This is a genomic window from Microcoleus sp. N9_B4 (genome assembly GCF_036701635.1).
Lineage (GTDB): Bacteria > Cyanobacteriota > Cyanobacteriia > Cyanobacteriales > Microcoleaceae > Microcoleus.
The window spans coordinates 1-57671 of record NZ_JAUBRC010000025.1; the positions used below are offsets into that span (position 1 = coordinate 1).

Annotated in this window: 53 protein-coding genes, 2 tRNA genes and 3 pseudogenes (1 of these 58 running past the window's edge); 35 read left to right on the forward strand and 23 right to left on the reverse strand. The window is 44.7% G+C overall.

What is annotated here, in order from left to right:
- Window positions 1–102 precede the first annotated feature (102 nt).
- Together QUA43_RS17480 and QUA43_RS17485 are read right to left on the reverse strand one after the other, a co-directional pair.
- Window positions 103–813: a transposase gene (locus QUA43_RS17480; RefSeq protein WP_333375551.1), complete on the reverse strand. Its 711-nt coding sequence runs from the start codon at window positions 811–813 to the stop codon at window positions 103–105.
- A 47-nt stretch (window positions 814–860) separates the two neighbouring features.
- Window positions 861–1382: a transposase gene (locus QUA43_RS17485; protein WP_333375554.1), complete on the reverse strand. Its 522-nt coding sequence runs from the start codon at window positions 1380–1382 to the stop codon at window positions 861–863.
- Window positions 1383–1589: 207 nt separating this feature from the next.
- Here QUA43_RS17485 and QUA43_RS17490 point away from each other — a divergent pair.
- From QUA43_RS17490 to QUA43_RS30880, 3 genes and pseudogenes are all read left to right on the forward strand, one after another.
- Window positions 1590–2210 (forward strand): annotated as a pseudogene (locus QUA43_RS17490) (IS1634 family transposase); the annotation flags it as partial.
- A 77-nt stretch (window positions 2211–2287) separates the two neighbouring features.
- On the forward strand, window positions 2288–2797 hold the full coding sequence (locus QUA43_RS17495) for an IS1 family transposase (protein ID WP_445301978.1): 510 nt from the start codon (window positions 2288–2290) through the stop codon (window positions 2795–2797).
- A 53-nt stretch (window positions 2798–2850) separates the two neighbouring features.
- Window positions 2851–2949 (forward strand): annotated as a pseudogene (locus tag QUA43_RS30880) (IS1 family transposase); the annotation flags it as partial.
- Between the two features lie 93 nt (window positions 2950–3042).
- Here the strand turns inward: QUA43_RS30880 and QUA43_RS17500 are convergent.
- From QUA43_RS17500 to QUA43_RS17515, 4 genes and pseudogenes are all read right to left on the reverse strand, one after another.
- A pseudogene (locus QUA43_RS17500) lies at window positions 3043–4538 on the reverse strand (IS5 family transposase).
- A gap of 822 nt (window positions 4539–5360) precedes the next feature.
- Complete coding sequence (locus tag QUA43_RS17505) at window positions 5361–6077, reverse strand: GUN4 N-terminal ARM-like repeat domain-containing protein (protein WP_333375557.1); 717 nt, start codon at window positions 6075–6077, stop codon at window positions 5361–5363.
- Between the two features lie 232 nt (window positions 6078–6309).
- Window positions 6310–6882 carry a hypothetical protein gene (locus QUA43_RS17510; protein ID WP_333326049.1) on the reverse strand — a complete coding sequence of 191 codons (573 nt, stop codon included), beginning with the start codon at window positions 6880–6882 and terminating at the stop codon, window positions 6310–6312.
- A 273-nt stretch (window positions 6883–7155) separates the two neighbouring features.
- Window positions 7156–7365, reverse strand: coding sequence for a hypothetical protein (locus QUA43_RS17515; protein ID WP_333375559.1), 210 nt, complete (start codon window positions 7363–7365; stop codon window positions 7156–7158).
- A gap of 1057 nt (window positions 7366–8422) precedes the next feature.
- Here QUA43_RS17515 and QUA43_RS17520 point away from each other — a divergent pair.
- From QUA43_RS17520 to QUA43_RS17555, 8 genes are all read left to right on the forward strand, one after another.
- Entirely contained in the window at window positions 8423–11071 is a 2649-nt protein-coding gene (locus QUA43_RS17520) for an AAA-like domain-containing protein (protein ID WP_333375561.1), read from the forward strand.
- Window positions 11072–11280: 209 nt separating this feature from the next.
- A complete protein-coding gene (locus QUA43_RS17525; RefSeq protein WP_333375563.1) occupies window positions 11281–11535 on the forward strand; it encodes a type II toxin-antitoxin system RelN family antitoxin in 255 nt (84 codons plus the stop codon).
- Window positions 11525–11887 carry a type II toxin-antitoxin system RelE/ParE family toxin gene (locus QUA43_RS17530; protein ID WP_333375565.1) on the forward strand — a complete coding sequence of 121 codons (363 nt, stop codon included), beginning with the start codon at window positions 11525–11527 and terminating at the stop codon, window positions 11885–11887. The genes QUA43_RS17525 and QUA43_RS17530 overlap by 11 nt, the downstream gene beginning before the upstream one ends.
- A gap of 21 nt (window positions 11888–11908) precedes the next feature.
- Entirely contained in the window at window positions 11909–12532 is a 624-nt protein-coding gene (gene ruvA, locus QUA43_RS17535) for a Holliday junction branch migration protein RuvA (protein ID WP_333048677.1), read from the forward strand.
- Window positions 12533–12782: 250 nt separating this feature from the next.
- Window positions 12783–13052: a 30S ribosomal protein S15 gene (gene rpsO / locus QUA43_RS17540; protein WP_333205659.1), complete on the forward strand. Its 270-nt coding sequence runs from the start codon at window positions 12783–12785 to the stop codon at window positions 13050–13052.
- Between the two features lie 95 nt (window positions 13053–13147).
- Window positions 13148–13621, forward strand: coding sequence for a PAM68 family protein (locus QUA43_RS17545; protein WP_015174481.1), 474 nt, complete (start codon window positions 13148–13150; stop codon window positions 13619–13621).
- Window positions 13622–13839: 218 nt separating this feature from the next.
- Window positions 13840–14901, forward strand: coding sequence for a 3-deoxy-7-phosphoheptulonate synthase (gene aroF, locus QUA43_RS17550; RefSeq protein ID WP_333375568.1), 1062 nt, complete (start codon window positions 13840–13842; stop codon window positions 14899–14901).
- A 180-nt stretch (window positions 14902–15081) separates the two neighbouring features.
- Entirely contained in the window at window positions 15082–15642 is a 561-nt protein-coding gene (locus tag QUA43_RS17555) for a Uma2 family endonuclease (RefSeq protein WP_333375570.1), read from the forward strand.
- 105 nt (window positions 15643–15747) lie between these two features.
- Here the strand turns inward: QUA43_RS17555 and QUA43_RS17560 are convergent, their stop codons facing one another.
- Window positions 15748–18357 (reverse strand): dynamin family protein, encoded by a 2610-nt coding sequence (locus QUA43_RS17560; RefSeq protein ID WP_333375571.1) that lies wholly within the window; start codon window positions 18355–18357, stop codon window positions 15748–15750.
- An 83-nt stretch (window positions 18358–18440) separates the two neighbouring features.
- Between QUA43_RS17560 and QUA43_RS17565 the strand changes: the two genes are divergently transcribed.
- On the forward strand, window positions 18441–20951 hold the full coding sequence (locus QUA43_RS17565) for an acyl carrier protein (RefSeq protein ID WP_333375573.1): 2511 nt from the start codon (window positions 18441–18443) through the stop codon (window positions 20949–20951).
- A 78-nt stretch (window positions 20952–21029) separates the two neighbouring features.
- On the opposite strand, the gene QUA43_RS17570 is transcribed toward QUA43_RS17565, so the two are convergent.
- The 4 genes from QUA43_RS17570 to QUA43_RS17585 all read right to left on the reverse strand — a co-directional run bounded on the left by QUA43_RS17570 (window position 21030) and on the right by QUA43_RS17585 (window position 26172).
- Complete coding sequence (locus QUA43_RS17570) at window positions 21030–21749, reverse strand: DUF2786 domain-containing protein (RefSeq protein ID WP_333375575.1); 720 nt, start codon at window positions 21747–21749, stop codon at window positions 21030–21032.
- A 245-nt stretch (window positions 21750–21994) separates the two neighbouring features.
- Window positions 21995–23212 (reverse strand): DUF790 family protein, encoded by a 1218-nt coding sequence (locus tag QUA43_RS17575; RefSeq protein WP_333375577.1) that lies wholly within the window; start codon window positions 23210–23212, stop codon window positions 21995–21997.
- A gap of 99 nt (window positions 23213–23311) precedes the next feature.
- Entirely contained in the window at window positions 23312–24850 is a 1539-nt protein-coding gene (locus QUA43_RS17580; protein WP_333375578.1) for a DEAD/DEAH box helicase family protein, read from the reverse strand.
- A 71-nt stretch (window positions 24851–24921) separates the two neighbouring features.
- Complete coding sequence (locus tag QUA43_RS17585) at window positions 24922–26172, reverse strand: transposase (RefSeq protein ID WP_333375580.1); 1251 nt, start codon at window positions 26170–26172, stop codon at window positions 24922–24924.
- Between the two features lie 431 nt (window positions 26173–26603).
- Between QUA43_RS17585 and ald the strand changes: the two genes are divergently transcribed.
- The 6 genes from ald to mutT all read left to right on the forward strand — a co-directional run bounded on the left by ald (window position 26604) and on the right by mutT (window position 31539).
- Window positions 26604–27692, forward strand: coding sequence for an alanine dehydrogenase (gene ald / locus QUA43_RS17590; protein ID WP_333375581.1), 1089 nt, complete (start codon window positions 26604–26606; stop codon window positions 27690–27692).
- 267 nt (window positions 27693–27959) lie between these two features.
- A tRNA-Leu gene (locus tag QUA43_RS17595) sits at window positions 27960–28041 on the forward strand.
- A gap of 73 nt (window positions 28042–28114) precedes the next feature.
- The gene (locus tag QUA43_RS17600) at window positions 28115–28891 is read left to right on the forward strand and encodes an RNA methyltransferase (protein WP_333375582.1); all 777 of its coding nucleotides are present in this window, start codon (window positions 28115–28117) and stop codon (window positions 28889–28891) included.
- A gap of 523 nt (window positions 28892–29414) precedes the next feature.
- The gene (locus QUA43_RS17605) at window positions 29415–30374 is read left to right on the forward strand and encodes an RNA polymerase sigma factor, RpoD/SigA family (RefSeq protein ID WP_333214865.1); all 960 of its coding nucleotides are present in this window, start codon (window positions 29415–29417) and stop codon (window positions 30372–30374) included.
- Window positions 30375–30594: 220 nt separating this feature from the next.
- Window positions 30595–30936, forward strand: coding sequence for a DUF760 domain-containing protein (locus tag QUA43_RS17610; RefSeq protein ID WP_172187001.1), 342 nt, complete (start codon window positions 30595–30597; stop codon window positions 30934–30936).
- Window positions 30937–31134: 198 nt separating this feature from the next.
- Entirely contained in the window at window positions 31135–31539 is a 405-nt protein-coding gene (gene mutT / locus QUA43_RS17615; RefSeq protein WP_333375583.1) for an 8-oxo-dGTP diphosphatase MutT, read from the forward strand.
- Window positions 31540–31593: 54 nt separating this feature from the next.
- Here the strand turns inward: mutT and QUA43_RS17620 are convergent, their stop codons facing one another.
- Entirely contained in the window at window positions 31594–32832 is a 1239-nt protein-coding gene (locus QUA43_RS17620; RefSeq protein ID WP_333375584.1) for a histidine kinase, read from the reverse strand.
- 53 nt (window positions 32833–32885) lie between these two features.
- On the opposite strand from QUA43_RS17620, the gene QUA43_RS17625 reads away from it, so the two are divergent.
- The 3 genes from QUA43_RS17625 to QUA43_RS17635 all read left to right on the forward strand — a co-directional run bounded on the left by QUA43_RS17625 (window position 32886) and on the right by QUA43_RS17635 (window position 37471).
- Window positions 32886–34610, forward strand: a complete 1725-nt coding sequence (locus QUA43_RS17625; RefSeq protein ID WP_333375585.1) for a DUF2079 domain-containing protein — start codon at window positions 32886–32888, stop codon at window positions 34608–34610.
- Between the two features lie 249 nt (window positions 34611–34859).
- Window positions 34860–36047 (forward strand): glycosyltransferase family 4 protein, encoded by a 1188-nt coding sequence (locus QUA43_RS17630; protein ID WP_333375586.1) that lies wholly within the window; start codon window positions 34860–34862, stop codon window positions 36045–36047.
- A gap of 179 nt (window positions 36048–36226) precedes the next feature.
- Window positions 36227–37471 carry an MFS transporter gene (locus QUA43_RS17635; RefSeq protein ID WP_333375588.1) on the forward strand — a complete coding sequence of 415 codons (1245 nt, stop codon included), beginning with the start codon at window positions 36227–36229 and terminating at the stop codon, window positions 37469–37471.
- Between the two features lie 269 nt (window positions 37472–37740).
- Here QUA43_RS17635 and QUA43_RS17640 read toward each other — a convergent pair.
- A tRNA-Arg gene (locus tag QUA43_RS17640) sits at window positions 37741–37814 on the reverse strand.
- A 78-nt stretch (window positions 37815–37892) separates the two neighbouring features.
- On the opposite strand from QUA43_RS17640, the gene moaC reads away from it, so the two are divergent.
- From moaC to QUA43_RS17655, 3 genes are all read left to right on the forward strand, one after another.
- Window positions 37893–38414, forward strand: coding sequence for a cyclic pyranopterin monophosphate synthase MoaC (moaC, locus tag QUA43_RS17645; protein WP_333375589.1), 522 nt, complete (start codon window positions 37893–37895; stop codon window positions 38412–38414).
- An 88-nt stretch (window positions 38415–38502) separates the two neighbouring features.
- Window positions 38503–38760, forward strand: coding sequence for a 2TM domain-containing protein (locus QUA43_RS17650; protein ID WP_006633890.1), 258 nt, complete (start codon window positions 38503–38505; stop codon window positions 38758–38760).
- Window positions 38761–38824: 64 nt separating this feature from the next.
- Window positions 38825–39127 carry a DUF3181 family protein gene (locus QUA43_RS17655; protein ID WP_333375591.1) on the forward strand — a complete coding sequence of 101 codons (303 nt, stop codon included), beginning with the start codon at window positions 38825–38827 and terminating at the stop codon, window positions 39125–39127.
- Between the two features lie 74 nt (window positions 39128–39201).
- Here the strand turns inward: QUA43_RS17655 and murJ are convergent, their stop codons facing one another.
- A complete protein-coding gene (gene murJ / locus QUA43_RS17660) occupies window positions 39202–40815 on the reverse strand; it encodes a murein biosynthesis integral membrane protein MurJ (protein WP_333375592.1) in 1614 nt (537 codons plus the stop codon).
- A 67-nt stretch (window positions 40816–40882) separates the two neighbouring features.
- Here murJ and QUA43_RS17665 point away from each other — a divergent pair, with 67 nt between their 5' ends.
- Together QUA43_RS17665 and sfsA are read left to right on the forward strand one after the other, a co-directional pair.
- Complete coding sequence (locus QUA43_RS17665) at window positions 40883–42055, forward strand: DUF3095 domain-containing protein (RefSeq protein ID WP_333375593.1); 1173 nt, start codon at window positions 40883–40885, stop codon at window positions 42053–42055.
- A 67-nt stretch (window positions 42056–42122) separates the two neighbouring features.
- Window positions 42123–42845, forward strand: coding sequence for a DNA/RNA nuclease SfsA (gene sfsA, locus QUA43_RS17670; protein ID WP_333375594.1), 723 nt, complete (start codon window positions 42123–42125; stop codon window positions 42843–42845).
- A gap of 124 nt (window positions 42846–42969) precedes the next feature.
- Here sfsA and QUA43_RS17675 read toward each other — a convergent pair whose 3' ends face one another.
- From QUA43_RS17675 to QUA43_RS17700, 6 genes are all read right to left on the reverse strand, one after another.
- A complete protein-coding gene (locus tag QUA43_RS17675) occupies window positions 42970–43296 on the reverse strand; it encodes a protease inhibitor I42 family protein (RefSeq protein ID WP_333375596.1) in 327 nt (108 codons plus the stop codon).
- A 340-nt stretch (window positions 43297–43636) separates the two neighbouring features.
- Window positions 43637–44074: a hypothetical protein gene (locus QUA43_RS17680; protein WP_333375597.1), complete on the reverse strand. Its 438-nt coding sequence runs from the start codon at window positions 44072–44074 to the stop codon at window positions 43637–43639.
- A gap of 81 nt (window positions 44075–44155) precedes the next feature.
- Window positions 44156–45244, reverse strand: a complete 1089-nt coding sequence (locus QUA43_RS17685) for a C1 family peptidase (RefSeq protein WP_333375598.1) — start codon at window positions 45242–45244, stop codon at window positions 44156–44158.
- 365 nt (window positions 45245–45609) lie between these two features.
- A complete protein-coding gene (locus QUA43_RS17690; protein ID WP_333375599.1) occupies window positions 45610–45957 on the reverse strand; it encodes a DUF1036 domain-containing protein in 348 nt (115 codons plus the stop codon).
- Window positions 45958–45998: 41 nt separating this feature from the next.
- The gene (locus QUA43_RS17695) at window positions 45999–46379 is read right to left on the reverse strand and encodes a hypothetical protein (protein ID WP_333375600.1); all 381 of its coding nucleotides are present in this window, start codon (window positions 46377–46379) and stop codon (window positions 45999–46001) included.
- A gap of 113 nt (window positions 46380–46492) precedes the next feature.
- Entirely contained in the window at window positions 46493–47224 is a 732-nt protein-coding gene (locus QUA43_RS17700) for a helix-turn-helix transcriptional regulator (RefSeq protein ID WP_333375602.1), read from the reverse strand.
- Window positions 47225–47646: 422 nt separating this feature from the next.
- On the opposite strand from QUA43_RS17700, the gene QUA43_RS17705 reads away from it, so the two are divergent.
- Window positions 47647–48969 carry a 3-isopropylmalate dehydratase large subunit gene (locus tag QUA43_RS17705; RefSeq protein ID WP_333375604.1) on the forward strand — a complete coding sequence of 441 codons (1323 nt, stop codon included), beginning with the start codon at window positions 47647–47649 and terminating at the stop codon, window positions 48967–48969.
- Window positions 48970–49180: 211 nt separating this feature from the next.
- Here QUA43_RS17705 and QUA43_RS17710 read toward each other — a convergent pair whose 3' ends face one another.
- Window positions 49181–49579, reverse strand: a complete 399-nt coding sequence (locus QUA43_RS17710; RefSeq protein ID WP_333375606.1) for a transcriptional regulator — start codon at window positions 49577–49579, stop codon at window positions 49181–49183.
- A complete protein-coding gene (locus QUA43_RS17715; protein ID WP_333375607.1) occupies window positions 49563–49862 on the reverse strand; it encodes a type II toxin-antitoxin system HigB family toxin in 300 nt (99 codons plus the stop codon). Before QUA43_RS17715 ends, QUA43_RS17710 begins: the two co-directional genes overlap by 17 nt.
- A gap of 546 nt (window positions 49863–50408) precedes the next feature.
- Here QUA43_RS17715 and QUA43_RS17720 point away from each other — a divergent pair.
- From QUA43_RS17720 to QUA43_RS17730, 3 genes are all read left to right on the forward strand, one after another.
- On the forward strand, window positions 50409–51167 hold the full coding sequence (locus QUA43_RS17720; protein ID WP_333375608.1) for a DNA-binding protein: 759 nt from the start codon (window positions 50409–50411) through the stop codon (window positions 51165–51167).
- Between the two features lie 334 nt (window positions 51168–51501).
- Complete coding sequence (aqpZ, locus tag QUA43_RS17725; protein ID WP_333097370.1) at window positions 51502–52200, forward strand: aquaporin Z; 699 nt, start codon at window positions 51502–51504, stop codon at window positions 52198–52200.
- Window positions 52201–52328: 128 nt separating this feature from the next.
- The gene (locus tag QUA43_RS17730; RefSeq protein WP_333375664.1) at window positions 52329–52817 is read left to right on the forward strand and encodes a gluconokinase; all 489 of its coding nucleotides are present in this window, start codon (window positions 52329–52331) and stop codon (window positions 52815–52817) included.
- A 229-nt stretch (window positions 52818–53046) separates the two neighbouring features.
- On the opposite strand, the gene QUA43_RS17735 is transcribed toward QUA43_RS17730, so the two are convergent.
- Window positions 53047–54024, reverse strand: a complete 978-nt coding sequence (locus tag QUA43_RS17735) for a carbohydrate kinase (protein ID WP_333375610.1) — start codon at window positions 54022–54024, stop codon at window positions 53047–53049.
- A gap of 444 nt (window positions 54025–54468) precedes the next feature.
- Between QUA43_RS17735 and QUA43_RS17740 the strand changes: the two genes are divergently transcribed.
- From QUA43_RS17740 to QUA43_RS17760, 5 genes are all read left to right on the forward strand, one after another.
- Window positions 54469–54744 carry a photosynthetic electron transport-dependent transcriptional regulator PedR gene (locus QUA43_RS17740; protein WP_015177040.1) on the forward strand — a complete coding sequence of 92 codons (276 nt, stop codon included), beginning with the start codon at window positions 54469–54471 and terminating at the stop codon, window positions 54742–54744.
- A gap of 34 nt (window positions 54745–54778) precedes the next feature.
- Window positions 54779–55060: a hypothetical protein gene (locus QUA43_RS17745; protein ID WP_333375665.1), complete on the forward strand. Its 282-nt coding sequence runs from the start codon at window positions 54779–54781 to the stop codon at window positions 55058–55060.
- 130 nt (window positions 55061–55190) lie between these two features.
- Window positions 55191–56468, forward strand: coding sequence for a histidine--tRNA ligase (hisS, locus tag QUA43_RS17750; RefSeq protein WP_333375612.1), 1278 nt, complete (start codon window positions 55191–55193; stop codon window positions 56466–56468).
- Window positions 56469–56523: 55 nt separating this feature from the next.
- Window positions 56524–56685 carry a hypothetical protein gene (locus tag QUA43_RS17755; protein ID WP_333375614.1) on the forward strand — a complete coding sequence of 54 codons (162 nt, stop codon included), beginning with the start codon at window positions 56524–56526 and terminating at the stop codon, window positions 56683–56685.
- 96 nt (window positions 56686–56781) lie between these two features.
- On the forward strand, window positions 56782–57671 hold the 5' portion of the coding sequence (locus tag QUA43_RS17760) for a DNA cytosine methyltransferase (protein WP_333375615.1). The gene runs 211 nt beyond the window's last position; only the first 890 of its 1101 coding nucleotides appear in the window; its start codon is at window positions 56782–56784; its stop codon lies beyond the right edge, outside the window.

Consider the following 57671-nt stretch of genomic DNA (forward strand, 5'->3'; position numbering starts at 1 on the left):
TCATTTTTATTTAACGATTTTACTAGCTTTTTCATTTTAACCCTTTTTTGACATATTCGCAAAAGTGAGATGCACCCCAATTATCAATACTCCGGACAGTTTTTAAGCAGCGAGAGTACCATAGGATAGGACTGACGGAAGGTTAGGGTGATTTAAAATTAAATTCGGGTCTAAATCTAACTTATCAATAAAGGTGTAAAGTATATGCCTATTGAATTCAAGGCGTTTATAAGAAGCCATCGAAAACACGAATGGATCGGGAGATGAATGACGATTATAAGCTTCATATTTGGCTAAGTTTAAAGCAGTCAGACTGGCATTAAAATGAAAATCCAGGCGTTGACCACTACAAGATTGGCAATCGGATAAACCTGTAAATTGTTTGGGATCACGAAAAATAAATTCAATTTGAAAACGAGCCCGATCATACTCAAGTATTTGCTCACCTGTCAGATCGAGAGCAGTGCTGAACAATAAAATATTTTTAATTTTACCGTTAGGTTGAACTTCTTGAAGACAAGCTAAACGTATTTGACATTTTAAACAAACACTCCATACTACTAATGAATAAAGCTTAACCCCCGGCTTGATTTCTTTGATAAAAGTTAAGTTTTTTAATTTGTTACAGTCTACTTTCCCATCATATTTGCGAGGGGCACCTATTTTGTTTTTTTCACCTGTATAGATGTAATTCAAGTTGGCGTCAGACCGTAATTTACTAATCAAATGTAAATTTGAATCCCGTACAGCATCCCAGAACTTGGCGCGACAATAATAACCGTCAGCTACCAAATAACGTACAGATTCTGGCAATATAAAACGAGTTTCTTTTAAATGTTTGGCATAGTCGTCAACTCTTGTTAATTCAGGCGTTGAGCTTTTAAATGCCTCTTTTGTTGTCTGTTTTTTTGACGTTTTTTTCCTTTAGTAGTTAGGGGACTTTTGGGTAGTTCTGTAGGAGGACGCCAGGGCGTTTGTTGTACGCTCACACTATAAGATAAATGAGTTTCAACTTCGACAAGAGAAATGACAGAAACTTCTAATCCCTCTTCAGGTCTGCCAGCTACACCATTATAAAAGGTAGCTTTACCTTCAGTCTTTTGGCCACTTTTTTTAATACATGAACAATCGATTGCAGCAATAATTGTTCGCTCAGAATTCAATGCTTTCTTGATAAAACATTGATGGAATTCACTAAAATTGAATTTTTTCAAAAAATGACGACGATAAGTTTTTTCACTCAATGAACTATAACGGCTCAGATTGGTAAAATTAACTTTGCCATAAACAAGTAATATGGTGGAAAATAAAATTACCATAAACTTTTTTTGGGATTGACTAATCCCTGACATTTGTTGTAAGATAGATTCTAGAATATTCATCGGGCATTTTTTTAAGTTCGTGTGTTTTTTGAGCTTAACGTAAAAAGTGCCTTTTTTTTGATTATCGGTTAAAATCTCAGGGAATTTTTGGCTCTGCTCGCGGAGCGTCGCTGTTCCAAAACTGTCCGAAGTATTGCAATTATTATACCTTAAAAAAACTTCAAATCATTGCATAGCAATCATTTGAGGTTGGGAAAATTCTGAATTCTTTTGAAATTAAATCCGATCGAATATCTGCGGAATGTGGGTTGTGACACCGATGCCTTGTCAGCAGCACGTCGTTTATCTACACAACTAAAATATCATAATTTAACCCAAATTAGTAGCAGACAATCGACAGCAAAATCCGGTGCTAATTCGACCAGTTCTGACATTGATAGCTCTAAGTTAATATTTAAAGTTCAAGCACAACTAGAATTAGATTCTAGTGCGGTAGCCAAAGCAACTAAAGCTAGTGGCCGATTTATCTTAGCTACTAATGTGCTGGATGCAGAGCAATTAAATCCTGATGAAATGATTGTAAAATATGAGGAACAGCAGGCAGCAGAGAGAGGGTTTGGGTTTTTGAAAGACCCACTATTTTTTACGGATAGCGTGTTTCTCAAGTCGCCGGAAAGAATCGAGGCTTTAACTTTGGTAATGGGTTTGTGTTTGTTGATTTATACTTTAGGTCAAAGGTTACTCCGGCAAAACTTGCAACTCACTAATAAAACAGTAAAAAATCAGTTAGGTAAAGAAACCAATCGACCTACTTTGCGCTGGATATTCCAAAGCTTTCAATCGATTCATACCGTTTTTATTCAAGGAATTCAACAAGTTTCTAATTTGGGTAGTGCCCTGAAGGAAAGGATCAGAGTACGTTATGATTAGAGAAGTGTTTGCCATAGCGTGATCTGACATTAGAAATTAATTGTTGCCCTAATTGTGCTTCGGAAGAAGTTAGTCGAAACGGTCAAACTCGGCATCATAAACAAAATTATAAATGCCGAGAATGTGGTCGTCAATTTGTTTTAAATCCGGCATGGAAACCTATTACAAAAGAACAAAAAGAGTTGATGTCACGGATGCTACTTGAACGTATTTCTCAGGCGGGGATTGCTCGGGTACTACAAGTGTCAGAAGATACAGTGCAGCGATACGTTAATAGCCAAGCCGCTGCTGTTAAGAAGCAAGTGGAGGTGACTCCCAAGCAAAAAAAGCGCTTGAGTGTTCAGATGGATGAGTTATGGTCATTCGTTGATAGTAAAGGAAATCAGCAGTGGGTCTGGCTGGCATTGGATGCCCAGACTAGGGAAATTGTTGGTGTACATATTGGAGATCGTAGCGCAGTATCGGAAGAGTGCTTTATGGAATTCAATGCCACCAGTGTACCGTCAGTGTGCAGTAATTTATACCGACCATTGGAGTGCTTATGATTCTGTATTGCCCAGCAAACGTCATCGGAGTGTAGACTCTCGATAGTGGTTTTACTAGCTATATCGAGCGCTTCAACTGTACTATTCGACAACGAGTGTCTCGATTGGTAAGAAAGAGCTTAGCCTTCTCTAAAAAATTAGAAAATCATATTGCTGCCATTTGGCGCTTTGTGCATCATTACAATGCTAATTTAGGGCTTGCTGAATAATCGATCGCTTTCCCAAGAACAGGAGCGATCGATTATTCAAGCTCGATTTAAGATAAGTTTTTCAGGCGTTAATTTCCTCCCAGTATAATTGGAGATTATCTTCAATCTAAAAACAGGTGTTGTTTTGCCCGAACGACATAAAAACACACAAAAAACCTGGCGCAACCAGGTAGAAAGGTTCATTACTAAAAAAGTAATAGCAATAACTGTTTCAGAAGTATTATCAAGTTTTGCCATCACTCTATTCAGACTGAATCTTCGTTTACCTTGTCCAAACTTACCCTCAATTGCATTTCTAATTCTCTCATCTGACAAGGCTTGCTTCTTTTTTTCTTTACTGACTGTTGCTGGGGGTCTTCCCAAGGGCGAACCACTGATTCTAATACCTTTTTCTTTACACCATGCTCGGTTTTCTCTTGTACGATAAATACGATCGGCATGAACTGACTCTGGATAATATCCGGTGAACCTATGATATGCTTCAAATGAGTGCTTTTAAGTCTCCTGATTCGTTGAAACTATCCCAGCTCATTCGGTCTAAAAATACATATCCCTCAAAGCAACTGGCTGATAGTTTAGCTCCAAACTCTACTTTTTTCCCTGCTTTTCCTCTGACTATGGGACGGATATGGGGTTGGCTTAAACTTACTATTCTATGCTCAATACTCTGTTTATTGTTATCAAATAACCATTGCTGTTGGCGATAGACTTATGTGAGGAATAGCAGGGTTTTATATTGCTTTTTATTCAGAGTTTTTAAAGTCGCACCTGACTCTATTAGCTGTCCAATATGAGCTAAATTTCTTTTGATATATTGGAGTTGTTTTTTAATTGCTTGTCTTTTTTTGTTTTGGGTGGGTCGTCTTTGTTTGGCTACTGCTAAGTAGTCTTTTCTCGCTAGATTTCGGTAGGTTCTTGGCTTTTTTTTTGCTTTGTCTTTTAGAGATTTATAGAGAATATCTATAATTTTTTCGGTGTGAACTCTGGCAAGGTTTAATAGTCCTAAGTCGGTCGGATAGGTAATATCGGCGGGGGCGCAGGTCGCATCTACGATCAACTTTCCTCGATTTTGTGACTCATTTTTGGCGTCCGAATCCTTTTTTTTTTCGGGTTTGCCTGCGGCGGTTTCTTGTATTTTTTTGACCATTCCTTCGTTCACTTTGTTAATTAAATTCCCACTAATCCGTTGTCGAAAGTGAACTAATAGTGATGGGTCAAATGGCAGCTCGTTACTGTAGCTTAATTGACCGATGAAGTATTGTAGATAGGGATTTTCGCGAATTTGTTCGACTGTTTCCCGATCGCTAATTCCCAGTTTTTCTTTAATAATTAATGCTCCCAATGCCATCCGAAAGGATTTGGCTGGTGCACCCATTTCTGTCGGGAAGTTTTCAGCATATTCTGACTCAAATTCTGACGCCTGGGATTAGTTGGGCCATTTTTACCCAACGGTTGTCTGCGGACAATTTAGATCCGTTGGCTAGTTCAAAGTCCAAGGGTGTGAGGGGAGCAAGCTCAGCTTTTCTGTACACGATCGCAGATGGTGATGCACGGGTTTTGATCTATTTTACCTGTTTTTCACGGCGACCTGACTCTCGCTCGCACCAGTTCTTAGCCCATGCCACGTAAAATCCGATCGATTATTCAGCAAGCCCTAATTTACAACTCTAAACGCCTACTTTCTTTGAATTCAGTTTAATTCTCTTGATCCTTTCCTTCAGGGCACTACCCTAATTTGACAGCCGAACGGTTGGTCATATTAAGTTTATTTCCAGTCACCTGTCGGTCTTATTACTTTTTGTTGTGAAATGAACTCGATTATTGATTGGTCAACCTGACTTACATTTAAATAATTTTTGATTCAGCAGTGATGTATTATTGTCATAATGCGGGCGATATATGCTGGAAATTAATAGTTATTAATGGTCTGATTTTTGACTTTTAATGGGTTAAGAAGATTGAATTAATGCCCTCATGTCAATTTTTAGGAATCCCTAACTGAGTGATGATCTCGTTGCACAGATTTTTGAGTATTTTTACTCACTATGATCTCGGATGATTCACTTTTATCCCCTCAATCTGCCTATGTGCCAGTTGGGGGTGCGGAATGTGGGTTTTATGCCTGACGGGGACTCATTCATGGCTTTTCCTCTGGCTCACTGACTTGTTTATTTTACTGGAAAAAAGCCTGAAATGATTACCCGCTAATGATTTCAGGCTTGAGGTTTTTCATTTTTCTAATTCTTCAATCTGCTTTCCTATTTGCGGAATGTGGGAGCCAACACCCCCTAAGCAACAAATGTTGGGCCGAACATCCAGCCGGCCCCCACATTCTCCAAAAGCCCCAAAACCATTCACTTCAACCAGGCAGGATGAGCCATCAAAGCTGCAAAAGGCTGCACTCCCCGCAACTGATTCGACAGCGGCAAATGACCCCTAGGCGCGCTCAAATCCCAAATAAACTCTTGCGGATACCGCGTCCAATTATTTCCCTTCTTCCAGCCAATTAGCGGCCACAACTTATCCCAATTCTTCCCCGAACCGATCCAAATTTCCCGCTGCACAGAAAACCCAAATTTGCCTTCGGAATGAACTTTCCACAGCGTATTAATTGTTTGCAAATCCGCCACCGGCAAACTCTCAACTTGCGTAAAATACAGCCACTTTCTTACGGAAGCTGTATCACCAGCTAATTCACAAAGCTTGTCTAAAGTCAAGCGATCGGCTTCTTGAAATTCCTGTAACGCCAATAATTGTTGCAGTGGAGTGTAATCAATGTTAGAGTCCGATCGCAGCGGCACAACCCCAGTGGGAAAATTCGCTTGCAAAAACTCCGCCACTCTCGGAGAATTAGCACTGTAAAGAATTTGGTAAGCCTTACCCATTACCGCAGTCGGTGCCTCTGACTTGCGCTCTAATAAAAATTCCATCAATACATCCCAACCGGAATCTGCTATTTGTTGTTGTAGCAGTTGCAGTTGAGCTTTTTCCGAACCAGACCTCAACTGAGAGCGGAGTTCGGCTGTATCGGCCGCCGAGTCTAGAGGAGAAGTAGAAATCGAGTCAGTCATGAGAAACTATCAGCTATCAGCTATCAGCTATCAGCTATTAGCTGAAGCCCTGGTTTTCCCCCATTGTACAATGGTACTGACTCCGATTCACTTCTCTGTACTCGGATGCCTGCGCGCAACGCTGCCTAGTTGAGCCGATCGCCCGCACACTTTTCGCCAATGGCAACAATAGCCAATAAGTCTACCATCTGAAATTTACGATCGATGCCATGTCAAAGAGTTTTTCTTGAACCTAGTCGTCCACGATGGAAACCCATGCAGAGAAGGAAGGCGGAAAAAAGTTTATGTCATATTCCGACTCTTCCCACTCTTTGACCCACAGCGGGACGGCGCCTGGGCGAGGAGTTGCAGCAAAGGTGCGTTCTTTGACTTCGATCGAGTGAAATAGCTGTTTTAAAGTATCTCCCCGATCCAAAGCTTCGCTGAGGATGTCGTCCAAGTCAGGATCGACCCGTTTGACACGGTTTTTGTCCTCCTCCAGCCACAGAAGTTTCAAAGACTTCAGATCTCTCGGACTGAGGATGCTCTTGTAGTACACGCGCTTAAGGGTCGCTACGGGTTCCAATGAGCGTTCGATCCGGCGAATTTGCTGAACTCGCAGGTAGTGCCATTCCGCTAAACGCTTGCTTTCCGAAGGCGGGAGAGTACCCTTGCCCGCTGCGTGTTTGTAGTCGTATTTAATCAAACTGCAAGCCATATTGGCTAGCAGATGAATCAACTGTTTTTCTTTGGGTGTCGCCTGACGCCGTTCCTGGGTTCTTGTCAATACGCGCTGTCTGCGGGTAGTTTCGAGAGTATTTTCCATTGGGTTTTTACGAGATGAAATACGATTGTGCCAGATCCGAATCCCGAACATCAGAAGGTAAGGAAGTTGATAGGCGGGGAAACTCCACCGACAGACTCGCCTTACCTGTTTATTTTCCCATCCACCGTTCTCTGAAACTGATACCCACCCCTGGGATTAGGTAGACTGATCTTGGGATCGAGTTTTAACTACCTCGATCAGAGGGGGTTGGGACAACAAGCACCACAACTACAACCACAACCGCATCAGAGCGAACCACACTCCGGGCGCCAATTATTTCCTGCCTTTACCCGTTTTTACCTCTTCTTGGTCCCCATCCTCATTCGTTCCAGTGTAGTTAAAGTCAGGACGACTCTCCCAAGCCGTCACACTACTGGCTGATGAAGGTTGTGTGGCGATCGCTGAAGCGCTGGCGCTGCCTGCCTGGAAAAAGCCGAAGCCAGCCGAGGCAATTACCCCTAATACTAAGATGCTGTTTTTCATGTTCGATGACCCTGATTTCCGTAGATTGACACTTTTTGGCTAACCCGATCTGTCAGAAATGGGTTGATGCAATAGCCCACTTGTCTTCTGATAAATCTGCCTGCCATAATCAATTCAGACAGGCACACCCGCTTGCGATCGGAAACGCCGGAAGTGACGTGTTACTAATGTCCACGATCATCCATCAACCCGAATCTTTTGGGTAGTGGAGCGAAAGCCATCAGGGCGTCGATCCATCAGGGAGTTATGCCATCAGGGTGCTAATCCATCGGGTAGTTAAGCCATCAGGGCGCATCTTCTACAATTAGCCACACACTTAACTTTAATAGTTGAGTAAGTGGTTAGCCTGGTACTGACAAAGCCTTTAAGAATTAAACTTTTTGTGGATGCATCCTGAAAAGTTTGTTCTTAGGAATTCCCGAACGCGAAAGCCCGGGGAAAGTCAGCAGCATGGAATTCCATGCAATCTAAGTCAACTAAAAAAACGCAGATTAACGATATCTCCCACTCAAGCAGTCCTCAGCAAAACGCTGGGGTTTTTTATTGGCAGCCATTGCGAGCGCGTTTTTCTCCGGCATCCGGCAGGCGGATCTAAAGCCAGAAGGTTGACGGCGCTGTGGTTAGGAGTTTCCCTGCCCACATCATACCACCGGGTGAATTTTAAAGTATTATTGTAAAAAAATGTAAAAAAAACGGCATTTTAGCGTTCTCAATCCGATCGAGTGAAAATTCATCAATTATGTGAACGAGTGTAAAAAATCAAGTGCCGGGGTACAATTGGGCCGATCGTAGGATTTTGGGGCGAACGCTTGCAAAGATACGGTAAAGATTGACGAGAAGAAAGCTGAGCTAGTAGACAATAGAGAAAGAGGAACAAAAATTTTCTACCATAGTAAAGCCGATTCAAAAAAAACAATGCAAATGCAACACGCAAACTCCAAACCCTTATTGAATAAGTCATTCGCCAATCTAAAATCTAAAATCTAAAATGGTATAAGCAGGCAATAATTCCAATTTGTAACCTTTCGATCGCACAGCATAGGGGCGTAAAATCTTGATGAATTCCCAGATGACAGCAGAAGTCAACTCAACGTACCAATATCAAGTCGGAGGATATTTGCCTGCCGGTGCGCCCACCTATGTCAGGCGATCGGCAGACAGCGATCTCTACGAAGGACTCAAAGCCGGAGACTTTTGCTACGTGTTGAGTTCGCCACAAATGGGAAAGTCCAGCCTGCTAGTCCAAACGGCCAAAAGGTTGCAAGCCGAAGGTACAGTTTTTGCCGCCATCAACTTGAGAAGCATCAGCAGCCCAGATATCTCCCCCCAAAAGTGGTACGCAGCAATCATGTACCGTATGGCAAGCAGTTTACACATCACAAACAGGTTTGATGCCATCAAGTGGTGGAACGATCGGGAACTGCTGCCGCCGGTACAGCGATTAGAGATATTTATCGAAAAAGTTTTGCTCAAGTCACTTCAGCAAAATCTGGTAATTTTCATTGATGACATTGACAGCATCAGCCGCCTAAATTTCAGTACCAGCGATTTTTTTGCTTTGATCCGGGCTTGTTACTCCAAGCGGGCAGAGCAACCGGAATACGATCGCCTGACTTTTGCTGTTATGGGAGTAGCAGCCCCCTCAGAATTGATCCGAGATCCAAAATGCAACCCTTTTAATATTGGACGGCAGATTCATTTAAGTCGATTCCAACTGCACGAAAGTTTGCCGCTAGCAAAAGGATTAGCCCTGAAAGCTTTTCGCCCCCAAAAAGTGCTCCAAGAAATATTAACTTGGACTGGCGGCCAACCGTTTCTAACTCAAAAAGTTTGCCACTTGGTACTTGAATACGGACCTTTTATTGGCAGAAATTCCGAAGCTCAGCAGGTTGAAAAACTGGTCAAACACAGAATTATTAAAAATTGGGAAGAAGAAGACGAACCCCAACATTTGATACCCATACGCGATCGCATTTTCCATAGCCACTGCGACCTCACGCGGCTGTTAACGCTGTACCAGCAAGCTTTGCAACCGATCAAGGCAACAAAACCGGGGGAATCGCAAGGAATACCAGCAGAATACTCTCCCGAAAAAATCGAATTGCAACTGTCAGGACTGGTTGTTAAATCTCAGGGTAAATTAATAGTTGCCAACCTAATTTATCAGTCAGTTTTTAATCGATTCTGGGTAGAAAAAGAGCTGGGAAAATTGGCTCCGTACCACTCCGCGCTAGCAGCATGGCTGGCTTCAGACCGCGAAGATGAATCGCTGTTATTGACAGGGGAAAGTTTGCAGTCAGCTTTGGATTGGGCTGCGGACAAACAATTAAGCCAAGAACACTATTGGTTCTTGAATCCCGATCGAACTTTTGGGGAAAAACCGACAGTGGTTGTCGCACAAGTTGCAGACAGCAGCGTAGACACAGATGCAGACAGCCGCATCCTCACCCCGCCCTCAGATAGTGTTCCAACTGGCAGCAACGAACAGAGATTGTACGATCACATCGTCTCCTGCGTGGAAACAGAATCCCCCGCACAGGTGATCGAGCGGTTCCGAAAGCTATTTATCGACGGCATGGGCTATCCCGATCGAGAGATAGAAGCAACTTTGTACAGTATAGTCTCCGTCAAGCGATCGGATCAGCACTTTAAATATATCCTCCACCGCTGCTGCTACATCCCGATCAACCGCTGGCAATTGCAATCACAAAATCAGTTCGCGATCGCCAAGTTGGTAGCTTTATTTAAGCAGACTTCTCCACGATTTGGGATGGAATTTTACATAGTCAAGCGCTTGCAAGAACAAATAGCTTTCTTTACTAAAAGTGAAGAATTCCAGACCCTAGAGCGCTTAGTAAAAGCCCTAGATAGAGAGGCGGAACCGCAGACACAAGATACTGATTATCCTTTGGGCGAATTGATATGTCGGTATCCTTATTTGTACGGGTATTCTCTGCTGAGCAAGGACAGCATTGAGGAAGACCAACAAACCATTCAAAAACTGGCATTTCAAAGGCAACGACAATTTGAAACACATTTGTCTCAATATTTGAATTATATGGTTGAGCCGAGAAATACAGAAATAGGAATTGTGCAGCGGGCTGCTAATCCCACACTTTTGAACGATGCAGAACTGCACTTAGCGGTCAGGGAATTTGCGGGAAAAGTAGCAGGCGATCGCAGCTACAAAGAAGCGGCTCAATTTTTCCTGAGAGATTCCAGAAAAACTCCATCTTACGGCTCATTTAAAGTTGATTTATATGAATATTTAATATCGTCGGTAGAACCCGAATACGGGGGGCGTCAATTTAATGACCGTTTGTACAAACAAATCAAAAATACATTGCGAGAAAATGATTCGGTGAAATTCAATAATCCATTGTTAGTTCGGACTTGCCACCAGTTGTTCAATTTCTTAGTAGTGGAAAATGCTCAACATCCCAGCCACTATGTTTTTTACGACTTGGTGTACAACCTCGGCGCCAGCAGGACAATGGGTTTACTGCTGAAACTTGTACTGCTTTCGGGCAAAGTCAAACCAGAGTTGGAAAAGCGATTTTCTATTTTGTTCAATCACTATGAAGGTAAAGCTTCTAATGAAATTATGTGGTTTGTCAAATCATTGGAAAATTTTAATGTGGCTTTGGTTATGAATTTTGGTAAGACGGATTTGTCTTTGGTTAAACAGCAGCTTATTTTGACTTGATATCAATTCCGGTTGCACTCCTTATTATTGTTGACTGTTGACTGTTGACTGTTGACTGTTGACGGGCGGGTCGAAAAACTGAATGGTTGAGTGTTAACTGTTGACTCGATTTTATGATTCCGATGCAACCGGAAACGATATGACAAAAACAAAATCGATCGGGCGGCCTTATATAATAGTATTAACTCAAAAAAATTAAGGAAAAACAAATGAAAGCCTTTGAAGTCACAGGAACGATCGACGAAAAAGGTCAATTAATTCTCGATCGACCTTTAACACTAGACACTCCGGGCCCCGTGCGAATCATCGTCCTCTTTCAGGAACCTACAGATGAAGGTGAAGACGACCCCGACGATACTCCAGTTGCAGAAGTAAAAGCTAGTCTCAGAAGAGCGTTGCAGCAAGCTAAAACCGGACAAACCCGACCAATCTCTGAACTGTGGGAGAGAATCGATGCCGAATGAAGCCGAAGCAATCACTATCAGATTTGCGGATGACTTTGAAGCAAATTTGTATGCCCTCGCGAAAAGATATCGCAGTATCCGCAATGATGTCCAGCCCGTAATTGAACAAATACAGGCTGGCAATTTTATTGGCGATCGCATTCCCGGAATGGGCGATGATTATATCATCTTAAAAGTCCGGGTGAAAAACAGCAACATCCAAAAAGGGAAAAGTGCAGGGTATCGCATGATTTATCAAGTCGAATCGCCCGTCAGCGTACTTTTGTTAACCATTTACTCAAAATCAGATCGAACAGATATCAGTCTCAACGAAATCCGCAACATCATCGCCGACTTTGATGAAAACGAATAGCGGTGTATTATTATTAATTTTATGATTAGCTATCTCAAAGGCACAGTCGCCGATATCGCCAAAGGCAGCAACCGCGTCATATTGACTCTCGAAGTCAATCAAATCGGCTATGAAATCCAAATTTTGCCCCGCGTGACCGGTCAATTGCCAGCATCCGGCGAAGTCGCCCAAATATTTACTCACCAGCAAGTTAAGGAAGACCAAATCGTATTGTACGGTTTTGGTAGCGCGGCAGAACGCGATTTGTTTCGGCAGTTGACGAGTGTCAGCGGTGTGGGTGCTCAACTGGCGATCGCACTTCTCGATACTTTAGGATTGCAAGATTTAGTCCAGGCGATCGTCGGCGGTAACACCCGCATCCTCGCCAAAACTCCGGGCGTGGGTACCAAAACCGCAGAACGTCTCGCCCTCGAACTCAAAAGCAAACTCTCCGAATGGCGACAGCAAGCAGGTTTGACAACTTCAGTCGCCGCCGGAGTCCCCCCAGCTATTCAAGAAGAAGTCGAGATGATCCTGCTGGCGATGGGATACACTGGGGCTGAAGTCTTGCAAGCGCTGCAAACCCTCAGTCAAGACAGCACTTTGTCCGCCAAAGGTAATGCGGATGATTGGATACGTGAGGCGATCGCCTATTTGAGCCGATAATCCCCTACAATGATCATCCCCTACAATATCTAGCCGCCGGGAATAAAAACCCAGGACGGGCGGGACGCCCATCCCACAATTTTTTTTCCTGTGGGATGGGCGTCCCGCCCGTCCTAAGTATGTTTACAATTCAAGTCTATTCTGCTCAACAAACGAACCCATCCTTAGCAAAAATTTTATCGTTATTATGCTTCCCCTGTGATAACATTGGAGATTGTGACAATCGTACAAAAAAAACTAAAATCAATTCATGGCTCTTACACAACAGCGCAAACAAGAAATCATGGGCGACTTCCAAACCCATGAAACCGATACCGGCTCAGCAGATCTCCAAGTCGCCATGCTGACCGATCGCATCACCAAACTCAGCGCCCACCTGAAAATCAACCAAAAAGACTTCGCCTCCCGGCGCGGTTTGATGATGATGATCAGCCGCCGCAAGCGCCTGCTGGCATACATCCAAAAGCAAAATGTCGATCGCTACAAAGCATTGATTGCCCGCCTAGGCATTCGCGGCTAAACACCAAAGCCAAAATTTGCGACAATATTCTTTAATCTTGGACAAACACCAAGACTTATTGAAAAATGTTCGAGATTTCAGGTCAGAGATAAAATATGTCCTCCGAACCACCCCGCAAGCGCTTGCCCTTTGAACCGGCAACAAATCGTAAAAAAACGCCTAAAAAGCCCCCAGAACCCCAAGCAAGCGTAGCCTTAGAGTCGGATTCTGCCGACAAGCAGCCGAAAGCTAACAAAACCGGAAAACAGGCGCAATCCATCCCAGAAGTAGTCAGCCAACGCATGATATCTCGCATAGCGGTATTCTGCGGCATACCGACAATCCTGGGAATTTCCACATTTTTTGTCAGCTATTTGATAGTCAGCAAAGGCTTGTTTGATTTGCCCAACACAGCAGTATTGCTGGTAAGCATGGGCTGTTTTGGTCTAGGCGTTCTGGGATTAAGCTACGGAGTCCTCTCAGCTTCCTGGGATGAAGAAGTTTCAGGAAGCACTCTGGGGTGGGAAGAATTTAATACCAATTTTGGACGGATGCGAGAAGCGTGGCGCGCCGCGAAGCCAAAAAGTTAGTCATTAGTCATTAGTCATTAGTTATTAGTTATTAGTCATTAGCTAAAAACTAAGCTGTTAACCATCTAGAGTTTGTATTTGGGGAGGGAATAAGAACCCACCCAGAACAATGCTAATAATACTGATATAAATAGATTCTCGATCGCCATTGCATCTATTTTTCTCAGTGCATCAGAGTCATCATCCGTTTCTAGCCCAACAGAAAAGGCAAAAAAAATATGATTATTGTAATGAAAGCCGGCACTCCAGAAGCCGAGATCGATCGCATCGACGAAGAGCTCCGCACTAGCTGGGGTTTGATACCAGAAAAAATTGTCGGCCGTTACAAAACCGTCATGGGTTTGGTGGGCGACACCGTTGAGCTCGAACCGATGCAACTGCGCGAAATGAGCACCTGGATTGAAGAAGTGCTGCGCGTGGAAAAACCCTACAAACGCGCTTCTCTCGAATATCGCCAAGGAGAAGCCAGCGAAGTAGCGGTTGCTACTCCTTTAGGAACTGTAACGATCGGCTTGCATCACCCGATCGCGATCGTAGCAGGCCCTTGCTCGGTCGAAAACGAAGAAATGATTGTCGAAACGGCAATGCGCGTCAAAGCTGCTGGAGCTCATTTTCTCCGTGGTGGCGCGTACAAACCGAGAACTTCCCCCTACGCTTTCCAAGGCCACGGCGAGAGTGCTTTGGGATTGCTAGCTGCGGCCCGGGAAGCTAGCGGTTTGGGAATTATCACAGAAGTTATGGATGCGGCGGACTTAAGTGCGATCGTGGAAGTAGCCGACGTGGTACAAGTCGGGGCGAGAAATATGCAGAATTTCTCACTGTTGAAGAAAGTCGGAGCTCAAGACAAACCTGTTTTGCTGAAGCGCGGCATTTCCGCCACCATTGAAGAATGGTTGATGGCTGCTGAGTATATCATGGCTTCTGGCAATCCGAACGTGATTTTGTGCGAGCGCGGAATTCGCGGGTATGACAGGCAATATACACGCAATACCCTAGATTTGTCGGCGGTTCCAGTATTGCGGACTCTGACTCACTTACCGATTATGGTTGACCCGAGTCACGGCACCGGTTGGGCGCAGTTTGTACCGTCAATGGCGTTTGCTTCGATCGCCTCTGGTACTGATTCGCTGATGATTGAAGTGCACCCGAATCCGAAAAAAGCTTTGTCTGACGGGCCGCAATCTTTAACACCGGATCAGTTCGACAAGTTGATGGAAGAATTGGCGGTGATTGGTAAAGTCATGAACCGTTGGCCGCAGCCCGTGCCAGTGTTGGCATAAAAACAGGCGAAACGCCTAACCTAAAATGCGATCGCTGTTAAATCCCCGACTTTTTTAAGAAGTCGGGGATTTTGTTATTCGGTTTTTGGAATAGAGGCCCAGGGGCGATCGTACTTCTAGGAATGTTGGGAAATTTTGTATAATTGATATTTGAGTTAATTAGCGAGAGGGCTGGGAGTCATGGTAGGCATCGAAACCAAACTCACTTTAGCAGAATTTCTAGCTTTGCCCGACGGAGATGTATATTGTGAGTTTGTAGATGGTGAAGCAGTTCCTAAAGTGTCTCCAAAATTTTTTCATTCCAGTTTACAGGGAGCTTTGTGTGACCTGATTCGTGTATGGTGTAAAGGACGCGGGCGAGTGCTTCCAGAATGGGCAATTTTGTTAAAACGTCAGGATAAAGATTGGGTACCTGTTCCCGATTTAACGTACATTTCTTATGAACGTCTGCCGAAAAGTTGGCGGCGAAATGAAGCTTGTCCTGCAATTCCTGAACTGGTGATTGAGATTATATCGCCGGATCAAAGTATGAAGGAATTTGAAGAGAAGGCGAAAGATTATTTGGCGGCGGGCGTTCCGCGAGTTTGGGTGATTGATCCAGAGGCTATTTTAATTAAAAGTTTTTTGACCGATGGTTCTAGTCAAGTTTATACGGATAATACACTAATTTTGGATGAGTTGCTGCCTGGTTTGGAGTTGACGACTAGGCAGATTTTTGAAGAAGCGGAATTGATTGATTGATTAAGTTACCCACAGTCAGGACACGGCATTGCCGTGTCCCTACAATCAATCGGGGTAGGGAAACGGCACTGCCGTGTCCTCCGTATCATTCCGTTACTCATTGAATTAGCGATCGCTCTGATTTAAAATAGCTTCAATTTGATTCTGTACTTGTTCGAGTTCTCGACGTTTGTCAGCCAGCCAAAGTTTTTGGGCTTCGCATTCTGCTCGCTCTCGATCGTGCTTTTCCTGCTGTTCTAATAAATTTTCCCACAGACAGATAGCTTTTGACATCGCATCGCTATTCGCATCAGCGCGATCGTCAAATACTGCAATAATCCTTTCTTGTACCTTCTCAAAAATCGACTCTGCCGATTCGCCAAATTTCTCAAAGCCTAATTCAACGACTTTTTGCTTAATCTGATCTTTAACAGCATCGCCATCTAAAAAACTAAAGCCAAAACCGCCACCAGCGCCAGCAGCTAAGCCACCCAAAATAACTCCTATAAAACCAAGTCCTGTAAAAAATAGCAACCCAGCACCTACTAATGCACCTAGACCCAAACCAACGCCTAAGCTTTCATCACTACCGATATTTGGGTTAATTGATGAAGCAATTCCCCTTCCACTTCCGCCAAATCCGCCTAAGCTACCTGCTGTTGCTAAGTTATTGAATTGAGCGACAAGGCTAGTGCTGAGTTGCTGGTCAAACTGTTGAAATTCTTGCCGTATTGCATCAATATCTTCACCGATTTGGCTGTCTAGCACTCCCATATTTTGTTTTAAAATAGACTGTACTTTTTGATTTCCCCAGTCATCAATTTCTTCGGTGATGTCTCGTACAAATTGATCGGCATAATCTTTAGTCAACTTGTCTTGACTCATGATGTGTCCGTGTTCGGAAGTCCAGCGATGACTTTTTGATAGCAAACGTTCTCCCAATTCTTCCACCCATTGATGCCAAGATTCAAGAGTTTCGTCTAAAGATTGCTGCATCAGTTCATCCGCTAAAAGTTTGATTTTTACATCGCGGCCACTTACTTCCGCCATTTGTTCAAAAATCTTCGCCTTATCTCCTGGGGAAACTGTCAATTTTCCTTCTAACATTTCCCTATATTGACTCAATTCATCGCAGCCAGTATTAATAATTTGCTTAATTTCGGTGGCGGACTGCCGAAGTGCGATCGCGCCTCTTTCAACTGTCAAAAACTGTTCCAGAGATTTGGTAAAATCCTGAAAAGATTTCACATACTCATTTTCCGTCCCGTCCAAAATCGCATCGAGTGCAGATTGAGCAGAAATAAAATGAATCCGGTTTTCACCTGCAATCAAATTGTGCTTTTTATCAAAGGCAAACTTTTCTACCTTTTCTTTTACCTGTTGGCTGCTTCCTTCCCTACGCAGCAAATCGGCAAAATTAACTAAAACAAAAATATTCTTCGCAGCTTCATCATTTTTCCCAGGATTCAACTCTTTTTTCAAATACAACAGCAATTCCCGCTCTTTTTCTGTCAAAGCCATTTGAGCGTGAGTCAAAAAAATCACCGCATCAGTTGTTTTGAGAACCTGTTCCGTAACTAACGTGCGTTCCGCTTGTTCGTTCAATCCGGGAGTATCAATAATTTCTACACCATTGGTACACAATTCGAGATTCGGATGCTCGAAAATGATTTCTGTGATTTCTGACTTGACAGTTTCATCTCCAAAAGAACCTAAAGCAGCTTCCTCAGAAATCGAGGCTTTCTCTTGATATTGATCGGGTGAAATCTCCTCCTCGCCTCCATCTGTATATTTGCAAATCACCCGCTGCTGCGGCCCGTATTTCAAAACTGTCACCGTACCGCTACAGGGAATATCCCGCACTGGTTGAATTTCCTCACCTAGCAAAGCATTGAGTAAAGTAGATTTGCCTTTGCTGAACTCGCCGACAACAGCAACTCGAAAACATTGAGACTCTAATTTACGAGATATTTTTGTGACTTCTTCTGTTAAACTAGCAGATAGCACGTTGCGATCGCTTCCATCTAGCAAGGTTAAATATAGTTTGCCACAAACAGCGTTAAGTTGTTGCCGATACTCCTGAAACTTTTTCAACTCCTGATAGGACGAAACTGACTGTTTGCGATTTGTTTGCTGTTTGGGTTTTGCTGGCAAATGTTCGATAATGTGACTGGCTGCACGGACAAACAAAGAATCGAGAGATTGAAATCTTGCTGGATCGAGTAACGAATGGACTTCTGCTAAAGCTGTTGTATCCCTTATTGTTTGACTGCTAAAACTCGCTTCCAAAACAGTCAAATATCGCCCGTCGATTCCGAGTCTGTTGGCGATGATTTGCAAATACTGTTTTTCGCGATCGTCCATCGTTCCATCGGCTGCCGACATCTGATAGCCAAAACTAATTAGCAGCAATTTTTCCACCTCAGAAAAACACGCTGTCAGCGCCAACAACACCGGAAATTTCTTGTAAACTTGATGTTGCGTCACGCTTTTAAGCATTGGCATTACCAATTTTTGCAAACTGTTATTAGCAGGAATAAGTTCCTTCAAAGTTGTCGCCAGTTGCTGCTTTTCTTCAGCGCCAAAAGTACCGTCGGCATTAATGACTCCCAACAACACCGTCACCAGCCCCGCCAGAAACAGAATCGGAGGAGTAATATCCTCTTTTCGTAGGTTTTGCCCTGTCAGCCGCGAAACAAGCTCAACTGTTTGAGAACTAATTAACGAAGTATTCATTTGTAGCGCCTAATAATATTTCTTTTATTAAATGGATCATAATAGATCAGTTGTTCTGTGGGTTGCTACCAGGGTAAAAATTGATGATGAACTTTGTATTTCCCGCAGCGGTACAGGCTGCGATCGAGGCTGGCAAGTACGTGCAAGTGTTTACATCGGCTGGAGTGCCGATCGGCATGGCGAGAGATGCAGCCACGGGACAGTTTGCGGCCCATGCTGTGGGTGCGGTTGTCAACAACAGCCCGCTATCGCCCTTAGTGTCTCCCGTGCAGCTTGTTATGGGCGGCTTGCAGATGCACCAAACGCACATGGGCTTTCAAGCCGTCCAAGCGAGTTTGGGGGTGCTGCAAGCGACTACAGCCGTCATTGGTGTGGGAGTTGCGGCTGGGGTAGCTTTGTCAGCGGTGAATTTGCACCAAACTTTGAAACTAAAAAAAGCGGTAGAAAGGCTGGAAGTTAAAGTAGAAAACGGTTTCATCAATTTAGAACAACTTGTCAAAGGCCAAGGTGCGGAAATTAAGCAATTAATTTCCGAAGTGGTTGCAGATATAAAATTTGACAACCACCGTTTAGTTTTAGTGCGGGCTTACGGGTTATTCAATCAAGCAATTCAACGAATGCGATCGGCTTTGCAACTGCAAGATATCAACCGCCGCAATGCTGAAATTGATGCCGCGCGGGGGATGCTGTTTGAAGCTTTAGCAGATTACAGAAATCCGCATTTGTTGGCAGAAACCTGTGCGGCGGGAAAGTTGCGGCGGTTAGAGTGCAGTTGGGCGATCGAGCAAAGTATTATCGGCACGTATCAGGTGCAAAATGAATTTGATGCTGCGGGCGATCGCATTTCTCAACTTCAACAACAAATCCGTCAAGATGGCCTCGGTATTATACAATGCTGTGACTCCGACGAAGAGCTTGACTTTCTCTTTCCTGAAATCACGCGAATTCACAATCATGATTTAGCCGCCTTAGACATTTGGCTGAATCAGATTGAATGGACGAAAGCTTTGCCGCCCAGTGAATTTGAAGAGCTACAAAGTGCTGATTTCAGCAAATCAAACTTAGCTGTTATTGAAGATAAAAAATCAGCAACAACAGCGTTAGCAATACCAGATGAACAGTTATTTTATGAGAATTTGAGGCCGAAGTCTCATTTTTATGCGCTTTACACTCAACTGGAATTTATGCTCGATCCGCAGCAACGAAAAGAGCATGAAAATTATATTATTGAGCAAGGGGAAATAGCTGGTCATAAAAGTTTAGTAGCGTCGAATTTGGAAAAAGCCTCAGATTTGGCTGTTGCTAATCTCTTTCACTACTTCAGAGTCCGGGATAAATCGGAAGAAGAAAACGTCAAGGATCAAATTTATGAAAAAGTCAAAGCGCTTGTGGCAAATCAGCTACAAATTGAGGCAACTGAAGTCACCGTCAACACTAAGTTTACCAAACATTTAGGAGCAGATGATAACGCTAATTTTAGAGCGAGTTTTGTAAATAGTGTGGATCTAAATGCACTACAGCTAATCTTGGCTTTCGAGGAAACTTTCGACATTGAAATTCCCGATGAAGATGCCGAAGAAATAAAAAAAGTTCAACAGGCTGTTGATTACATTTACCAAAAAATCTCGACATCTGCAACGCCAACTCTTACAGAAGAATCCTGTGCAAGTGATAATGTCCAGCAGAAAATTCCTGAAACAACAGAAACGTCGATCGAAGAGAATTCCCTAGCTATAAAAAAATTGGGACTGACTCTGGAAGAAACCAGAATTATGTTCAGCTATCAGTACCACTTGGTGCAAGATGATATTGACAGGGAATCGGATTATAATAAACAGTCCCTAAAGCAAGAGTGGTTAAGCGAGTGGCAAAAGTCAACCACACTTTTTTTGAACAGCAAAATTTCATCTGAAACTCCCGATAACAGGTCATTGAAATTAATTGCTAACTTTCAATTACTCCAAAAATTTGTACAATCCCATCTCATCTCTCCTAACAATCAGTTTACTAGGCGTCTAGTGTTATTAGAAGTAACACTATTTCAAGCATATTACTCCTTGGGGGATAGCCGCGATGAAGCATTTAAAGATTTAAAAATTGCCGATGAAGAAAGACTTACCAGTAAGCTAAAGTTTTTTGCTGGAAAACTAGAGATTGATGTAAATTCTGTTTACCGCTTTAAATCGAACTACAAGGAAGCCATCAAAGTAATTAAAGGCGGAATAAATCCTTTGTTAATTGGTGCAGGCGGCTTCGGAATGGCCGGAGGAATGGCCGTAATTGTTGCTGGCGGTTCAATTCTCGGTGCTAGTGCGGGAGTTGGTGTTGGCGCTTTATTCAGTCAATCTCCCGACACCGCTTTAATCCAAGCAGCCAAGTTAGAAGTCGTGATGCGCGAGATTGTTGTAATTCAAAAAGACATCCCCCTGGCTCAAGAAATTCTCAAACAACAGCGCCTCGCCATACGCTCCATTGAAGACAAACTAGACGATCTACTTCTTAACCAGCAAAAAAATCACAAAGAAATCGAAAATCTCAAAAGAGCGATCGAGTATTTGAAGAAAGCACTCGAAAGAAATCAAGGCTTAATGTAGCAATCATTACGCACTACAGACAAAATAACCCTAGTTTATTACACCTAGGAAGCTGATTTTCACGATCGCACACCCTACTCAAAGACATTCATTAAGTTGCTTCATATCCCCTTGCGGCTGCACTTGCTTGTGCAAACTAATTTTGTCGCCCACTTCATACCCAGAATTAAAACCCGCCTCGCTGCTGACTTGAGAATCTGTTCTCGTTCTAATTTTAACCCCTCGGCCCTCTAGATAATCCGCGATCGCCTGTTGATTTTTCTCAAACATCGATCGTACTACAATCCCTGGAGTTGCCGCCACATCCCCCGAACCCGGAATCCCCGACTCTTCCATCTCCTGTTTTTGTTCCAACAATCTTTGTCTCAACCTTGTCGCGCATCCAACCCGAAAAGCATTCAGATACGCCAACCCCCTGCCGTTTCCTTTGCGGTATTTAGCCCTTTTTTCAATCGCCGAACTCAAATACTCGTACAGATGTTTGCAAACAATCAGGTTTGTAGAAGTTCCCACCAAAAACATACTGCCATTATAAGTATTTCGCATGGCAGTGCAACCGTTAGCATCGGCAATTCCCGAAAGCAGCATCATTTTCCAAGTGACAAATTTCGATGTTGTTTCTACTGAGTTTTCGTCAATCTCTTCTTGGTGATTTGGCCCTAAATCCGCGAGGCTGAGATTGTACTGTGCCAGTAAAACAGAAGCTTTTTCGGCTGCAGCAGTCGATTCATTTTCATTGGATGAGGTGGCGAGGGCTAACAGCTTTTTGATTCTTTCGACAATACTTGTGTCTGGCATTTTTCAATCGATTTTAGGGTGAGACTACGCGGTGGCAAGGATTTGGGTGAATTCCTATTTTAGTATAGCTGGGAATGTGCGATGTTTTTTGAATATAATTTAATTCATATAATAGGCTTTTTTTGAACCGCAGAGGGCGCAGAGGGCACAGAGAGAGAAACAAAACAGTAGCCTTATTTTTCTTTAAACTCTTGTGGGGTGGGCTTCTAGCCCGCCCTAAAACTTAATTTTAAATGCAGAATAACTTACTCTTCGAGGACTTCCAGGACTGATTTGGGCAACAATTTATCTTTAAACCAGACTACTTTTGCTGGCACGTCATTTACATTCACTCCGGCTTTTTCTAAATTCAGCCGTTCGGAAATAGCTAAAATCAAGTTATCGCATTCAGACTTCTGTACTTGTGCAAATTTCTTTTGCAAATACTCCGGCCGCCAATAGCCAACTATTTCTAATAAAAATACTCGCCCGTCGGGATGCACTAACCGAAAGTCGGGAATCATCACACTACCAGGAATCGGAATTAAATCAACTTCTCGCTCTAGTTGCCACTCGGTTTTTGTGGAATTCCATCTTTCAGCAAATGCGGCTTCTAACATACTATCATAAGGCTTGCCAGGGGGATAGTGGCTGACTAAACCGCAGTCGGAATTGAGGGTAAATTTACCTATTTTTAAAACGCCGCTAAAAGGATCTTTTGTGTGCAGTGTCGAGTGCATACTCCATTTAGTGACGTGCAGCAGTGCGGGCAGCATTTTCGCCAGGGCTAAGCCGTAGCGGGTGCTGGGTTTGAATAAGCTTGTAGGGCCGTCTATTGTCAGTGTAAAACCGTGGTCTGCATCGCCTTCAATGTAAGTCATTAATTGAAATAGTTTCAGATAGCGAAATAAGAGTTTGTATTCTCCCGGATCGTTGCGGTGGGCGGTTAATTGGACTTGACTTGCTCGGTAAAATATGCCTTGAACTTGAGAAAGATTGTATTTGTGAAGCAAGTTTTCGGGTGTTGGTGGATTAAACTCAGTGAGGATTTTGTTTTCGTTTAAATCGGCGTATAAACCTGTAGTGATTTCGTGAGGCAAAACTTCTCTGTTTAACTCTTGGCTGAGTTCACTTGCTACTTTTTCCAGGGTTAATTGGGTGGATTGAGGGCTGGGAGTCGATCGCGCGGACAAGGCAAAAACCCGCTGTCTCAACTCTGAGGGTTCTAGGGGACTGATGACTTCCAAGGTGCAGAAACCGCCTTTCAGCAGGTGCGCTAATCCCCGTTTCAGCCGATAATCGGGGCTGTCGCCTTCTAATTCTAGCAAGCGTCCGTCGAGTTCGCCTTGGGTTTTGCCGATCGCACTTTGGAAGCAGTCGATCATTTCGGTGGCTGCATCTAAGTTTTTAGCATCTATCTTGAGGCGGAGAGGAATAATTGATTCTCCGTTTTGGCGGTGGCTTAATAAATCTGTTGGTAGCATTAGTTAATAGTTTTTTATTTTTAACGAACCGCGAAGGCGCAAAGAACGCGAAGGGAAGAGAGAGAAAGAAGGAGAGTGTTTAGAAATAGTTTAGGCTTGCTACCAGGGGATTTCATCATTGTCTTCTCCCCATTTTGCGGGTGATTCTGCTGCTTTTTTGGTTGTCTCTCGATTGACTCCGTAAATGGGTGTCGGTTTGACAGTTTCTAATTTCTGATATTCTGGCTTTGGCGGTTCTATTTGTGTTTGCGGTTTCGGTTTGTGAGGCTGCATTCCTCCCCGGCGGCGCTGAGAAGTTCTTTCTTCGCTGGTGTCTTCGGTGACGACTTCGTAGAGAATTGCTAACTTATTTACATCGCTGCTTTTGCGGAGAACTCGACCCAATCGCTGAATGTATTCGCGTTCGCTGCCGGTACCTGACAATATGATAGCAATTCTGGCGTCGGGAACGTCTACTCCTTCGTTGAGGACGTGGGAGGCGACGAGGGTTTTGTATTCGCCGCTGCGAAAGCGATCGAGGATTTCGTGGCGTTCTTTGACTGGGGTTTGGTGGGTAATTGTGGGGATGAGAAATTCTTGGGAAATTCGGTAAACTGTGGCGTTGTCACCCGTGAAAATTAGGGTGCGCTGGGGAGAGTGTTCTGCTAGTATGTTGGCTAAAATTCGCAGTTTTCCTTCGGTACAAAGGGCGATTTCTTTGGCTTGGCGGTGGGCTAGCATGGCGCGCCGTCCCAGGGGTGATCGCGCGCTTGCCATGATAAACTGTTTCCAACCTTCGAGGCTGGATATTTTGATGTTAGACTGTTTTAAGAAGTCGTTCCGAATGTTGATTAATTCGGCGTAGCGATCGCCCTCTTCTTTTGACAGTTTTACCATAATTTGAACTATTTTATGGTCGGCTAAAGCATCGCCTGCCAAATCTTCGGGTCTTTTGCTAAATACTGTGGGGCCGATGAGAAAATGTAAATCGCTGTGGCGGCCGTCGGTGCGATCGGGTGTAGCTGTCAGTCCGAGTCGAAAAGGCGCGATCGCATATTCGGAAATTACTCGATAAAAGTCTGTTGGCAAATGGTGGCATTCGTCAAAAACCAGCAAACCGTATTTATTGCCCAATGTTTCTGCATGAATACTTGCACTGTCGTAAGTTGCCACTAAAATTGGCGTTTTGTCCCGCGAACCTCCGCCCAACAATCCGATTTCGATATCTGGAAAAGCTGCTTTTAAATTAGCATACCACTGGTGCATTAAATCGAGAGTTGGTACTACAATTAATGTACTGCGACCAGTGACTTGCATGGCTAATTGCGCCAGATAAGTTTTGCCCGAAGCAGTGGGGAGGACGACTACTCCTTGGCTTCCTGCTTCCTGCCAAGCTGCGAGGGCCTGTTCTTGATGTGGGTAAGGCTGCATTTCCACGCTGGGTACGAGTTCGAGTAGTTCGTATGCCCTGGCTTCGTCGGTGAAGTGAATGCACTCGGCTTGGAGGCATTCTACCAGCGGGCGGTAGTGAATTGCTCGAATGCGGTATTTTTCCACGCGATCGTCCCATGTTGCAAAGTCCACCCAGTCTCTGCCTTTGGGCGGCGGGTGCAGCAATAGAGTTCCGCGATCGAATGTTAAAGTAGGTAAACGTGGCATTGTTTTTGGAGACCTGAGTCGCTGCTGTTAAATTATAATTGACAATCCCCGCGCTGAAGCTGCGGGGATTCTTAAGACCATAATTTAAGTCTTAAAGGCGCTGACAAAGCACCCCTACCGATTCCGCTTAGATCGAGTCCAAGCATTATCGTTACTTTTCTACCAATGTTCCCACAACCATTGCAATCTGCATTAATCAACCAACCTTGAGCTGTTCTGTACAAACCACGCTTAACTCGTTTGCCAGTTGGAAGCCACCCTTCGGGTTTTTCGCCGAATGTAGGTAGCGAATCATTATCAACAAACGACGCTTTGGATGAATAAGATTCTTCCGTTTCCACAAATTTCAATCCGTACTGCTCACAAAGTTGAGCAATTCTATCTTTTAATCTGCCCGTAGGGATTTGCACAAACTTTTGATTAGTTTTGTTTCCCATATTGGCAGATTTTTTTTGTCCCTTATTCCAGCCGAATACAATCGTTCCTATGCGATTTTTTAAGCAGTGGTTTATTACCTTCCTTGCTGCCTTGTTGACGGCATCTCGCATTTGGCGGTTACGTTTCTCTGTTAAGCCGGCAAGTCTTTTAGACCAGAATCCATTAGCTTTTCCCTTCATCAGAAATGCTACCCGTTTGTTGTATCCCTGATTGAGCGATTTTAAATGCCGGCCATCAACAATAAAACTTGTACCGACATTGCTCACGCAAGTTAGCCAGTTATCTACGCCGTGGTCAATCATTAAGCACTTAGTCGGGTCAATATCTGCCTGTATTTGGTTTACTTTGTAGACAAATTCTAGGTAGAAACAGCCGTTCCGAGGAAGAATGCGATACTCTCGAATCGACTTAAAATCAAGATTAGAGGGTATCGGTAAAAAGAACGCATCTAAGCCGAACCACGCTTTAACCTTGCTTCCAAGGGGGAATCTCAACATTCCATCTTTGAGTTTTACCGACCTACCTGTAAATGTCACAAGTGCCATGCCGCCTTGACGATATTTTGGTAGTTTCGGACGTTCCGTAATTACCCCACTTTTAAAAGCTCTTAGTAATCCCATAAATGACTTAAAAGACTCTGCTACGCCCGTCAATATTTGTTGGGCAGTATCAGAGTAGAACGCTTGATAGTGTCGGTTCCGATTTTCAGTCCCCAAAACTTTGTGCAACTGAGCACGGCTTGGGATTTTACCAGTTTTAAAGTATAGCTGGCGGCCATAGTAAGTTCCGCAATTAGAAAGCTTTGCAGCTTCGGAACACAGGTATTCAAGAATAGCTTGAACATCTGAATCAGCCCGAATTAAATTTTGTTGACAGCCAAACATGAGTTGTCCTCCTTGTTGTAATATAATACAGCAAAACACCGGAAAATTTTATGAAAAAATGTTGAAATTTTTTAGATTCAGGAATCTAAATTTGCAATTGTTGAAGCTCACTGCAAATCTGTAGGTAGAACTAAAACTGATGTATTTAGAGTCAATCAGGAGCCTCAAGAGTAAGGAAAAGCCGTCCTGAACGGACGGGGCTTCAGACCCAGTTTTTTGGTGACTGATAAGATGAGTATTTTGACTGCATATATATCGACTTATGGAAAACGATCAATTTGGGAAATTGCGATCGCACTGGCGGAAAATCCAACAAAAATTCTCCTAGCCCAGCCGGATTGCCAAATCTAAAATCTACAATGGTATTGTCCCACTGGGGATGGTTTTTAGGTTAGATTCGATCTACGTATGCCTGAGATTAGAGGTTATAGATGGAAATAGGCGTCCCCAAGGAAATCAAGGATTTGGAGTTTCGAGTCGGGCTCAGCCCCACAAGTGTCCGGGCTTGTTCGGACAAAGGCCACGTAGTTTTCGTAGAAACGAATGCTGGTGCTGGGGCCGGTTTCGCGGACGAGGACTACGTTGAGGCAGGGGCTAAGATTGTTTTAAAGGCTTCAGATGTCTGGAAGCGCGAACTAATTGTTAAAGTTAAGGAACCGCTGCCTGCTGAGTATCCACTGATACAAAAAGAGCAGTTGCTATTTACATATTTGCACTTGGCTGCCGATCGCACATTAACCGAGTATTTAATCAGCAGCGGAGTCCAGGCCATCGCCTACGAAACCGTCGAACTCCCGGACAGAAAATTGCCACTGCTGACGCCGATGAGCATTATTGCAGGGCGTTTGGCCGTGCAGTTCGGAGCTCGGTTTCTGGAACGACAGCAAGGTGGCCGGGGCGTACTTTTGGGCGGTGTACCAGGGGTAAGACCGGGTAAAGTTGTGATTTTGGGCGGCGGAATCGTTGGCACAGAAGCAGCGCGAATTGCTGTAGGAATGGGCGCTAGAGTGCAGATTTTAGACGTAAATGTCGATCGCCTAGCCTACTTGGAAACTCTGTTCGGTTCCAGAGTAGAATACCTCTATAGCAGTCCTTTGCAAATTGAAGCAATTGTTCCCGATGCTGATTTGTTAATCGGCGCGGTTTTGGTCTTAGGTAAAAAAGCTCCAATTCTGGTTTCTCGCGAATTTGTTGCGAAGATGCACCCCGGTTCTGTGATTGTTGATGTAGCCGTTGACCAAGGCGGCTGCGTGGAAACTTTGCGGGTAACTTCTCATACAAATCCTACTTATGTTGAGGAAGGAGTTGTGCATTACGGCGTGCCAAATATGCCCGGTGCTGTTCCTTGGACTGCAACTCAAGCTTTGAATAACAGCACTTTGCCTTATGTTTTGCAGTTGGCAAATAACGGGATTAAAGCTTTGGAAATGAATCAGAGTTTGGCGAAGGGATTGAACGTGCAGAATCACCGATTGGTGCATCCGGCCGTGCGCGAGGTTTTCCCCGATTTGGCCGATTAGATTCCCACTTTTTCAGCAAATCCCGTAGGGTGCGTCAGATCAAAGCTTGGGGATTATTAATAACCGGACGCGATCTGACGCACCCTACTCAACTACACAGCGTTTTGCGATATTTGGCTAACAGTAAATCCTCGAAACTAAAGGATTTCTCAACCCGAACAGTAATTTGTGCAAAAAAATATTACTCGCAGCCCCGAAAAAAAATAAATTCCCCAAAGCACTTGACAGATTCGCGGAGGTATGGCAGAGTAGTAATTCGTGACCGATGCGGAACTGGCGGAATTGGTAGACGCGCATGATTCAGGTTCATGTGGTGCAAGCCTTCCGGGTTCAAGTCCCGGGTTCCGCATTCCCAAGGCAGAAAAAAGTTTGGGGTTAACCCGATACAGGCAATAACCCCATTCGCTCTGCTGAATTAAACAATGTTGACAAGTATTCAAAATCCCCTAGTTAAAGAAATTCGCAAGCTGCATAGCTCGAAGGGACGCAGGGAACAACAATTATTTTTACTCGAAGGGACGCACTTGCTCGAAGAAGCTTGCGCTGCCAAATACCCACTAGCAACGGTTTGCTGCACTCCCGAATGGCTGGAGGATCACGGGAAACTTTGGGAGCAAGTTGGTAATTTAGCCGATCGCACAGAATTAGTAAGTGCAAAAGTGTTAGAGTCGATCGCCACTACAGTCCAACCCGACGGCATTGTCGCCACCGCACCCCGCACCGCAACAGAGCCCGCAAAATTGTCAACTTTAGGAATAGCCCTAGAAACAATCCAAGATCCCGGCAACTTGGGGGCGATCGTCCGCACGGCTGCGGCTGCTAATGCCGACGGTTTGCTGCTGAGCGCAGACAGCGCCGATTTAGACCATCCCAAAGTGCTGCGCGCCTCAGCAGGAGCTTGGTTTAAGCTACCAATGGCAGTCAGTCCAGATTTAACCGCCGAAGTCTCCGCCTATAAAAATCGAGGAATGCAAATTTTAGCAACTGTCGCCGGGGCCAGTTTAAGTTATTGGGAAGTAGATTTGCGAGTGCCGACTCTGATAGTTTTGGGCAACGAAGGATCTGGTTTGTCGGAAGAATTGAGGAGTTTGGCCGATCGACAAATCCAAATTCCCCTGAGTCGTGGCGTAGAATCTTTAAATGTGTCGATCGCCGCAGCCCTCATCTTGTACGAAGCTCAACGGCAAAGAAGTCATTAGTTATTAGTCATTAGTCATTAGTCATTATCTGTTGGGGCGGGTTCATCAATATCTGTAACTTCATATTCAGGGTATTGAAAAGCTGTTGGGCATTTAAATTGTATTTTTTGTATTTTTTACTTGCACTGTGCCAAAAGGAGCAAATCCCCTCCCATCTCCCCCTCTTCCCATCTACCCCTCTGAGATGTGGCGGCTTTTGTTTATATTGATGCACACTGTAAAGCCAGGAAAGCGGATACTCTCGTATCAACAGTCCAGGCTGGCATGAAATAAATATGAAGAAGTGTAGCCAAGTGCTCTCACAAATGTTAAGATTCTTAACATAACGTAGTATTGTGCACGCCCCAACCAAAACCTAACCTGAGACGGTGCTGACTGGGAGTAGTAGCTAGCTACCATAAAATTAAGCCTCTTTAAATGGAAGGAAAGCGCAAGTCCCCGCCCGCTTTCCTTCCCAGCTAAAGCTAGGGGTTTGCGACTACCGCAAACCTTTAGAGGCACAGATCCTCAGCGGGAAAAGCTCATGAAAACTCTTAAGTCCTCAGATACAGATTCTGTTCGCGCTTACTTGCGGGAAATCGGCCGCGTTCCCTTGTTGACCCATGAGCAAGAAATACTCTACGGGAAACAGGTACAGCGCTCAACCGCACTGCATCAGGAGAAAAATATTTTAGCCGAAGAGTTAGGCCGCGACCCGACGGCGGCTGAATGGGCACAGGCAGTTGGGCTGTCTGAGGCACAGTTGCAGCGGACGATCGAAAACGGGGAAAGGGCAAAGCGCCAAATGGTGGAAGCGAATCTCCGCCTGGTAGTGTCTGTTGCCAAGAAATATATCAAGCGCAACGTAGATTTACTGGATCTAATTCAGGAAGGCACGATCGGGATGCAGCGGGGAGTAGAAAAATTTGACCCGACTAAGGGCTACAGATTTTCTACTTATGCTTATTGGTGGATTCGTCAGGCAATTACCCGGGCCATCGCCGAAAAAGGCCGCACCATCCGCTTGCCGATCCACATCACCGAAAAGCTCAACAAAATTAAAAAAGCTCAGCGCCAACTTGCTCAACAGCTTGGTCGCGCGGCCACGGCTGCTGAATTGGCATCCGAGTTAGAATTGACTCCCAAACAAATTCGCGAATATCTCGATCGCGCGCGCCTGCCACTTTCCCTGGACTTGCGCGTGGGAGACAATCAAGATACCGAGTTGGGCGATTTGTTGGAAGATACGGGTACTACCCCGGAAGATTTTGCCCTGCAATCTTCCCTGCGGACTGACTTAGACCAGCTAATGGCGGAACTGACTCAGCAACAGCGAGAAGTGCTCGCCTTGCGGTTCGGTTTAGAAGACGGGCAAACCTTAACTTTGGCCAAAATAGGCGATCGTCTCAACATCAGTCGGGAACGAGTGCGGCAAATAGAACGGGAAGCTTTGACTAAACTCCGCAAGCGCAAGCAAGATATCAACGATTATCTAGCCAGCTAGCTAGATTGGGGATTGGCGATCGGGTTCCCCCACTTGCAATCCCCAATCTAAAATCGTAAAAACCGCCGCTTTTAATTCGGTTGTGCCCACTTGGTTGCTATGACTGTCCTGCTACATTAGTAATTACTTAGTAATAAAGATCAGCAGCCATCAGATAAGGGTTATTTAATTTAACCGCCCGCGTCTAACATAACAAGCTGTCTCTGAAACGGAGGTACTCGTGAGCAACTCATCTAATAAATCCCCAGAATTCTTTGAAGAAGACGGAGAAAATGCCAACTTATTATGGCAATACGTGCAGTCAATGGCTCCCGACACAGTTTCTCAGTTGTCTAAGCCGACTTCTCACGAAGTGTTTCAAGTAATGGAGCGAAATATTGTTGGACTATTGGGGAATTTGCCTTCGGAACACTTCGGGGTGACAGTGACTACCAGTCGCGAACATTTGGGTAGATTGCTCGCCTCAGCTATGATTAGCGGTTATTTTCTCAAAAATGCCGAACAGCGAATGACTTTTGAAAAGTCCATACAAGCCAGTGAGAGACATGGCTCGGACGATTAGTAGATTCTTAACATTTAAGTGATCCAAGTGTCAAGCCCCCCCTCGCAAGATGGGGGCTTAATATTTTAGATTTTAGATTTTAGATTTTAGGTTTTAGATTGTTGATTTTAGATTTTAGATTTTAGATTGTTGATTAAATAATAATTGAATAATTATTGATATTATTCTTAAATTCCCCATTCCCCATTCATAATTAATATGTCTCTTCCTCCTTTGGCCCACAAAGTTATCGGCGTTGCTGCAATCTGGAACGATCGCCAACAAATTTTGATTGACAAGCGCCGACAACATGGACTGCACGGGGGTTTCTGGGAGTTTCCGGGCGGAAAAATAGAGCCTGGGGAAACAATCGAAGCTTGCATAAAACGGGAAATTATGGAGGAGTTGGGGATTGTCGTAGAAGTTGGCGATCGCCTGATTACAATTGACCACGACTACACTAAATTTACAGTTAGACTATACGTGCACCACTGCCGCCACGTCAGCGGGGAACCGCAAACGATCGAATGCGAGGAAATTCGCTGGGTGACACTCGATGAAATCGACCAATTTACTTTTCCCAAGGCCAACGCACAGATTATTGCTGCACTGCGGAAAAGTTGAGCTGTAATATCAAATTCGGTTGCTACTGACAACTGACAAATCTACAGCTAAGTTTTATTTTTGGACGGGCAGAGTAAAGTGAAAACAACTGCCTCTATCGGGTACAGAATCTACCCAAATTTGACCGTAGTGGGCGCGGATGATGCCTTGACAAAGAGACAGTCCAATGCCGTAACCGTCTTTTGATTTATCTCGCTGCAAGCGAAAGCTGTCTTCAAAAATGCTCGCGCAATCTTCTTCAGGAATTCCCGGGCCGCTGTTGCAAATGCTGACTTGAACTTTGTAAGCGGTGCGGTGGAGAATTGAAAGATTAACAGTTCCTCTTTCTGGGGTGTACTTGCTGGCGTTGTCAAGCAGGTTGACTATGACTTGTTTGATGCGATCGGGATCGGCATAAACCAAGGGCAAATCTGTGGGAATGTCTGTTTCTATGTTCAGACTTTTCGCCTGAAATTTGTCTTGAAACTGCATGATTACATCTTGACAAATCGCTCCCAGTTCGATTCTTTTTGGTTCAATGTGGAGTTGAGCGTTTGTACCCCGGGCTGCTTGCAGGATATCTGTAATCATCCGATCGACAATTCGGATTTGACGGCGGGCTTGCTTCATCAAATGAGCCGCCAGATTTGGTGTCAAACGCGACTTTTCCCCCTCTTTTACCTTCTGACTTGACTCCAAAGTCTCCAAAGCCAAAGATGCCGCTGTCAAGGGATTACGCAAGTCGTGAGCTAGCATCGCAATAATCCGGTCTTTCAACTGCAACTGCTCTTGCAGGTGTTCTTTTTCCTGTTTGAGGCGAAAAACTTCATCGGAAAGCTGCACAAGTTCGGCGGCGCAAGCAACGGAATAGATGGGTTTTGGGTCAGTCAGGCTTTCAGCAAGAGCTGGGGCCGACTGCTGCTGAGCTGTGTATTCTTCTACAGAACGCTTCCAGCGGGGCCACCAGTGTTCGAGTTGGGCGATTAAATTGCTGCCGGCGAGAGTTTGTCGCGGATCGGGATGAATTTTGAGCAGCGAGGGAGTGGCTACCAGTTTAAAGTGTTCGGCTAAATCGGGCTGTTCTCCTACGTCGATGATTTGAAGCTCAAAGTCGCACTCTGCCTTCAAATCCTTTAGGGACTTGCGGATGTGTCTGGTCTGTTCCCGGGAAGAGGAACGCTTGTCTACAAACAGCAAAAGCTGTAAAAGCGGTGCGGGATTTACCGGCTGTTCGGGAGAACAGTCCGTGCCGCTGGTGCCGAGTGTTGGATGGACGCTGTTGAGCTTTTCGATCGGGTGAAAATAATTGAGCATTGCCGAGCCGAGTTATTTCACTTCTACTTTAATTTAATACTTACTTTAGATTTATGCTATTGTCCGATAATTTCATTACAAGCGGGCAGATGATATTTTTGAGATGGAAGAAAAATGAGTCGCTGCGGGTGGTGGTTCAAGTGGCGGCCGCCTTTTTTGTGCTGTGCCTGTTGCTGACGCTGCACCGCTACTACAGCTTTTACGCTACTTACGACCAAGGCATTTTCAATCAACTTTTTTGGAACGGCACTCGGGGTCACTTGTTTGAGAGTTCCCTCTCTTCGGCTTTGTCCACTAATGTGGTTCACCAAAATCAGCTCCCGGAAGTATCTTACTACCGGTTGGGGCAGCATTTCACGCCGGCGCTAATGCTGTGGCTGCCAATTTACTCGCTGTTTCCCTCGCCCGTCACTTTGACCGTGTTGCAGGTGACTTTAATTACAGCGGCTGGAGGAGTGCTCTATGCTCTCGCCAGACACTATCTGGAACCGAGGCTGTCGGCGACCATTGTTGTGAGCTATTACTGCGCTAACGCGGTCATCGGCCCGACTTTGGGCAATTTTCACGATATTTGTCAAATGCCGCTGTATGTCTTTGGCTTGCTGCTGGCGATGGAGAAGCGCTGGTGGCCGTTGTTTGGGATTCTGGCAACTTTAATTTTGGCCGTGCGAGAAGATGGGGGAGTTGTTTTATTTGGCGTCGGAGTTTACCTGATTTTGAGCCGGCGCTACCCGAGGACTGGTTTAGCAGTCTGCATACTCAGTTTTGGTTATATGATCGTCCTGACCAATCTGATTATGCCTTTGTTTTCTGCTGATATATCCCAGCGGTTTATGATGGAGCGCTTCGGCCAATATGCCGATGGAGATGAAGCTTCTACTCTAGAAATTATTTGGGGAATGGTGAGCAATCCCTGGCGGTTGGTGGCTCAGTTATTTACGCCGTTTTTTGGTAAGATTAGATACCTGCTTGGCCAGTGGTTGCCATTAGCTTTGGTTCCTGCTTTCGCGCCTGCGTCTTGGATGATAGCTGGATTTCCGCTGCTGAAGCTATTTTTAGCGAAAGGAGATTCGGTGCTGGCGATTAATATTCGCTATGCGATGACTGTGGTTCCAGGGCTTTTTTATGGGGCAATTCTGTGGTGGGCCCAGCGTCAAAAGGAAGAAGATAGAATGGTGAGAGAGGAAAGAATGTTTTTGCGTTTTCCTTCTGCTTTATTTCCTTTGCCTTCTTCTTCAAATTTTCGCCGCTTTTGGGGGTTTTGCATCTGTTTGTCGCTATTTTTTACCTTCACTTCTAACCCAAATCGGACTTTTTCTTTGATTTTGCCCGATGCGATCGATCCTTGGGTGCAGGTTCCTCTCGTCAGACAATGGCAGCACGTTTTGCAAGTGCGACCGCTGTTGGCTCAAATTCCTGCTGATGCTAGCGTGGCAGCGACGAATACTATTGTGCCGATTTTGTCAAGCAGGCGGGAAATTCTCAGGTTTCCGATGTTTGAACTCCGCAATGATGCGGGGAAGGCAGTGAAGATGCAATATGTAATTGCCGATTTGTGGCAGTTGCAGCAGTATCAGGCTGCGTTTCGCGGGGAACGGGGACAGTTGCGGGAGATCGTACCGGCGATCGATCGAATGTCCAAATCGGGAGAGTACGGAATTGTTGGCTTTGAAGACGGTGCGATTTTGATGCGTCAGGGTGCTGTTTCTAACTCTGCATCGGTTGCTGCTTGGACCCGTTTTCGCGGTGAATTGGAGCCAATTTTGAAGAAACGGTAAGCGGGTAGTTACGATCGCCATTGCTTCCCTCAGTGGCTCAAATCTTGAGGAAACCTGTTTTTTCAGGTAATGGCGATCGAGCAATTTCCTGCAAAAACCAGGTTTAGGCATGATTTTCTGTCTTTGTTGCTGCCAAAAGTCAGGCATTGGGCATCAACTTGCGCTCAACTCAAATTTAAGGGCGATAATTATACAATCAATCTGTTAATCCTAAACATTAAGTTATATAAATTATTTGGAGGGAGAAAGATGAAAATTTTGGTATTGGCATGGGAGTTTCCTCCCAGAATAGTAGGCGGTATAGCCCGCCACGTATCGGAACTATATCCAGAATTGGTGAAGCTGGGACACGAAATTCACTTAATTACAGTAGAGTTCGGCCACGCGCCGATGTACGAAGTGGTGGAAGGAATACGTGTGCATCGGGTGGTGGTGGGGCACGCTAGGGACTTTTTTCACTGGGTGGCGAACCTCAACCAAAGCATGGGCCACCAAGGCGGGAAACTGATGCTTGAGGAAGGCCCCTTTGATATCATCCACGCTCACGATTGGTTAGTGGGAGATGCGGCGATCGCCCTCAAGCATACCTTTAAAGTACCGCTAATTACCACCATCCACGCCACCGAATACGGGCGCTTCAACGGCATCCACAATGACGGGCAGCGCTACATTAACGCCAAGGAAAACGACCTCGCTTACAATTCTTGGCGAGTAATTGTTTGCAGTGATTATATGCGGCGGGAAGCCGAACGGGTACTATCGACTCCGTGGAACAAAATAGAGGTAATTTACAACGGAATTAGACCGGATAAAAAGCCCAGGTGGCACGAATTTGACGCGATGGATTTCCGCCGCAGGTTTGCGGCTGATGATGAGAAAATAGTCTATTATGTAGGAAGAATTAGCTATGAAAAAGGCATTGCTGTATTTCTAAATGCGGCACCTAAAGTAATTTGGGAAATGGGGGGTAAAGCGAAAATTGTAATTGTGGGCGGCGGCAATACAGACCATCTTAAACATTTAGCTTGGCATTTAGGAATTTGGAATAAGTGTTATTTTACTGGGTTCATGTTTGAGGAACATCTCGACAAATTCCAGACGGTGGCTGACTGCGCGGTTTTCCCCAGTCTTTACGAACCTTTTGGGATTGTAGCGTTAGAAAGCTTTGCTGCAAGAGTGCCTGTAGTGGTTTCGGATGCGGGCGGACTTCCAGAGGTGGTGCTGCACACTAAAACTGGCGTTGTTACTGAGGCAAACAATCGGGATTCTTTGGCCTGGGGAATTTTAGAGGTTTTGAAAAATCCGGGTTACGCGCGGTGGTTGGTTGACAATGCTTATCAAGATTTGGAACGCCGATTTAGTTGGCCGAAGTTGGCGATAGAAACCGAGTGGGTTTATGAACGGGTGGTGGAGGAAAGGGCTGAGGTTGATTGGTAAGAATGCTCTTTTTTGACAGTTGACAGTTGACGGTTGACAGTTGACGGTTGACGGTTGACAGTTGACAGTGAGTCGAATATCCACTTTTTTGGTGCAAATCTTAAGAATTTGTAACACAATGATAGAGACACTCGAACTTACTTTGAGTGCACTCGGAAGATTTAAAGGGAATTAGCATCTTGAATATTTTTAGGGACATCGATCCCCAACCCAGACGCAGCTTACTGACTTTATTCACCGCAGGGCTGCTATTCTGGTCGAGTTTGGCTTCGCTACTGCCAACTTTGCCGCTGTACGTTCAATTTGTGGGCGGCACAAAACAGCAAATTGGCTTTGTGATGGGTGCATTTGCGATCGGACTTTTGCTATCGAGGCCGCAGTTGGGTAAAATAGCCGACAGCAGGGGTCGAAAACAAGTTTTGCTTCTAGGCGCGTCAGTCGCTGCGATCGCCCCTTTGGGCTACCTGTTAGCTCAATCTATCCCCTTACTGTTACTTATTCGCGTTTTTCACGGAATTAGTATCGCCGCTTTTACTACAGCTTATAGCGCTTTGGTAACAGATTTGTCGCCGCCAGGAAAGCGAGGCGAATTAATCGGTAACATGAGCTTGGTGAATCCTATTGGTCTAGCAGTTGGGCCGGCTATTGGCGGATTTGTGCAAGCTTGGGTTGGTTATATTCCTTTGTTTGCGATGTCGGCGGCTTTCGCTGCAATGGCTGTATTTTTTACCTGCAAAATTGCGGAACCTAATTTTGTAGATTTAACAAAATCGGACTCGCTATCTGAGGATAAAAATAGCCAAAAATACTGGGAAATGCTGTGGAATCCGAGAGTGCGGATTCCGGCTTTAGTGTTATTGGTGGTTGGTTTAGTATTTGGAACTTTGAGCACTTTTATGCCTTTGTTTATCCAAGAAACTAAGGCTAATTTGAATCCGGGATTATTTTATTCTACGGCGGCTATCGCCAGTTTCGGTATACGGTTGCTAACGGGACGGGCTTCGGACAAATACGGTCGCGGCTTGTTTATTTCTGGCGGCTTAATCTGTTATGCCGTATCTATGTTATTGTTGTATTTTGCTAACAATAGCAGTGCTTTTTTAATCGCAGCTTTGGTTGAAGGTTGCGCGGGCGGTACGGTTTTGCCGATGATGGTAACGCTGATGTCGGACAGGTGCGAACCTTATGAAAGGGGCCGCTTGTTTTCGCTTTGTATTGGCGGATTTGATTTGGGGATTGCGATTGCTGGCCCCACTTTAGGCTTTGTGGCTGAACAAGTTGGGTACAGAAATATGTTTGGTTTTGCGGCTGGCCTCGCTGGCTTGGCTTTGCTGGTTTTTATTACTCAGTCTAGCAAGGGCTTGTCTAATTCGATGAAATTTGCGATCGGTCGAGGCAAAGATATTTATGCTTTGAATCGATGATATAACAGAAGCAAGAAGGAAGAGGCAATCATGGGACTTACCAAAAAACCCGGCTTCTCCCAAAAATCGTGAATCTATGCGACAGATATTGAGGCAGAAACCGGGTTTTTGCCCCCGCGCACCATTCTCACCAACAGGCAAGATGCCTGTTCCACAAAGAGTGAGGTTTCTTGTAAAATACTAATTAAAAAAGTTATGAGCCTTGAATGTTGAGTTGGATTAATTTCTTAATTCAAAACTCAAAACTCAAAATTCATAACTTTTAGTAGTGGGCTTGGAGGGATTCGAACCCCCGACCTCATGGTTCGTAGCCATGCACTCTATCCAACTAAGCTACAAGCCCCTGTTGAGTTCAGATTTAATCTAAAATTGATTAAGTTCTTTTCTCACAGAATCTAACATTAACACCATTACCAAAATAATGCAAGACCTTTCGCAAACTTTTTCTAAATTGCCCGATCGCACACAGCTAACTCACCTCGACAACAGCGGGGAAGCCCAAATGGTGGACGTTTCGGCGAAGGTGCCGACTGTGCGACAAGCTGTGGCTGCTGGCCGGGTGCGGATGTTGCCGGAGACGTTTGCGGCGATTGAAGCGGGGAATGCGCCGAAAGGTGATGTGTTGGGCACTGCAAGGCTGGCTGGAATTATGGCGGCGAAACAGACTGCACATTTGATTCCTCTGTGTCACCCTCTGCCGCTGAGTAGTGTGGAGGTGCAGGTGATGCCGGATGCTGGGTTGCCGGGGTATCAAATTCGGGCGACGGTGAAAATTAAGGCGGAAACTGGGGTGGAAATGGAGGCGCTGACGGCGGTTTCGGTGGCGGCGCTGACTTTGTATGATATGGCGAAAGGGTTGGAAAAGTCGATCGCCATTGAGTCAATTCACCTGGTGAGTAAAAGTGGCGGCAAGTCTGGAGACTATGAAAATGTAGAGGCATAAGTTTCATGCCGAAAGAGGGATGCAGCATTCAAAAAGCTGCACTTATGATTAAAATAGGCACTGAACTACTAATATCAAGTGAAAAACTATGCCTCCTCGTTGGCCCCGCAAACCCGATCGCAACGATCCAGAGTACCGCCGTTTAGATGACCGGATGAATTTTGCTATCCACGTCGGTCTTTTTTCTGCTACCAATTCTGGTTTGTGGTTTGTTCACAATTTGCAAAAGGCTGATTGGCCTTGGGCAATTTCGGTAACGGGTGGATGGGCTCTAGTAGTTTTGGCCCACGCGATTTACCATTTTGCGATCGCCGATTATTCGCCCCTCACCAAAGATTCTGGCTGAAGGCAGTTGGTGGCGATTTGTTAAGTCTTTTGATTGATAACAAATAACTTTGTGCTTTTTTGATATGGCTAATACTACACAGGCGATCGAATCTTTAGCAGCCGAAATCGGCGAAAATGTCTACATTGACATTGCCAAGTGGCATTTGTATCTCAATGATGCCCACCTGCATACAGTTGTTGCTGAACAACTTTATTCGATGCTGGAAGATGGCGATTTAGATGCTGACAAAGTTGCACAAGTTTTGCAAGGAATTCCAGTCAAGTTGGGCGGCGGCAAGCGGGAAGTGCCGCTTGCCGATTTGATTCCGATGCAGTGTCAAGTTCAGTTGATGGATGTTTTGGAGGAATTTCAGCGGAAGATGTAAAGAAAAGGGCGGGTTTTGTACGCAGATTGTGGGCGTTGTGTCTGGTATTTCGCCCTTAACCCGCCCCGACAATTTTATTTGCGAAAACGCCCCCGAATTCGACCTACAAACATATCAACTTCCGGCAACTTCATCTGACTGACAAACAGGGCAAAAACCCCTAACCCTACACAACTTGCCACACTCAACTGTACTAATTGAATTACCAAACCTTCAGTACCCAAAACTCTTTGACAGGCTTGCAGAGTAGCCAAGGTAACGAAAGCAGTTAGACAACTGCCAGAAGTTAACCCCAGAAAAGGCAAACTCCACTCCCCCCAAGGCAGGCCGCCCAGCTTTTTATCTAAAAAGTACAAAAGCATAACCATCGAAACAAGATTCACTCCCACCGTCGCCAAAACTAATCCGGGCGCGCCAAAAGCTCCTACTAACAAATAATCCAGTAGTCCGTTCAAAAAGATATTGATAATACTGACACGAAAAGGGGTTTCTCCGTCTCCCAAAGCGTAAAATACCCGTACCACAACGTCGCGTCCCAAATACACAAACATTCCAATACTGTAAGCCATCAATATCGGCGTGACAAACAGCGAGGCCGATCGATCGAAAGCATAGCGTTCGTAAACCACGCGGACGATCGGCCCAGCAAGTGTTACCATTAAAGCGCTAAGCGGCAGCATCGTAAGGGCAGTCAAAACTAAAGATTGACGAATTCTATCTTTTAATTCCGGCCAATCTTTTGGTTCGGTGAGGCGAGAAAATATGGGTAGAAATGGCACTAAAATTACATTAGAAATAATGCCTAAAGGCGTCATAACTAACAAGCCGCTGTAACCCATCGCAGAGGCAGCTTGAGGGATGTAGGATGCGAAAAATAGGTCAGTATAAACATTAATTTGCAGCATTCCTGATGATAAGGTAGCAGGAACCATCACCTTAATTACTTCTTGCACTCCCGGCCGTTTAAAATTAAACCGCAAGCGCAATGTTCCCAAGCCGGCGCGCCACTGCGCCACAAGTTGCACCAACCATTGCAAAACAGCACCCGCTAAAGTTCCCCAAGCTAACACTAAGCCGCCAATTAGTGCGTATTCTGGCTGAATAATTTTGTCTCCGAGTTGCAGTGCGAGAATCCCCAAACCGCCGACAAGTGCAACGCTGGAAAATAAAGGACTAATCGAAGGCAACCAGTACATATCGGCGGCGTTGAGAGTGCCGAAACCAATGCCGATTAAGCCTGAAAGTAAGGCCATCGGTGCCATAATCCGAAATTGCTGGACGGCAATTGCTTTGATTTGTAAACCTTCTGCTGTTCTATTTAATCCCGGTGCCACCAAATCGATCAGCGGATCGGCAAAAATAATTAAAGCGATCGTCACCAACAGCAGCAAGCCGCCGACTAAGGTGGTGATAGTCTCGACTAAGGGCGCTGCTTCTTTTTTATCCCGGCGGGCTAAAACACTGACTATGGCGCTGTGAAATGGCCCGTTAATCCCTCCCAGCAAAATAAATAAGAAACCAGGGATGACGTAGGCGTAGTTGTAGGCATCGACGGCGACACCGACTCCAAAGGCTGCGGCGATCGCAATTTGGCGCACCAACCCAAAGACTTTGCTAATTAGAGTGGCGACTGCGACAATGCCGGCAATCCCTGCGAGGGAACGAGAGGGCTTCTGCGGTTCAGACACAAATAGTTACAAATGCTAGTGCTAAAAGGCTTCACTAAGTTTAATAGCAAATCGGGAAAATCATAACATGAATTCAGAAAATTTCTATTCCCAATTACCTTTACTGGACAATTTTCTCAAGATTACCGATCTCAGTAATTTTTTTGACGTACCTGATGATTGGTACATTGTTGTCACAGATATTCGCGGTTCTACAAAAGCGATTGAAGCTGGAAAATACAAAGAAGTTAACTTATTGGGGGCTTGTTCGATCGTTGCTGTTTTGAATGTAGCAGGCAAAACTGAGATTCCGTTTGTGTTTGGTGGCGACGGCGCTTCTCTTTTAATGGGGCCATCGCTTTTACCCGCTGCCCAGAAAGCTTTGCTGGCCACTCAACAACTAGCTAAAACTGAATTTGACATGGATTTGCGAGTTGGGATCGTGCCGGTTAAAGTTGTGGTAGCAGCTAATTATCCGGTTAAAATAGCTAAGTTTAAAGTTTCGGAAAATTACAGCCAAGCTGTTTTTATCGGCGGCGGCTTAACCCGTGCTACTGAACTTATTAAAGAGCCGGCTGCTGGTAATATTTACAGCCTTAAAAATAATGGCGTTTCTTCAACAGCCGATTTTTCGGGATTGGAGTGCCGATGGCAGGATATTCCCAGCAAGTACGGGGAAATAGTAACGCTGCTGGTAATGGTGCGATCGGATTTGGGCCAGCAGAGCCATCAATTTTATAGAAATATTTTAAAAAAAATTAACTACATTTACGGCAAGGAAAATTGTTTAAATCCTATCGATAGTAAATATCTAAAATTGACACTTAGTAGCACAAAACTGATTCAAGAAACTCTAGTTAGGGCGCGCAGTGCTACTTGGTTAGACCACCAGCTATATTTATCAAAAATACAGTTAGAGACGGCGCTTGGTTCGCTGCTAATGAATTTGAAGGTTAAGACAGAAGAGTTAGATTGGGGAGTTTATAAAGATATTGCGATCGCAGCTACGGATTACCGCAAATTTGATGATATGTTGAGAATGGTAATTTCGGGCAATGAGTGGCGGCGAAAAAAATTGACGGCGTACTTGGAAAGGAATTACCGAGAAGGCAAGCTGGTTTACGGTTTGCACGTTTCTGACAGAGCATTGATGACTTGTTTGGTGTTTGAACGCGCCGGCAGACAAGTGCATTTTGTAGATGGCGCTGATGGAGGTTATGCTTTAGCTGCTAAGGATATGAAACAAAGAATGAATGAATAAGTAAGCGTACCTAAACTACAAACCGTCGTTTCATGCTATGATACCTCACTCTAAAATCTAAAATCGAATGACTGACTTAATTTACAAATATCCCCCTCTTTTACCCGGCATTTTAATCAAGCGGTACAAGCGATTTTTTGCCGAAATTGAACTAGATTCGGGAGAAATAATCACCGCGCACTGCCCGAATACTGGCCCGATGACGGGTGTTTACATTCCCGGCAATCCAGTGCTAGTATCTCCCAGCGACAATCCTAAACGCAAGTTAGCTTATACTTGGGAATTAATTAAAGTTTGCGACACTGTGCCAACTTGGGTGGGAGTTAATACTGGGCTGCCAAATCGAGTAATTAAATTAGCTTTGGAATTGAAATTGTTTCCAGAGTTGGGCAATTACAGTTTAATTCAACCGGAGGTTGTTTACGGCACTGATAAAAAAAGTAGAGTGGATTTTTGGCTAACTGGTGAGGAAAAACCGATTTTTCTGGAAGTGAAAAATACAACTTGGGTAAAAGAGGAGTTGGCTTTATTTCCCGATACAGTGACGGAGAGGGGACAGAAACATTTGAGAGAATTGATCGAAGTGGTGCGGCAGGGTTCGAGGGCTGTAATGCTGTATTTTATTAATCGCGGAGATTGTACTGATTTTGCTCCGGGGGATAGTGCCGATCGCCTTTACGGAGAATTGTTCAGACAGGCGATTAGTGAAGGTGTAGAAATTTTGCCCTGTCGCTTTGATGTGACACCGGAAGGCATTCGCTATTTGGGGTTAGCCAAACTGGATATTTGAGAGTTGGTGCGGTTCATGGGGGCAAACTCAGTCAAACTGCTCAAGCCGACTAAATGTTAGTCACCTCCCAATAAGCAGCAGCTTAGCCCCAGATGCGTAAGCCATGAAACAGTCGGAAGTTTTGCTATTCGGAGACTTGAACAGTGACTTGAAATTGCTCAATGGTTGATTCCTCACCAACCCACTCACGCAAGTTTTTTAGTTGTAATTTTACTTGACCGGGATTGTTGGCTTGAAAGGTGAACACGCGCTGCCCGCCACCACCCATGCCAAGATTACTACCCAGATTAATGTCGTCACTTTTTAATTGTAAAACTTCTGTATCTAAGGCGGGCAGGAACCAGCGGTAGCCTGTTGTTGAATTTTCGTCTAAACGAAGTATGAGTATCTGTCCGCGCTTGAGGGTTAAAACTGTGCCACTATCGGCTTGAGATAAAGTTACTTCAGACATAGATTGTGATGTATGGGGTGATGGAGGTGGCTGTATAGATTGCTGTTTCGGCTGTGCGGTCGGCACTGGAGGAGATGTTATGCAAGTATATGAAGCAATGTTAGGAGACAGGGGGGTAAAGGATACTAAATAGGTGGAAAGGATTAAGGCTAAAAACATATTTATGTACAAAATAAACAGCGATCGCCAAGTTTAGTTGCGCTAGAATCGGAATTAGCTGGGGGGCGGGTGACGGTTGCATGGTGAACCTTAAAGTTGAACCATCAACCGCCAACAGACTCGATGCAAAATCTTTGAGTGCAGCGCAGCATAAACTTGGAGAGTCGGCGACAATCAAGCTTTACCAAACGTAAATGCTGGATACTTTGTTGTCGGCTTCTTCATAGTATTGGATGGGTTTAGCTAACACTTTAGCATGGGCTGCTATGACGTTGAAGGCAACGATCGCAGAGTCAGAATTATCGGCAAATTTCCGCCAACCAATCTGATCCACATACATATAAGCGTTACGAGGTGAGCTGTTTGTCCACAGTCCCAGTACCTTTTTATCACTTTGCCAAGCTGTGTTGCCTTGACTAACAGCATTTTGAGCGGGGGGATCGAAGGTGGGACGGTCTTCTTGACTTGCGGTTTGCTTCGCAGCTTGAACGGGAGGTTCTTGGGTGGGGTAGGCTTCCATTTTTATCTCCTTAGTATTGGGGTTGAAGGGTTGTGCGATCGCCTGACAAGGCAGACAAACCTCATCAGGTGAACCGGCTGGATTGCTGGAATAAGTCATGGTCGTTCCTTAATCTCTAGAAGCGTATCGTTAATTGTTGGACTTGGGATTTTGGACGATCGTCTCAAGCCCGCTGTTTTTTTACCAGGCGTAAATTTCTTTGATGATCCCGTTCTCTTGATAGAGGCTGACTGGACGATCGGCGGCTTTAGACGCAGCAAGCTGAATCAACATATCCAGGTTTGTTTCATCGCTAGCATCAGAGAGTTTTCTCCAGCCGATGCCTTCGCTTACATAGACGTAAGCATTGCGATCGGCATTGTTTGTCCAGAGTCCCAGAATTTTCACATTTGACAACCAGCCGGTTTCAACGATGCCATCCACCGCGAACATACTGGAGTCAATCCCGCACTGCCCGTAAGCGATGCGGAAAAAGCCATTCTCACCAAAGTTCTGTCCCCAGCTATTTTTTGCAATCCAATAGCCTTCGGTGTCGTTGTAACCCACGATCGAGACACAATGACCACCCTCAACCTTGCCGCTAACCTGGCGATAAATGCCGCTTTTGTAAGCGTAGAAATCTGTGTAGACAGTGAAGCAAGCTGCCAACGCGCCGCGAGTGGCAAGCCATTCCTTCATATCTGCGATCGATTGAATCTCATGCCAGCCGCTAATTTTAACGGCGCTACTTTGCCAGTTATTGGCAAGGTTGCTGCAATTTTGATCGGCTGCGGTGTAAGGGTAAGAAGCTTCGATCGCGACTCCTGTTTTCGCAGAATCCATTGAGGGTGGCACCCACCAACCGTTCCCGCAATTACGTCCTAAAGCGCGGGCATAGCAGTAGAACAAGTGAGCTTCGGATAAATCGATCGCCAGCGCCGGATTGTTGCGAAGGCGGCGAATGGTGGTTTCGATCGTTGCCACAGTGCCAAACGCAACACAAGAACCGCAAGAACCTTGGTCTTTGACTGGTGTCACAAATCCACCTGTCCGCATATCGAAGCTGGCCGGATAGCCTGCTGTTTCGTCTTTAATCTGTGCCGACTTAAAGACTTCCTGATTGATCTTGGCAATCTGCTCTTGTTCTTCAAAGGACGGTTCGTTAGGCCCAGGTGTATAGCCAAGCCGCAGTTGCTTTTCGGCATCTGAAAGCTGAGTCATGCTCGTTTCGCCAGCTTGCCAGGAGGCACCCGCTAGCTCGATTGCTGCTTGCAATTTAATGGAATCCATGTCATCTCCTTAAAACGTAAACTAGGTTTTAATCAAACTAAAATCGCTCGTGAGTATCCGTATTTTTTGCTCTTTTTTCGAGCTGCGATCGAAGGCTGGATAACAGCGTTTAATCTAATAGTCTTCCAAATAAACTTGGAGAGCAATACGACGATCCGCGTATAGGATTATGAAGATATTGCAACAAATTTTGCTTTGAATAACCCCGATATGCAGTTGTCAACTTTAATTTAGATAGGACTTACGCATAAACTCTATATGTAGGGCGAAGCACACCGCCCCCGATCACTACAGATAGGGTAAAAATTGACTCCTTGCGTAAGTCCTGTTTAAATTAAAATGTAACTTGACACAGCCACTCAGATTTATGGTGTCAAATTCAGCGTGAAATTGTCGTAACTGTTAATATCAAGCAACCGGAATCCCACATTAGTTGCCTGCGTGCTGCTTGTCCACTCACACCAGTCAAATACTTGTGGAGGAACAGGCCTTACGTAAGGCCCTGACCAATTTGCTCCGTTATCAGCCTCGGCATAGTAGCAGTAGTAGCGATTCAGACTACGCAAACTACCTCCATATACCACTTTGCATTCGCCAGGATTGAGCCGCCACCAACCTTTTTTTGCCCAATTCCCACCATCTGGGCAGTTGGGACGATAGTACATAATAGCTACCCAAACACCATGTGTATATTTGTTGCAAATTGTGAGCATATTCCACCTCTTACAATGAGTAATTGCCAATGAATACGGTTCTATTTCCCTGTGTTGGAACGGGTAAATTCAGGTAAAACTTCTTTGTTTTCCACAGAGAACATCGATGATGCCCGTAGCGTGTGAAGGAATGTTTGATTTTCGATGCCCGGTTGAGCATCTGATTGACCTTCGCGAGCTGTCGAATCTTGTTTCAGGGCACCGACATCAACAAAATCGACTGTTGCATCTTCTTGGCTTTTTTGAGGTAAAACTTCTTTGTTTTCCACAGAGAAGATTGATGATGCGCGTAGCGTGTGAAGCACTGTTTCATTTTCGATGCCCGGTTTAGCATCTGATTGACCTTCGCGAGATGCCCCATCCTGTTTCTGAACACCGACATCGACAAAATCGACCGTTGCGTCTACATTATTGGTTTCCATTTTTACCTCCGTAGTGGATTTTTGTTGGGCACAGGTTACAGGCTCCGTATAGCGTTTGATCTCATATTCTTCTACATACACTTGGGCAACAATACGACGATCCGCGTATAGGATTATGAAGATATTGCAACAAATTCCCCGTTGAACAACCCCAATTTTTCCAGAGCAACCATCACAGCAGCCGTCCGGGTTTGTACGCTTAGTTTCCCGTAAAGATGCTCCAGATGTTTTCGGACTGTTCCTTCACGGCAACCAAGAATTTTAGCAATTTGGGCATTACTTTTATCTTTTGCAATCCAGAAGAGAACCTCTGCCTCGCGTTGGGTAAGTCCTAACAATGTCAGACCACAAATAGATAATCCTTGCAGTTCTTGTTCCTCTAATAACAAGAGATATTGCTCTCCAATGGGATCGGGAATCAGACGGACGCTCAACTGTTTTCCTGCTTGCTGAATGTACAATGGTAAACAGCTAGATGGAATATCGCCGTTGAATGTAAGTCGCGATATCTGTTGCTTGAACCAATGTTGTAAGAGTTCTGGCAATGAGTGCGGGGCGCGGGATAAAAAATACTGGTTCAACAGTTGTTCGGCGCGTTGAGTCATGAATTGCACCTGCCCTGCAATCTCCACAACTATCGCCCCTACCCGATCCAAGATTTGCTTGACTAATACCTTAATGAAATTATCTGACTCTTTGTTAGTGCGATCGCCTAAAACTTCGAGAGTATAATGTTGGTAACAATTTTGGTAACTTTTGGCCTCAGCTTTTGCTGCTGGGAATTTATCAATACCTTCAGATGTCAACATAACTGCGCGCTGACGCTTTTGTGTCTGGGAATTCATGGGAAGTATCTCCATTGGTATACAGGGTGAGAATGACGAAACCAGATACCCTTGCGGTGCAGGTATCTAGCTCATTTCACTCTTGTTGAGGTCTACAACTGTAGAAATGCACTCTGAATTTTTTTGACAGTCCCTGATTTAAATTGCTTTTCTTAAGTAATCACTAACTAATAACACTCGCTAGCTGTTAGTTACCAGTCGCATAATCGAGTGACTTGCATAATTTTTATTTTTGTGTTAATGCCAGTATTGGCTATTGTAGAGATTGGCGATCGGCGAAAAAGAAAGTGACAGTCAATCGATTTGAGATTTGAGATTTAAGATTGAAGAAAATGTTTAGTTGATAAATTACCTGTCAACATCAGGCGATGTTTCGCTTACAATACACTATGTAGCATCTAATAAAAAAGAGCGATCGCACTATGGGAATGACCCTGACCGAAAAAATATTAGCCAAAGCATCAGGCCGCACTAAAGTCGAGCCCGGAGAAAATATTTGGGTAGAAACAGACGTGTTGATGACCCACGATGTCTGCGGGCCCGGCACCATCGGCGTTTTCAAACGCGAATTCGGTGAGAATGCGAAAGTCTGGAACCCAGACAAAATCGTTCTAATTCCCGACCACTACATTTTCACCAACGACGAACGCGCTAACCGCAACGTCGATATTCTCCGCGATTTTGCTGCCGAACAAGGGATAAAATACTTTTACGACATCACGGATCGATCGGACTTCAAAGCAAATCCCGACTACAAAGGAGTTTGCCACATCGCGCTAGCACAAGAAGGCCACACCAGACCGGGCGAAGTGCTCTTCGGCACCGATTCCCACACCTGCAATGCCGGCGCTTTCGGACAATTTGCCACCGGTATCGGCAATACAGACGCGGCTTTTATCATGGGAACCGGCAAACTGTTAATCAAAGTTCCCGCAACCATGCGCTTTGTGTTCAACGGTGAACTGCCGGATTATTTGTTAGCAAAAGACCTAATTTTGCAGATTATTGGTGATATTAGCGTGGCTGGTGCTAACTACCGGACAATGGAATTTGCCGGCGATACAGTTGAGCGTTTGACGATGGAAGAACGGATGACGCTGTGCAATATGGTGATTGAAGCTGGCGGTAAAAACGGCACGGTTGCGCCCGACAAAACTACGTTTGATTACGTTACTTCGCGGACTGATAAACCCTTCGATTCATTTTACAGCGATGGGGATGCTAAATTTTATAGCGATCGCACCTACGATGTCAGCAAATTAGAACCAGTCGTCGCCAAACCGCACTCTCCCGACAACCGCGACTTAGCCCGCAACTGTCGCGATGTCAAGATCGATCGAGTTTACATCGGTTCCTGCACCGGCGGCAAAACCTCCGACTTCCTGAATGCCGCCCGCATTCTCAAAGGAAATCAAGTCAAAGTTCCGACTTATTTAGTACCAGCAACTCAGAAAGTTTACGAAGATTTGTTTGTCACAAAATACGAGGGTCAAACGCTTTCGGAAATATTCTTAGGTGCTGGTTGCATCGAACCTGCCGCGCCTTCTTGCGCCGCTTGTTTGGGCGGGCCGAAAGATACTTTCGGGCGGATGAATGAACCCGAAATTTGCGTGTCTACAACTAACCGCAATTTCCCCGGCCGGATGGGGAATAAAGAAGCGCAAGTTTATCTAGCTTCGCCTTACACGGCGGCGGCTTCTGCCCTGACTGGGTATGTCACCGATCCGCGCGAATTCCTGTGTTAGAAGTTGCTTTCTACCAGTTGTAGGGTGCGTCAGACTTTCACTCTAGAATTTATCGAGGGTTTGGGATATGACGCACCTTATATTATGTTCGATCGATTAGTCTCGATCTGGGGGGCGGGTTTATTGTATTGTCGATTCTAGGCGATTATTGTCGCCCAAGCCGCCCCTACAAGACATGGAATTAGATCGTAACCGATCGATTCATCTTAAATTAAATGAACAAGCTAGGTGAGATTTGAAAATAATCGCCGAGTGCCTTAGCTTGTGCTTTGCTAATGGATCGCTTGCCGTTCACAACTTCAGATACTACCCCGCTAGATCCGATGATACCTACCAAGTCTGCTTGGCGGGTGCCGCTGGATTCCATGATATGTTGCAAAATCTCATGAGGTTCGGATGTGTCTATCGGATAGTTTTTGGTCTCGTAAACTTCTATCAAAGTGACTAACAACTTGTATAAAACTTTCTCCTCTGGAGTGAGGTTTTTAGCAAATGTTAGCCTTTCTGCAACTGCCAGGAGGCGATCGTATTCTTCTTCAGTTTCGATCGCCTTTGGAGCAATTTCTGCGAGCAAGTTGCTGTAAGTCGTTCGGTCAAAAGTAAGGGTCATTTTTCCATTTTTCTTTGTCGTATTCACAGTGGGTTAGGAAATATTTGTAGAAAACAGTTTGGTTCTCATAGTTAATCCCAACAATCAGGCGATAGTCGTTGCCTTTGATATTAAAAACGGTAAAGTTTCCTACTGCTTCGGCATCCCGATAAATTTTGCGAACATCCTCCAAATTCTGCCATTCCGCTTTGTTGACAGTTTCTTTCCAAATCTCAATTTTGTTTTTGACATCCGGGTATTTAGCAGCATCATCACGGAGGTTGCGGATCGAAATTAGGTGCATTTGTTTTTAGCTTTTTGGTGTTTTTGTATTGCATCTCTTTCGCTTCCCTAACGTGGCTTATTCCATCACTTTATACAGGACTTACTCACAGATTTTATCTATAGCAATCCTTGCAAGAGTCATCAACTTTTTACCCCACCCCAACCTTCAGAGCGGGTTCGGGGAGGGAGTAAGAAATTCACAAATAATGCGAGGATTGCTATATAGAGCGATCGCTGTCCACCAGAACTCTACAGGTGATCTCAAAGTTCGGTTATGCAGGGTAATACCAAATCCGGGTTAGGCATCCCCTTTATTGTCATTGCGAGGGAAGCAAAGCAATCGCAGAGACGCAAGCGATTGCTTCGCTTCCCTCGCAATGACGGAATATTTATAACAGGGGTGGTAAACTCGGATTTGGTATAAGTCCTGCTGGTATACTTATACTCTCATTTTGAGAGGAAAATGTCAAGGGTCGATCGGGTAAACATTTTTTAAGCCGTGTGGGTGAGTTGTATTTGTGCAGTACGCACGGCGCACCCTACTTGAATTGACAGGAGATTTACTTTGAAAACACTATTTTTGGCTTGGCAAAGCCCGGACAGCGGTTCTTGGTTTCCGATTGGTCGATTGACGTTTAACGGTAAAGAATACCAGTTCAATTATACAAATGGTGTTCTAGAAGCGAAACTTAAGTGCGGGTTTCTGCCTTTGCCATCTTTCCCGGATTTCAATAATGTTTACACTTCACAGAAACTGTTTTCGTTGTTTTCTAATCGAGTGCGGCCGCGATCGCGCCCTGACTACCATGAATTTGTACAGTGGTTGAATATCCCTGAACACGAACATGACCCAATTGCTTTATTGGCGCGCAGCGGAGGCAAACGGGCAACTGATAAATTTGAGGTGTTCCCTTGTCCCGAACCAGATGAAAATGGACGTTACTTTATCCATTTTTTGGCAGATGGACTGCGATACCTTTCAAAGTCGGCAATTGAACGCATTAATCGGCTTCAAGTGGGCGAATTTTTGTACTTAGCCCACGAATTTCAAAATCCGCGCGTTTCCCGTCTGCTTCTGTGTACTAAAGATCACTGGATTGTCGGCTATTGTCAGCGCTATCTTGTGGATGATATTTTTGAAATTATTTCGCAGCATCCAGAATTGGTTCGCGTAGAAGTCGATCGTCTCAATCAACCCCCAACGCCGCTACAGTTCCGCTTGCTGTGCAAGATGACAGCCGATTGGCGAGACTTTCGCCCTTTCCAAGGCCCGATGTACCAGCCGGTTAGCAGTGATGTTTTAGCTGCAAGTGCGATCGGATAATCAGCAACAATAAGTAAAATTTCGATCGCATAATTAGGGAAAAAGTCAAGTTAATTATTGTGAATTGAATACAGAAGATTGCACAATGTATACAAATAATTAACTCTATGTTGACATTTTTTCTATAATAGAGTACGTTTAAGCTAATTTATCGATTCCAAATTTCGCATTCTCAGTTAAGACCATACAATTTATGAAAATTAGAGCTAGATGTTGCTAATAATTTCCATTAGTATTGTTGCGCTGAGTGAAATAAATTCGAGTTCTAATTTTTATATTTAGAATTCCTATGGGTGTGAAATTGAACGATCACAAACTTCAGATAATTATGAGTATGAACAAAAAAATAAAGATTGGGGTTGCTGAAGCTTTTGGTACTTTTGTGTTGGTATTAGGTGGATGTGGCAGTGCGGTTTTAGCTGGAGACAAAATCGGCTTTTTGGGAGTTTCGATCGCCTTTGGTCTATCCCTCTTAATCATGGTTTATACGATCGGCCCTATCTCTGGATGCCACATTAATCCGGCGGTAAGTATCGGTTTAGTAGTTGCTAAACTGATCGATGCTGTTTTGCTTCCTTATTATATAGGAGGTCAGATTGTAGGGGGAATTTTAGGCGGTCTTGTTTTGTATATGATCGCATCAGGAAAACCAGGTTTTGATGCGGCTGCTTCGGGATTTGCGTCTAACGGTTTTGCAGAACATTCTCCCACTGGTTACGGACTTTTGGCAGCAGCTTTGACGGAAATTGTACTAACTGCTTTTCTGTTATTTACAATCATGGGTACTACCCATCCCAATTATCCCGTCGGTTTGGGCGGAATTCCGATTGGCTTGATGCTGGTGTTAATTCACTTAATCGGAATTCCCGTAACCAATACTTCAGTTAACCCAGCTAGAAGTATCGGTGTGGCACTTTTTCAAGGCGGATGGGCAATCCAACAGTTGTGGGCGTTTATTGTATTCCCTGTGATTGGTGGAATTATCGGCGTTTTGGCTTATAATTTCATTAAACCCACTATGGAAGAAATTTGAGCGAAAATCAAAAATAAACCGGGTTTATGGAATTTTTTAGGGTGGTATAATTCATCCGGCAACTTAATAAACCCGGTTTGTCGATCGCACAACTCGATAAAATTGCAAGTATTCGGTAAATAAACGTGATGATTACGATCGTGATGGGAGTCTCAGGTTCTGGCAAAACTACTGTTGGCAAGTTGCTGGCGCAATCTCTCAACTGGGATTTCAGCGATGCCGATGATTTTCACCCATCAGCTAATATCGATAAAATGAGTCGGGGCATTCCTTTAGAAGAGGCGGATCGCCTTCCTTGGCTATTACAATTGCAAGCTACAATAGACAGGTGGCTGTTAGAAAATAAAAATGTGGTTTTGGCTTGTTCTGCTTTAAAAACATCTTACCGCGAAATGCTCTACCGAGACCAAAAGCGAATGAACATAGTTTATCTCAAATGTTCGTTTCAGCTATTGGCAGCCCGGTTAAAAAATCGCGAAAATCACTACATGAAAGCAGACTTGCTGTTAAGTCAGTTAGACAGTCTCGAAGAACCACAAGATGCAATTATCATAGATGCTTCGCAGCCGTTAGAGGTGATTTTGCGCCAAATTAGAAATCATCTCATGTACGGTTAATTGCCCCCAATAAAACCTCTAATACCCAAGATGGCTTAACTTAAATACCTCTTTATTTCTTATTCTCTCTCAGCTAGGAGGAGAGTTTGTATAGTACCGATTTCAATCGCCTAGTCCGATCGAGGTTTTTTAAGGCGGATTTAGTATAACAGTTATTTTTTTCCTAGCAACCGAGTTTCTGAACCAAATTTAGCCCCCTCTCCGTTTCCCGACTGATAGGTTTGCGGCCCTAATTTTTGTACAAATATAAGAAAGCTTCTACTTCAGCCGCAGTAGGTTGAGATCTAATTGCCCCGGGTTTCATCGCTGTCATCGCACCTACCGCACTGGCATAAGTTACAATTTTCTGGGCTATTTTTGGGTCGGTTAAGTTCTTGATTCCATGCTTGCACAACTGCCGCACAAAACCAGCCAGAAATGCGTCGCCTGCACCTGTTGTATCCTCAACATCTACTGTAAATGCGGGGATTTTTCCTTCATTTTCCGCGATACAATAAGCACAACCTTTCTCCCCTGCAGTCACCAAAACACCTTCTACAGAATCGAGGCGGTAGGTAATAGATCCTGCGTCGGTAGTGTCAAACAACCATTCGGCTTCTTCCTCAGATAACTTGACAAAATCAACTTTTTTTAATATTTTTCTAATGTGCGCTTTTGCTTCGTCTGGATTTGGCCAAAACACCGGACGCCAATTGATGTCAAGTATAATTTTAACGTCGTACTGTTCTGCTAGTTCGATCGCTCGGGCGATCGCCTCTCGACTTTCAGGATAAGCTAATTCTAAAGTACCTAGCACTAAATATTCGGCATTTTCAAACAGCACTTCGGGTAGTTGTGCAGCCAGGAGGCGGGTGTCGGCAAAATCCGCAGTATCAAATTCGCCAAAACCGGCAAAATTTCGATCGCCCGCTTCATTCCGCAACACATAAACTTGCCGCGTGGGCGCACTTGGATGTCGCTGCACTCCAGCAATATCAACCCCTACTTCTTGCAATACCTGCACTAGGGAATTCCCCAAATCATCCCCACCTACAGCACCGATAAATCCCGCCGCTGTCCCCAATTTAACCAAAGCACAGGCAACATTAGCAGGAGCACCGCCGGGATATGGCGTCCAAGATTCTACCTCTTCGAGAGATACTCCTGGTTTGTCTGCTAAACAATCAAATAAAACTTCACCCAGACACAGAACGCGAGGATAAGTCATATCAATTTTAGATTTTACATTTTAGATTTTAGACCAGCAGTAGACAGGCCAATAATTATTTTTAACCCATCCCAGAAAAATTGCAAGCTATTTTTTAATAGCTGCTCCTATAATATCAGACTTACTGATACCGGCAGTTACTCGCTCAACGCACAAGTGAAGTGCGGGCGTATCAGTTGTTTTACCTGAAAACATCTGCGGGTTTGGCCCGGATGTCAGATGCGCGCAGGTAAAGGGATCACCCGCCACCGGAACGGTGCCAGCAGTGCAAGTCGGTGCGAGTCATGCTGTGTCAGCGCTGAGTTTGCACTTTTTGCGATTCTGCCAGCGAGTTGGTGCTTCGGGCCCGAAAGAGTAGCACAGCAAATTTAATTTTCTCTTCATACTTCATCCCTCATCCTCTAGAATTGTAGATAGGTAAATATGCAGACATAGGAAAAATTTATGAGTGGGATTGTCTCTGGGACCCCTGTCACCCTGTCGGACAGAGAATTGCAAGTGGTAGAGTTAGTAGCGGCGGGATTGACTAATGAGAAAATCGCCGAAAAGTTAGAGATTAGCAAGCGTACAGTTGACAACCACATTAGCAATATCTTGAACAAGACGCGCGCTGACAATCGAGTTACGCTTGTACGCTGGGCGTTGCAGTGGGGAAAGGTATGTTTGGACAATATTAACTGCTGCCCTCTACCGGGGCCGATCGATAAAGAAGTATCTTAAGTAGGGATTTTGGTTGGGGACAGGTAAAGAAATGATGCAAACGGCACAAGAAAAACAACTCCGCTATCAAATTCAAAGCCCTGGATTGCCGCTGGCGGTATATCGCGAAGTGGCGATCCATTTGCGTCAAGTTGAAGGGGTGGAAACCGGTTTAATTCCGCAGCAGTCGCAGCGGTTTGATTACTACGACAGCCAAGTTGGGGGTTTGTGGATACAGTATCCTGAAGGGTTCAATTTGGCAGGTCGCGAGCGGGTCGATCGCATTTTGGCTTATTATGGCGATCGTTACGGAGCGTGGGAATTATTAAGTCATTAGTTATTGGAAATTGTTAGTTGTTGACTGTTGACTGTTGACTGTTAACTGTTAACTAATAACTAATAACTAATAACTAATAACTAATGACTAATGACTAATGACTAATGACTAATGACTAATGACTAACAAAATGAGTGCAATTAAAACTTTACCGGGAACGCGGGATATTTTGCCCGCTGAAATTCAATATTGGCAGAATATCGAAGAAATCGCTAGAACAATTTTGAAAAAAGCGGCTTATCGAGAAATTCGGACGCCAATTTTTGAACAGACATCTTTATTTGAACGCGGCATCGGCGAAGCTACCGATGTTGTGGGCAAAGAAATGTACACTTTTAAGGATAAGGGCGATCGATCGATTACTTTGCGTCCAGAAGGCACAGCCGGAGTAGTGCGAGCTTTTATTCAAAATAGTTTAGAAGCTCAAGGTGGATTGCAGCGTCTTTGGTACGCGGGGCCGATGTTTCGCTACGAACGTCCTCAGCAGGGACGGATGCGGCAATTTCACCAAATTGGCGTAGAAGTTTTGGGAACTGCCGATCCTCGTGCGGATGTCGAGGTAATTGCGATCGCCTGTGATATCCTGCAAACTATCGGTTTAAAAAATTTGCGACTCGATATTAACTCTGTCGGAAACAAGGAAGACCGACAAAATTATCGGCAAGCTTTGATCGATTATTTTACACCGCACAAAGACGAATTAGACGCCGATTCTCAAGACCGCTTGACTCGCAATCCGCTGCGGATTTTGGACAGCAAAAATCAGCGGACTCAAGAAATTGTAGCTGGTGCGCCGAGTATTTTGGACTATTTGGGAGAGGAATCGCGATCGCACTTCGAGCAAGTGCAGCTTATGCTCACAAATTTAGGAATTAGCTATCAGTTAAATCCCAGATTAGTGCGCGGTTTAGATTACTATACCTACACCGCTTTTGAAATTATCTCCGACGATTTGGGAGCGCAAGCCACAGTTTGCGGAGGCGGCCGCTACGACGGTTTAGTCAAGGAATTGGGCGGCCCAGATACGGCGGCAGTCGGTTGGGCAATGGGTATCGAAAGGTTGATTATCCTGCTACAAAAGTTGCAACCTTTGCCCGTTTCTAAGCAGGATTTCTATTTGGTATCCAGGGGCGAAAAAGCAGAACAGCAATCGGTATTGTTAGCTCAAAAATTGCGAAGTGCGGGGTTTAGTGTAGAGATAGATTTGAGTGGTAGTGCTTTCGGGAAACAGTTTAAAAGAGCCGATCGCAGTGGTGCAGTTGCGTGCTTAGTTTTGGGAGATGCGGAAGCTGAAAACGAGACGGTACAATTGAAGTGGTTGGCGAGTGGTGAACAAAGTGCGATCGCCCAATCAGAACTACTAGCAATGACAAACGAGCTACAGCAGAAGATAATTGCTGCATATTAAGTCCGGCAGGGAATGAATTCCCTGCCTCAAAGCTAAAGTCCTCTGAAGAGGACTAATGAGTTTAAAAGCCTTCTTCTCAGTCCTCTTTAGCGGACTTCAGTTATTAGCCAAGCGAACAGAACAAGAACGTCAACGAGCCGATCGCGAAAGCCTCCGCGCTGAAAAATTGGCCGAAAAACTGCGTCAAGCGGGGATCGAGTTAGATGATGAAGAGTGAAATATCAATTGATGAGTCGAGTTCGATCGGGTTTTGGTATGATGACACTCTTGTGGTGCGGGCATCCAGCCCGCCCTTGGCTAACTTTACACTCCTATGTTAATCGAACGTCTCCAGGCGATCGCCTGGACAAAAAAACCGCGACTCATATCCTTATTTTCTGGTTGCGGCGGCATGGATTTGCCATTCCACCAAGCCGGATTTGAGGTAGTTTGGGCGATCGACTCCAACAAATACGCCTGCAAAACTTTCAGCAGAAACATCGCCGATGTCATCATCAACGACAGCATAGAAAATATAGACATTGCACAAGTTCCCGAAGCAGAAATATGTATAGGAGGGTTCCCCTGTCAAGATTTCTCCCTAATTTGGAAACGCCCCGGACTTGAAGGAACCAGAGGCAATTTATATACATATTTTCTCGATTTTGTCAACAAAAAAAAGCCCAAAGCTTTTGTAGCAGAAAATGTCAAAGGTTTATTAAGCGCCAATAATTATCAAGCAATCAAACAAATAATTTCCGACTTTGAAAGTATAGCACCGGGTTATTTAGTTAAACCTAAACTTTACAACTTTGCCGATTACGGAGTTCCGCAATTTCGGCAAAGAGTGTTATTAGTTGGCATTCGGATGGATACAGGATTTAACTTTGTACATCCTCAGCCAGAATACGGTCAAAATCGCAAAAATCCTTATCGAACTGCGGGAGAAGCACTCAAAAATGTGGAAGCAGTTCTTGACAATAACCAATATCATAAAATTCAAGCCCGCACCGTTGAAATTTTAAATCGAATTAAACCGGGAGGCAATTTCTCTGATATTCCCAAGGATAGTCCATACTATGTCAAAGGCATGATCAGTCACGTTTATCGGCGAATTCATCCAGATAAACCATCTTCGACAATCATTGCTGGTGGAGGTGGCGGAACTTGGGGTTATCATTATTTAGAACCGCGTTCTTTGACAAATCGTGAAAGGGCAAGATT

Coding starts and splice junctions, on each gene's coding strand:
- QUA43_RS17580 (WP_333375578.1), bottom strand. CDS start 24,850: ATGCCACGTTTACCTACTTTAACATTCGATCGCGGAACTCTATTGCTG.
- QUA43_RS17700 (WP_333375602.1), bottom strand. CDS start 47,224: ATGAATTCCCAGACACAAAAGCGTCAGCGCGCAGTTATGTTGACATCT.
- QUA43_RS17510 (WP_333326049.1), bottom strand. CDS start 6,882: ATGGAAAATACTCTCGAAACTACCCGCAGACAGCGCGTATTGACAAGA.
- QUA43_RS17605 (WP_333214865.1), top strand. CDS start 29,415: ATGAAAACTCTTAAGTCCTCAGATACAGATTCTGTTCGCGCTTACTTG.
- QUA43_RS17560 (WP_333375571.1), bottom strand. CDS start 18,357: ATGAATACTTCGTTAATTAGTTCTCAAACAGTTGAGCTTGTTTCGCGG.
- QUA43_RS17710 (WP_333375606.1), bottom strand. CDS start 49,579: ATGACCCTTACTTTTGACCGAACGACTTACAGCAACTTGCTCGCAGAA.
- QUA43_RS17665 (WP_333375593.1), top strand. CDS start 40,883: ATGAATTCAGAAAATTTCTATTCCCAATTACCTTTACTGGACAATTTT.
- ald (WP_333375581.1), top strand. CDS start 26,604: ATGGAAATAGGCGTCCCCAAGGAAATCAAGGATTTGGAGTTTCGAGTC.
- QUA43_RS17705 (WP_333375604.1), top strand. CDS start 47,647: ATGGGAATGACCCTGACCGAAAAAATATTAGCCAAAGCATCAGGCCGC.
- rpsO (WP_333205659.1), top strand. CDS start 12,783: ATGGCTCTTACACAACAGCGCAAACAAGAAATCATGGGCGACTTCCAA.
- QUA43_RS17505 (WP_333375557.1), bottom strand. CDS start 6,077: ATGACTGACTCGATTTCTACTTCTCCTCTAGACTCGGCGGCCGATACA.
- QUA43_RS17570 (WP_333375575.1), bottom strand. CDS start 21,749: ATGCCAGACACAAGTATTGTCGAAAGAATCAAAAAGCTGTTAGCCCTC.
- QUA43_RS17730 (WP_333375664.1), top strand. CDS start 52,329: ATGATTACGATCGTGATGGGAGTCTCAGGTTCTGGCAAAACTACTGTT.
- QUA43_RS17675 (WP_333375596.1), bottom strand. CDS start 43,296: ATGTCTGAAGTAACTTTATCTCAAGCCGATAGTGGCACAGTTTTAACC.
- QUA43_RS17620 (WP_333375584.1), bottom strand. CDS start 32,832: ATGCTCAATTATTTTCACCCGATCGAAAAGCTCAACAGCGTCCATCCA.
- aqpZ (WP_333097370.1), top strand. CDS start 51,502: ATGAACAAAAAAATAAAGATTGGGGTTGCTGAAGCTTTTGGTACTTTT.
- QUA43_RS17755 (WP_333375614.1), top strand. CDS start 56,524: ATGAGTTTAAAAGCCTTCTTCTCAGTCCTCTTTAGCGGACTTCAGTTA.
- hisS (WP_333375612.1), top strand. CDS start 55,191: ATGAGTGCAATTAAAACTTTACCGGGAACGCGGGATATTTTGCCCGCT.
- aroF (WP_333375568.1), top strand. CDS start 13,840: ATGATTATTGTAATGAAAGCCGGCACTCCAGAAGCCGAGATCGATCGC.
- QUA43_RS17625 (WP_333375585.1), top strand. CDS start 32,886: ATGCTATTGTCCGATAATTTCATTACAAGCGGGCAGATGATATTTTTG.
- QUA43_RS17685 (WP_333375598.1), bottom strand. CDS start 45,244: ATGGATTCCATTAAATTGCAAGCAGCAATCGAGCTAGCGGGTGCCTCC.
- mutT (WP_333375583.1), top strand. CDS start 31,135: ATGTCTCTTCCTCCTTTGGCCCACAAAGTTATCGGCGTTGCTGCAATC.
- QUA43_RS17655 (WP_333375591.1), top strand. CDS start 38,825: ATGGCTAATACTACACAGGCGATCGAATCTTTAGCAGCCGAAATCGGC.
- QUA43_RS17600 (WP_333375582.1), top strand. CDS start 28,115: ATGTTGACAAGTATTCAAAATCCCCTAGTTAAAGAAATTCGCAAGCTG.
- QUA43_RS17565 (WP_333375573.1), top strand. CDS start 18,441: ATGATGAACTTTGTATTTCCCGCAGCGGTACAGGCTGCGATCGAGGCT.
- QUA43_RS17650 (WP_006633890.1), top strand. CDS start 38,503: ATGCCTCCTCGTTGGCCCCGCAAACCCGATCGCAACGATCCAGAGTAC.
- QUA43_RS17690 (WP_333375599.1), bottom strand. CDS start 45,957: ATGCTCACAATTTGCAACAAATATACACATGGTGTTTGGGTAGCTATT.
- QUA43_RS17515 (WP_333375559.1), bottom strand. CDS start 7,365: ATGAAAAACAGCATCTTAGTATTAGGGGTAATTGCCTCGGCTGGCTTC.
- QUA43_RS17530 (WP_333375565.1), top strand. CDS start 11,525: ATGCCGAATGAAGCCGAAGCAATCACTATCAGATTTGCGGATGACTTT.
- QUA43_RS17735 (WP_333375610.1), bottom strand. CDS start 54,024: ATGACTTATCCTCGCGTTCTGTGTCTGGGTGAAGTTTTATTTGATTGT.
- QUA43_RS17525 (WP_333375563.1), top strand. CDS start 11,281: ATGAAAGCCTTTGAAGTCACAGGAACGATCGACGAAAAAGGTCAATTA.
- sfsA (WP_333375594.1), top strand. CDS start 42,123: ATGACTGACTTAATTTACAAATATCCCCCTCTTTTACCCGGCATTTTA.
- QUA43_RS17715 (WP_333375607.1), bottom strand. CDS start 49,862: ATGCACCTAATTTCGATCCGCAACCTCCGTGATGATGCTGCTAAATAC.
- ruvA (WP_333048677.1), top strand. CDS start 11,909: ATGATTAGCTATCTCAAAGGCACAGTCGCCGATATCGCCAAAGGCAGC.
- QUA43_RS17555 (WP_333375570.1), top strand. CDS start 15,082: ATGGTAGGCATCGAAACCAAACTCACTTTAGCAGAATTTCTAGCTTTG.
- QUA43_RS17545 (WP_015174481.1), top strand. CDS start 13,148: ATGTCCTCCGAACCACCCCGCAAGCGCTTGCCCTTTGAACCGGCAACA.
- QUA43_RS17740 (WP_015177040.1), top strand. CDS start 54,469: ATGAGTGGGATTGTCTCTGGGACCCCTGTCACCCTGTCGGACAGAGAA.
- QUA43_RS17695 (WP_333375600.1), bottom strand. CDS start 46,379: ATGGAAACCAATAATGTAGACGCAACGGTCGATTTTGTCGATGTCGGT.
- QUA43_RS17485 (WP_333375554.1), bottom strand. CDS start 1,382: ATGAATATTCTAGAATCTATCTTACAACAAATGTCAGGGATTAGTCAA.
- moaC (WP_333375589.1), top strand. CDS start 37,893: ATGCAAGACCTTTCGCAAACTTTTTCTAAATTGCCCGATCGCACACAG.
- QUA43_RS17745 (WP_333375665.1), top strand. CDS start 54,779: ATGCAAACGGCACAAGAAAAACAACTCCGCTATCAAATTCAAAGCCCT.
- QUA43_RS17680 (WP_333375597.1), bottom strand. CDS start 44,074: ATGACTTATTCCAGCAATCCAGCCGGTTCACCTGATGAGGTTTGTCTG.
- QUA43_RS17520 (WP_333375561.1), top strand. CDS start 8,423: ATGAATTCCCAGATGACAGCAGAAGTCAACTCAACGTACCAATATCAA.
- QUA43_RS17630 (WP_333375586.1), top strand. CDS start 34,860: ATGAAAATTTTGGTATTGGCATGGGAGTTTCCTCCCAGAATAGTAGGC.
- QUA43_RS17575 (WP_333375577.1), bottom strand. CDS start 23,212: ATGCTACCAACAGATTTATTAAGCCACCGCCAAAACGGAGAATCAATT.
- QUA43_RS17585 (WP_333375580.1), bottom strand. CDS start 26,172: ATGTTTGGCTGTCAACAAAATTTAATTCGGGCTGATTCAGATGTTCAA.